The organism is Pantoea sp. 1.19 (assembly GCF_001922585.1).
GTDB lineage: Bacteria > Pseudomonadota > Gammaproteobacteria > Enterobacterales > Enterobacteriaceae > 1-19.
Map to the genome: position 1 here is coordinate 115,344 of NZ_MRBS01000002.1, position 56,445 is coordinate 171,788.

Annotated in this window: 56 protein-coding genes (2 of these 56 running past the window's edge); 25 read left to right on the plus strand and 31 right to left on the minus strand. The window is 60.3% G+C overall.

All coding sequences use genetic code 11. The features are described from left to right. Both clpA and clpS read right to left on the minus strand, forming a co-directional pair. Positions 1–1,997: the 5' portion of an ATP-dependent Clp protease ATP-binding subunit ClpA gene (gene clpA, locus BS626_RS04540; protein ID WP_075181209.1), read on the minus strand. 280 nt of this gene lie to the left of the window's left edge; the window shows 1,997 of its 2,277 coding nt (coding positions 1–1,997); its start codon is at positions 1,995–1,997; the stop codon falls past the left edge of the window. A 42-nt stretch (positions 1,998–2,039) separates the two neighbouring features. Then, complete coding sequence (gene clpS / locus BS626_RS04545; RefSeq protein ID WP_075181210.1) at positions 2,040–2,360, minus strand: ATP-dependent Clp protease adapter ClpS; 321 nt, start codon at positions 2,358–2,360, stop codon at positions 2,040–2,042. Between the two features lie 308 nt (positions 2,361–2,668). On the opposite strand from clpS, the gene cspD reads away from it, so the two are divergent. Further along, positions 2,669–2,893 (plus strand): cold shock-like protein CspD, encoded by a 225-nt coding sequence (gene cspD / locus BS626_RS04550; protein ID WP_075181211.1) that lies wholly within the window; start codon positions 2,669–2,671, stop codon positions 2,891–2,893. A gap of 135 nt (positions 2,894–3,028) precedes the next feature. Here cspD and BS626_RS04555 read toward each other — a convergent pair whose 3' ends face one another. After that, entirely contained in the window at positions 3,029–4,687 is a 1,659-nt protein-coding gene (locus BS626_RS04555; RefSeq protein WP_075181212.1) for an ATP-dependent endonuclease, read from the minus strand. A gap of 119 nt (positions 4,688–4,806) precedes the next feature. Here BS626_RS04555 and poxB point away from each other — a divergent pair, with 119 nt between their 5' ends. The 3 genes from poxB (at position 4,807) to ltaE (ending at position 8,527) form a co-directional block, all read left to right on the plus strand. Next, positions 4,807–6,528, plus strand: coding sequence for a ubiquinone-dependent pyruvate dehydrogenase (gene poxB / locus BS626_RS04560; RefSeq protein WP_075181213.1), 1,722 nt, complete (start codon positions 4,807–4,809; stop codon positions 6,526–6,528). Positions 6,529–6,601: 73 nt separating this feature from the next. Then, the gene (locus BS626_RS04565; protein WP_075181214.1) at positions 6,602–7,429 is read left to right on the plus strand and encodes an MBL fold metallo-hydrolase; all 828 of its coding nucleotides are present in this window, start codon (positions 6,602–6,604) and stop codon (positions 7,427–7,429) included. Between the two features lie 87 nt (positions 7,430–7,516). Beyond that, a complete protein-coding gene (ltaE, locus tag BS626_RS04570) occupies positions 7,517–8,527 on the plus strand; it encodes a low-specificity L-threonine aldolase (RefSeq protein WP_075181215.1) in 1,011 nt (336 codons plus the stop codon). A gap of 16 nt (positions 8,528–8,543) precedes the next feature. Here ltaE and BS626_RS04575 read toward each other — a convergent pair whose 3' ends face one another. Continuing rightward, positions 8,544–9,362, minus strand: coding sequence for an N-acetylmuramoyl-L-alanine amidase (locus BS626_RS04575; RefSeq protein WP_075181216.1), 819 nt, complete (start codon positions 9,360–9,362; stop codon positions 8,544–8,546). Then, positions 9,362–9,685: a heavy metal-binding domain-containing protein gene (locus tag BS626_RS04580; RefSeq protein WP_075181217.1), complete on the minus strand. Its 324-nt coding sequence runs from the start codon at positions 9,683–9,685 to the stop codon at positions 9,362–9,364. Before BS626_RS04580 ends, BS626_RS04575 begins: the two co-directional genes overlap by 1 nt. A 108-nt stretch (positions 9,686–9,793) precedes the next feature. Here BS626_RS04580 and BS626_RS04585 point away from each other — a divergent pair, with 108 nt between their 5' ends. The 6 genes from BS626_RS04585 (at position 9,794) to BS626_RS04610 (ending at position 14,267) form a co-directional block, all read left to right on the plus strand. Then, on the plus strand, positions 9,794–10,327 hold the full coding sequence (locus BS626_RS04585; RefSeq protein WP_075181218.1) for a lipoprotein: 534 nt from the start codon (positions 9,794–9,796) through the stop codon (positions 10,325–10,327). A 214-nt stretch (positions 10,328–10,541) separates the two neighbouring features. Next, the gene (gene artP / locus BS626_RS04590) at positions 10,542–11,270 is read left to right on the plus strand and encodes an arginine ABC transporter ATP-binding protein ArtP (RefSeq protein WP_075181219.1); all 729 of its coding nucleotides are present in this window, start codon (positions 10,542–10,544) and stop codon (positions 11,268–11,270) included. A gap of 17 nt (positions 11,271–11,287) precedes the next feature. Next, on the plus strand, positions 11,288–12,019 hold the full coding sequence (gene artJ, locus BS626_RS04595) for an arginine ABC transporter substrate-binding protein (RefSeq protein ID WP_075181220.1): 732 nt from the start codon (positions 11,288–11,290) through the stop codon (positions 12,017–12,019). Between the two features lie 6 nt (positions 12,020–12,025). After that, positions 12,026–12,742: an arginine ABC transporter permease ArtQ gene (artQ, locus tag BS626_RS04600; protein WP_075181221.1), complete on the plus strand. Its 717-nt coding sequence runs from the start codon at positions 12,026–12,028 to the stop codon at positions 12,740–12,742. Then, positions 12,742–13,410: an arginine ABC transporter permease ArtM gene (artM, locus tag BS626_RS04605; RefSeq protein WP_075181222.1), complete on the plus strand. Its 669-nt coding sequence runs from the start codon at positions 12,742–12,744 to the stop codon at positions 13,408–13,410. Before artQ ends, artM begins: the two co-directional genes overlap by 1 nt. Positions 13,411–13,535: 125 nt before the next feature. Further along, positions 13,536–14,267, plus strand: coding sequence for an arginine ABC transporter substrate-binding protein (locus BS626_RS04610; protein WP_075181223.1), 732 nt, complete (start codon positions 13,536–13,538; stop codon positions 14,265–14,267). Positions 14,268–14,280: 13 nt separating this feature from the next. Here the strand turns inward: BS626_RS04610 and rlmC are convergent, their stop codons facing one another. The 8 genes from rlmC to rimK form a co-directional block, all read right to left on the minus strand. After that, entirely contained in the window at positions 14,281–15,438 is a 1,158-nt protein-coding gene (gene rlmC / locus BS626_RS04615) for a 23S rRNA (uracil(747)-C(5))-methyltransferase RlmC (protein ID WP_075181224.1), read from the minus strand. Positions 15,439–15,490: 52 nt separating this feature from the next. After that, the gene (locus tag BS626_RS04620; RefSeq protein ID WP_075181225.1) at positions 15,491–15,973 is read right to left on the minus strand and encodes a YbjO family protein; all 483 of its coding nucleotides are present in this window, start codon (positions 15,971–15,973) and stop codon (positions 15,491–15,493) included. 92 nt (positions 15,974–16,065) lie between these two features. Further along, positions 16,066–16,911: a putrescine ABC transporter permease PotI gene (gene potI, locus BS626_RS04625; RefSeq protein ID WP_075181226.1), complete on the minus strand. Its 846-nt coding sequence runs from the start codon at positions 16,909–16,911 to the stop codon at positions 16,066–16,068. After that, a complete protein-coding gene (potH, locus tag BS626_RS04630; protein WP_075181227.1) occupies positions 16,908–17,864 on the minus strand; it encodes a putrescine ABC transporter permease PotH in 957 nt (318 codons plus the stop codon). The genes potI and potH overlap by 4 nt, the downstream gene beginning before the upstream one ends. 10 nt (positions 17,865–17,874) lie before the next feature. Next, complete coding sequence (gene potG, locus BS626_RS04635; protein WP_371328482.1) at positions 17,875–19,050, minus strand: putrescine ABC transporter ATP-binding subunit PotG; 1,176 nt, start codon at positions 19,048–19,050, stop codon at positions 17,875–17,877. Between the two features lie 88 nt (positions 19,051–19,138). Further along, positions 19,139–20,248 carry a spermidine/putrescine ABC transporter substrate-binding protein PotF gene (potF, locus tag BS626_RS04640; RefSeq protein ID WP_075181228.1) on the minus strand — a complete coding sequence of 370 codons (1,110 nt, stop codon included), beginning with the start codon at positions 20,246–20,248 and terminating at the stop codon, positions 19,139–19,141. A 359-nt stretch (positions 20,249–20,607) separates the two neighbouring features. After that, entirely contained in the window at positions 20,608–21,087 is a 480-nt protein-coding gene (locus tag BS626_RS04645) for a YbjN domain-containing protein (protein ID WP_075181229.1), read from the minus strand. Between the two features lie 82 nt (positions 21,088–21,169). Beyond that, positions 21,170–22,072, minus strand: a complete 903-nt coding sequence (gene rimK / locus BS626_RS04650) for a 30S ribosomal protein S6--L-glutamate ligase (protein ID WP_075181230.1) — start codon at positions 22,070–22,072, stop codon at positions 21,170–21,172. Between the two features lie 210 nt (positions 22,073–22,282). On the opposite strand from rimK, the gene BS626_RS04655 reads away from it, so the two are divergent. Continuing rightward, a complete protein-coding gene (locus BS626_RS04655; protein ID WP_075181231.1) occupies positions 22,283–22,549 on the plus strand; it encodes a GrxA family glutaredoxin in 267 nt (88 codons plus the stop codon). A gap of 34 nt (positions 22,550–22,583) precedes the next feature. Here the strand turns inward: BS626_RS04655 and ybjM are convergent, their stop codons facing one another. Together ybjM and BS626_RS18280 are read right to left on the minus strand one after the other, a co-directional pair. Beyond that, positions 22,584–22,967 (minus strand): inner membrane protein YbjM, encoded by a 384-nt coding sequence (ybjM, locus tag BS626_RS04660; RefSeq protein WP_075181232.1) that lies wholly within the window; start codon positions 22,965–22,967, stop codon positions 22,584–22,586. A 149-nt stretch (positions 22,968–23,116) separates the two neighbouring features. Then, the gene (locus BS626_RS18280) at positions 23,117–23,446 is read right to left on the minus strand and encodes a hypothetical protein (protein ID WP_139308765.1); all 330 of its coding nucleotides are present in this window, start codon (positions 23,444–23,446) and stop codon (positions 23,117–23,119) included. Between the two features lie 44 nt (positions 23,447–23,490). Between BS626_RS18280 and BS626_RS04665 the strand changes: the two genes are divergently transcribed. The 8 genes from BS626_RS04665 (at position 23,491) to sanA (ending at position 31,494) form a co-directional block, all read left to right on the plus strand. Beyond that, positions 23,491–24,264: a phosphatase PAP2 family protein gene (locus BS626_RS04665; protein ID WP_075181233.1), complete on the plus strand. Its 774-nt coding sequence runs from the start codon at positions 23,491–23,493 to the stop codon at positions 24,262–24,264. Continuing rightward, complete coding sequence (ybjG, locus tag BS626_RS04670) at positions 24,227–24,832, plus strand: undecaprenyl-diphosphate phosphatase (RefSeq protein WP_075181602.1); 606 nt, start codon at positions 24,227–24,229, stop codon at positions 24,830–24,832. Before BS626_RS04665 ends, ybjG begins: the two co-directional genes overlap by 38 nt. A 474-nt stretch (positions 24,833–25,306) precedes the next feature. Further along, on the plus strand, positions 25,307–26,596 hold the full coding sequence (locus BS626_RS04675) for an HAAAP family serine/threonine permease (protein WP_075181603.1): 1,290 nt from the start codon (positions 25,307–25,309) through the stop codon (positions 26,594–26,596). Between the two features lie 101 nt (positions 26,597–26,697). Then, the gene (locus tag BS626_RS04680; protein WP_075181234.1) at positions 26,698–27,084 is read left to right on the plus strand and encodes a CidA/LrgA family protein; all 387 of its coding nucleotides are present in this window, start codon (positions 26,698–26,700) and stop codon (positions 27,082–27,084) included. Further along, a complete protein-coding gene (locus BS626_RS04685) occupies positions 27,077–27,769 on the plus strand; it encodes a CidB/LrgB family autolysis modulator (RefSeq protein WP_075181235.1) in 693 nt (230 codons plus the stop codon). The genes BS626_RS04680 and BS626_RS04685 overlap by 8 nt, the downstream gene beginning before the upstream one ends. Positions 27,770–27,922: 153 nt before the next feature. Further along, the gene (gene cdd / locus BS626_RS04690; protein WP_075181236.1) at positions 27,923–28,855 is read left to right on the plus strand and encodes a cytidine deaminase; all 933 of its coding nucleotides are present in this window, start codon (positions 27,923–27,925) and stop codon (positions 28,853–28,855) included. Positions 28,856–28,934: 79 nt separating this feature from the next. Further along, positions 28,935–30,632 carry an NAD-dependent malic enzyme gene (locus tag BS626_RS04695; protein WP_075181237.1) on the plus strand — a complete coding sequence of 566 codons (1,698 nt, stop codon included), beginning with the start codon at positions 28,935–28,937 and terminating at the stop codon, positions 30,630–30,632. Between the two features lie 130 nt (positions 30,633–30,762). After that, the gene (gene sanA / locus BS626_RS04700) at positions 30,763–31,494 is read left to right on the plus strand and encodes an outer membrane permeability protein SanA (RefSeq protein WP_075181238.1); all 732 of its coding nucleotides are present in this window, start codon (positions 30,763–30,765) and stop codon (positions 31,492–31,494) included. 38 nt (positions 31,495–31,532) lie between these two features. Here sanA and BS626_RS04705 read toward each other — a convergent pair whose 3' ends face one another. After that, positions 31,533–32,753 (minus strand): MFS transporter, encoded by a 1,221-nt coding sequence (locus BS626_RS04705; protein ID WP_075181239.1) that lies wholly within the window; start codon positions 32,751–32,753, stop codon positions 31,533–31,535. 541 nt (positions 32,754–33,294) lie between these two features. Between BS626_RS04705 and BS626_RS04710 the strand changes: the two genes are divergently transcribed. Continuing rightward, on the plus strand, positions 33,295–34,224 hold the full coding sequence (locus BS626_RS04710; protein WP_075181240.1) for a LysR family transcriptional regulator: 930 nt from the start codon (positions 33,295–33,297) through the stop codon (positions 34,222–34,224). Positions 34,225–34,857: 633 nt separating this feature from the next. Here BS626_RS04710 and mglC read toward each other — a convergent pair. From mglC to folE, 6 genes are all read right to left on the minus strand, one after another. After that, positions 34,858–35,868: a galactose/methyl galactoside ABC transporter permease MglC gene (mglC, locus tag BS626_RS04720; protein ID WP_075181242.1), complete on the minus strand. Its 1,011-nt coding sequence runs from the start codon at positions 35,866–35,868 to the stop codon at positions 34,858–34,860. 19 nt (positions 35,869–35,887) lie between these two features. Beyond that, positions 35,888–37,408 carry a galactose/methyl galactoside ABC transporter ATP-binding protein MglA gene (gene mglA / locus BS626_RS04725; RefSeq protein ID WP_075181243.1) on the minus strand — a complete coding sequence of 507 codons (1,521 nt, stop codon included), beginning with the start codon at positions 37,406–37,408 and terminating at the stop codon, positions 35,888–35,890. Between the two features lie 88 nt (positions 37,409–37,496). Further along, a complete protein-coding gene (mglB, locus tag BS626_RS04730) occupies positions 37,497–38,492 on the minus strand; it encodes a galactose/glucose ABC transporter substrate-binding protein MglB (protein ID WP_075181244.1) in 996 nt (331 codons plus the stop codon). A gap of 296 nt (positions 38,493–38,788) precedes the next feature. Then, positions 38,789–39,829 (minus strand): HTH-type transcriptional regulator GalS, encoded by a 1,041-nt coding sequence (gene galS / locus BS626_RS04735; RefSeq protein ID WP_075181245.1) that lies wholly within the window; start codon positions 39,827–39,829, stop codon positions 38,789–38,791. Positions 39,830–39,969: 140 nt separating this feature from the next. Further along, complete coding sequence (gene yeiB, locus BS626_RS04740) at positions 39,970–41,109, minus strand: DUF418 domain-containing protein YeiB (RefSeq protein WP_075181246.1); 1,140 nt, start codon at positions 41,107–41,109, stop codon at positions 39,970–39,972. Between the two features lie 45 nt (positions 41,110–41,154). Beyond that, positions 41,155–41,820 (minus strand): GTP cyclohydrolase I FolE, encoded by a 666-nt coding sequence (gene folE, locus BS626_RS04745; protein ID WP_075181247.1) that lies wholly within the window; start codon positions 41,818–41,820, stop codon positions 41,155–41,157. A gap of 223 nt (positions 41,821–42,043) precedes the next feature. On the opposite strand from folE, the gene BS626_RS04750 reads away from it, so the two are divergent. From BS626_RS04750 to fghA, 3 genes are read left to right on the plus strand one after another with little or no spacing between them, the layout of a single operon-like run. Beyond that, on the plus strand, positions 42,044–42,910 hold the full coding sequence (locus tag BS626_RS04750) for a LysR family transcriptional regulator (protein WP_075181248.1): 867 nt from the start codon (positions 42,044–42,046) through the stop codon (positions 42,908–42,910). A 50-nt stretch (positions 42,911–42,960) separates the two neighbouring features. Next, positions 42,961–44,103 carry an S-(hydroxymethyl)glutathione dehydrogenase/class III alcohol dehydrogenase gene (locus BS626_RS04755; RefSeq protein ID WP_075181249.1) on the plus strand — a complete coding sequence of 381 codons (1,143 nt, stop codon included), beginning with the start codon at positions 42,961–42,963 and terminating at the stop codon, positions 44,101–44,103. Beyond that, positions 44,100–44,939, plus strand: a complete 840-nt coding sequence (gene fghA / locus BS626_RS04760) for an S-formylglutathione hydrolase (protein WP_075181250.1) — start codon at positions 44,100–44,102, stop codon at positions 44,937–44,939. Before BS626_RS04755 ends, fghA begins: the two co-directional genes overlap by 4 nt. A gap of 39 nt (positions 44,940–44,978) precedes the next feature. On the opposite strand, the gene cirA is transcribed toward fghA, so the two are convergent. The 7 genes from cirA to BS626_RS04795 form a co-directional block, all read right to left on the minus strand. After that, positions 44,979–46,937, minus strand: coding sequence for a catecholate siderophore receptor CirA (cirA, locus tag BS626_RS04765; protein ID WP_075181251.1), 1,959 nt, complete (start codon positions 46,935–46,937; stop codon positions 44,979–44,981). Between the two features lie 193 nt (positions 46,938–47,130). Continuing rightward, positions 47,131–47,913 carry an ABC transporter ATP-binding protein gene (locus BS626_RS04770; protein ID WP_075181252.1) on the minus strand — a complete coding sequence of 261 codons (783 nt, stop codon included), beginning with the start codon at positions 47,911–47,913 and terminating at the stop codon, positions 47,131–47,133. Continuing rightward, on the minus strand, positions 47,913–48,992 hold the full coding sequence (locus BS626_RS04775; protein ID WP_075181253.1) for an iron ABC transporter permease: 1,080 nt from the start codon (positions 48,990–48,992) through the stop codon (positions 47,913–47,915). Before BS626_RS04775 ends, BS626_RS04770 begins: the two co-directional genes overlap by 1 nt. Continuing rightward, complete coding sequence (locus BS626_RS04780; RefSeq protein ID WP_075181254.1) at positions 48,989–50,137, minus strand: ABC transporter substrate-binding protein; 1,149 nt, start codon at positions 50,135–50,137, stop codon at positions 48,989–48,991. Before BS626_RS04780 ends, BS626_RS04775 begins: the two co-directional genes overlap by 4 nt. Before the next feature lie 163 nt (positions 50,138–50,300). Continuing rightward, entirely contained in the window at positions 50,301–51,767 is a 1,467-nt protein-coding gene (locus tag BS626_RS04785) for an amino acid permease (RefSeq protein ID WP_075181255.1), read from the minus strand. 116 nt (positions 51,768–51,883) lie between these two features. Continuing rightward, positions 51,884–52,753 carry a DNA-binding transcriptional regulator YeiE gene (gene yieE, locus BS626_RS04790; RefSeq protein ID WP_075181256.1) on the minus strand — a complete coding sequence of 290 codons (870 nt, stop codon included), beginning with the start codon at positions 52,751–52,753 and terminating at the stop codon, positions 51,884–51,886. An 18-nt stretch (positions 52,754–52,771) separates the two neighbouring features. Continuing rightward, entirely contained in the window at positions 52,772–53,128 is a 357-nt protein-coding gene (locus BS626_RS04795) for a YkvA family protein (protein WP_075181257.1), read from the minus strand. Positions 53,129–53,243: 115 nt separating this feature from the next. Between BS626_RS04795 and BS626_RS04800 the strand changes: the two genes are divergently transcribed. Then, on the plus strand, positions 53,244–54,302 hold the full coding sequence (locus BS626_RS04800) for a YeiH family putative sulfate export transporter (RefSeq protein ID WP_075181258.1): 1,059 nt from the start codon (positions 53,244–53,246) through the stop codon (positions 54,300–54,302). A 67-nt stretch (positions 54,303–54,369) separates the two neighbouring features. Beyond that, positions 54,370–55,215 carry a deoxyribonuclease IV gene (nfo, locus tag BS626_RS04805; RefSeq protein WP_075181259.1) on the plus strand — a complete coding sequence of 282 codons (846 nt, stop codon included), beginning with the start codon at positions 54,370–54,372 and terminating at the stop codon, positions 55,213–55,215. Between the two features lie 4 nt (positions 55,216–55,219). Here the strand turns inward: nfo and BS626_RS04810 are convergent, their stop codons facing one another. Together BS626_RS04810 and fruA are read right to left on the minus strand one after the other, a co-directional pair. Continuing rightward, positions 55,220–56,137 carry a DMT family transporter gene (locus BS626_RS04810; protein WP_075181260.1) on the minus strand — a complete coding sequence of 306 codons (918 nt, stop codon included), beginning with the start codon at positions 56,135–56,137 and terminating at the stop codon, positions 55,220–55,222. Positions 56,138–56,261: 124 nt separating this feature from the next. Next, on the minus strand, positions 56,262–56,445 hold the final stretch of the coding sequence (fruA, locus tag BS626_RS04815; RefSeq protein ID WP_075181261.1) for a PTS fructose transporter subunit IIBC. It continues 1,517 nt past the right edge of the window; 184 of the gene's 1,701 nt are visible here — the last part of the coding sequence; its start codon lies beyond the right edge, outside the window — the gene reads right to left on this strand; the stop codon is at positions 56,262–56,264.

Here is a 56,445-nt window from a genome sequence, read left to right on the forward strand (position 1 = left end):
ACTATAAACTTGTCGACCACCTGATGGATAACCTCCGCAGAGAGGTGCTTGAACCAAATGATATTGTCGAGACGGTTGCGGAACTCCGGCGTAAAGATTTTCTTGATCTCTTCCATCGCATCGGTGCTGTTATCCTGATGGATCAGGCCGATGGATTTGCGCTCGGTCTCCCGCACGCCGGCATTGGTGGTCATCACCACGACCACGTTGCGGAAATCGGCCTTGCGCCCGTTGTTATCGGTCAGCATGCCATTATCCATGACCTGCAGCAGCAGGTTAAACACGTCCGGATGCGCTTTCTCAATCTCATCGAGCAGCACCACCGCGTGCGGATGTTTGATCACCGCATCGGTCAGCAGTCCGCCCTGATCGAAGCCTACGTAGCCCGGAGGCGCACCGATCAGGCGACTGACGGTATGGCGCTCCATATACTCGGACATGTCAAAGCGCAGCAGCTCAATACCCAGCGCCTTCGCCAACTGTACCGTCACCTCCGTCTTACCGACCCCGGTCGGCCCGGCAAACAGGAAAGAGCCCACTGGCTTGCGCTCCTGCCCCAAACCGGCACGGCTCATCTTAATGGCTTCGGTCAGCGCCTCAATGGCGTTATCCTGACCGAACACCAGCATCTTCAGCCGATCATTGAGGGTTTTCAGCGTGTCGCGATCGCTGGAGGAGACGCTCTTCTCCGGAATGCGTGCGATGCGCGCCACGACCGACTCGATGTCGGCAACATTGACGGTTTTCTTCCGCTTGCTCACCGGCTGCAGGCGGGCGCGGGCACCCGCTTCATCAATGACGTCAATGGCCTTATCCGGCAAGTGACGATCGTTGATATATTTCACCGCCAGTTCCACCGCGGCACGCACCGCCTTCGCGGTATAGCGCACGTCGTGATGCGCCTCGTACTTCGGCTTCAGCCCGGTGAGGATCTGCACGGTTTCATCCACCGACGGCTCGGTGATATCGATTTTCTGGAAGCGACGCGCCAGCGCGCGATCCTTCTCAAAAATATTGCTGAACTCCTGATAAGTGGTGGAACCCATTACGCGGATTTTGCCACTGGAGAGCAGCGGCTTAATCAGGTTAGCCGCATCCACCTGACCACCGGAAGCCGCGCCGGCGCCAATAATGGTGTGGATCTCATCAATAAACAGAATACTGTTCTGATCCTGCTCCAGCTGTTTCAGCAGCGCCTTGAAGCGCTTTTCGAAATCGCCGCGGTATTTCGTCCCGGCCAGCAGCGAACCGATGTCCAGCGAGTACAGGGTGCACGCTTTCATCACATCCGGCACGTCGCCCTGCACAATGCGCCAGGCCAGCCCTTCAGCAATAGCGGTTTTACCCACTCCGGATTCGCCCACCAGCAGCGGGTTATTTTTACGGCGCCGGCACAGTACCTGGATGGCACGCTCCAGCTCCTTATCACGGCCAATCAGCGGATCGATACCGCCGACGCGGGCAAGCTGGTTTAAGTTGGTGGTGAAGTTTTCCATCCGGTCCTCCCCGCCTGCCTGCTCTTCATTGACGGGATTCTCGGCACCGGGTGCCTGAGCCTGTTCGTCTTTGCGCGTGCCGTGAGAGATAAAGTTCACCACGTCGAGGCGGCTCACTTCGTGTTTGCGCAGCAGATAAGCCGCCTGGGACTCCTGCTCGCTGAAGATAGCCACCAGCACGTTTGCGCCGGTGACCTCACTGCGACCGGAGGACTGCACGTGGAATACCGCGCGCTGCAGAACGCGCTGGAAGCTGAGCGTCGGCTGGGTGTCGCGCTCCTCCTCGCTGGCGGGCAGCACCGGTGTGGTTTGTTCGATGAAGGTTTCAAGTTCCTGACGCAGAGCAACAATGTCCACCGAACAGGCTTCCAGTGCCTCACGCGCCGCCGGGTTACTGAGCAGTGCCAGTAACAGATGCTCGACGGTCATAAACTCGTGTCGGTGCTCACGCGCTCTGGCGAAAGCCATATTTAAACTGAGTTCCAGTTCTTGATTGAGCATAGGCACCTCCCCCAATTATCGCCCAGAAGCCAGTGGCTTCGTTCAGGCTTTTTCCAGCGTGCACAGCAACGGATGCTGATGTTCTTTCGCATAGCGATTGACCATGGCCACCTTGGTTTCAGCCACTTCGGCGGTAAACACCCCGCAGATCGCTTTCCCCTGATAATGCACGGTCAGCATCAGTTGCGTTGCACGTTCAACATCATAAGAAAAGAACTTTTGCAGTACGTCAATCACAAATTCCATCGGCGTATAGTCATCGTTATTCAGGATGACTTTGTACATCGACGGCGGCTTCAGCTCTTCACGTACCTTTGCGTCCGCAAGCTGTTCAAAGTTAAGCCAGTCGTTGGTCTTTCCCATACAATCCTACAGTTTGTTACGCAGCGCACCCTTTCAGACTAGCACGTTGCTCAGTAAGTTAAACCCCGCCGGTGCGCGCCGCTGCAACGACGCCGCGGCGCCTCACGCGACCCTGGTCACAAAATTTGCAATAGCGTTATCTGCTTCAAATTTTACGGATTTTATCCTCGCGCGTGACCGGCGATGGCTTGACGACCCGGCCTCTTTTTCGACATTGTACAGACACAAGCTGGTTGCGTTGTAGACAGCTTACAGGCAGAGAGCCTGCTGCTCTCTTCACTGAATTGTCTTGCGAGGGTTCCAGAAACATGGAGACGGGTACTGTTAAATGGTTCAATAACGCCAAAGGCTTCGGCTTCATTTGCCCGGTCGGCGGCGGCGACGATATTTTCGCTCACTACTCGACCATTCAAATGGAGGGTTACCGTACCCTCAAAGCCGGGCAAAGCGTCCGGTTTGATGTCCATCAGGGGCCGAAAGGCAACCATGCCAGCCTGATAGTTCCGCTGGAAACGGCCACGGTCAACGCCTGAGACTCCCCATTTTGACCAACGCGGTCACAAAATGCCAGCTTCTGCGCTGGCATTTTTTCCTTTTCCCTCGCCGGAAAAGACCTTCACAGAAATGGGGGGCCCCGTGCGCATTTCAACCGCCAGGGCACAAAGGGTTCAGTCAGCTCGCCCGCGCGCCAGCCACAATACGCGGGTAAACAGAGTGCGCAGCAGCGGCGGAATCGACGCTACGCCGCGCTCGGCCGCGGCGCCCGCGACGGCAATCGCCAAATCCGGCTTGGTGCTGCGGTGAATCGCCTTGCTGATCACACGCCGGGCGTTCATCGGCACGCGGTCCGGTAGCTGGGCCAGCTGGTGAAACACGTGCTGAAAACCTTCCCGGTAAAGAAAGTGCTCCATGTCCGGCGCCGGCAGAATCGTCAAATGCTGGCGCTCGGCGTCTTCCGCGCGCTGCAGCAGGCTGCGCACAGTCGCGGCATACTTTTTCCCGGCCTCGTCGCCGTCGGTCAGCACGTGCCACTCGATCCCCATCCGCTGGGCAAACTTCAGCAGCGGCCGCAGACCGGACTGGGCAAACTCGATAACCTTAACCCCCTCGGCATCAAAATGATAACCGCACTGGCGGGCCAGCTGGTTCACCACCCACACCTCGGTTTCTCCCTCTACCAGCAGCCAGCAGCGTGCAAACAGCGCGCCTGGGCGGTTAACGCAGATATGAAACACGATGCGGCGCGCCTCTTCGCGGCTAATGCCCTCGGGGCCGAGACGCCAGGCGGCCACCCGCCCCGACTCGCGCACCAGCCGGCACACCTGTTCGATTGGCACCATCGATAGCAACTCGCTGGAGTTAGTGGTGGTGATTTTTTGCAGCGGCAGCAGAGCCAGCAGCCCCCAGGCTACCGCCAGCATAATCGGATGCAGCCGGGTCTCAGGGTCCTCAATCAGCAGCAGGGGGCGGGCGTGCGGGTGCAAACGATGACTACCACGCGCCCGCACCAGCAGCGCAAACATCCGCAGCACGATCAGCCGCCGGCTGCGGCTGTCGGCGCTGGCGATGGTCTGATTCAGGCTATCCAGATAGCGCCAGCCCTGGCGCGACTCGCGGTCGCGGCCGCGCGCCGACGGCTGGCTCTCCTGCGGCTGCTGCAGCGAAAAATAGTGTTCCAGCAGCTGTTGCATGGTCAGCAGCCCTTGGCGCAGCGCGCCGTCGGTGAGGTGCTGTGGCCGCGCCACCAGATCGCGGGTAAGCGCATCGATCTGCCGTGCCAGCGCATCGCTGTCGCGCCGCGCCGCCGGGGCCGACTCCTGCCGCCAGGGACGGTTAAACCGGGCGTCGCGCAGCCGCAATACCGGATGCAGTCGCACCAGCGTCGCCACCGCCTCGCCCACGTCCATATCGCTCAGCGGTTCGCCCCGCAGATCGATAAAGTGGTGCCGGGTCGTCACTTCCCCCTGCTCGTCCAGGTCGCCGCTGGCCTGATAGCGCAGGCGATACAGCCCTCTCCCCTCCCGATGCCAGCCGCTGCGCAGCGCGCGGTAGCGCGGCTGCTGGCGCTCATCGATGCTGCTCTCTTCGAAGGTAAACACCAGCTGCAGATGGCGCAGCCGGGTCGCCTGCTCGCCCGGCGTAAAATAGAAGTCATGCGGGCGAAACTGATAAGGCGCCGTATCCGGCGCCAACAACAGCGTCAGGGCATCCAACAGGCTGGATTTGCCCCAGGCATTCTCGCCGATTAACACGTTGTCATTTTCGAGCGGAAGCGACAGCCGGCTGAGGCCGCGAAAACCGGTGACCGCAAGATGGACCAGCCGCATAGTGAGGATTCCTTGACCTGGTTTCTTTTCAGCGTGGCTGCTCTGCCCCGGGTGGTCAAGGCAGCGTTAACCCTTTCGTCTATGCTTAATGCCATTCGCGCTAACAAAAAGGAGCAGTTATGAAACAGACCGTCGCAGCATTGCTGGCCAGTACGCTGGAGAGCGCCGGCGTTAAACGTATTTGGGGCGTCACCGGTGATTCACTCAACGGACTCAGCGACAGCCTGAACCGCATGGGCACAATCCAGTGGATGCCCACCCGTCATGAAGAGGTGGCGGCCTTTGCCGCCGGCGCCGAAGCGCACGTCACCGGCGAGCTGGCGGTCTGTGCCGGCTCCTGCGGACCGGGCAACCTGCATCTGATTAACGGTTTGTTTGACTGCCACCGTAACCACATGCCGGTGCTGGCTATCGCTGCGCATATCCCCTCCAGCGAGATTGGCACCGGCTATTTTCAGGAGACCCATCCGCAGGAGCTGTTTCGCGAGTGCAGCCATTACTGTGAGCTGGTTTCCAACGCTGAGCAGCTACCGCAGGTGCTGGGTATTGCGATGCGCAAGGCGATCCTGAATCGCGGCGTTTCGGTGGTGGTGCTGCCTGGCGATATCGCACTCCAGGCGGCGCCGGAGAGTGCCTCACCAGCCTGGTATCCGCCGCAGCGGCCGCACATGGTCCCGGAAGCCAGCGAAGTGCAAAAACTGGCCGCGGTGCTGAATGAGGCCAACAACATTACACTGCTGTGCGGCAGCGGCTGTGCCGGTGCACACGAAGAGCTGCTGGCGCTGGCGGAGGCGCTGAAATCGCCGATTGTCCACGCCCTGCGCGGCAAGGAGCACGTGGAGTGGGACAATCCCTATGACGTCGGCATGACCGGGCTTATCGGATTCTCCTCCGGCTATCACGCCATGATGAATGCGGACACCGTAGTGCTGCTGGGGACGCAGTTTCCTTACCGGGCGTTCTATCCGGAAAAAGCCCGCATCATCCAAATCGATATTAATCCCGCCAGCCTCGGTGCCCATAGCCACGTTGACATGGCGCTGCAGGGGGATATCAAAACCACCCTGCGCGCACTGCTGCCGCAGCTGTCCAGCAAAGCCGATCGCGGTTTCCTGGACAAGGCGCTGAAACATTACGCCGACGCCCGCCGTGAACTGGATGACCTGGCCACGGCGAATGACGAGCAGGCCATTCACCCGCAATACCTCGCGCAGCAGATCAGCGCACTGGCCAGTCCCGACGCCATCTTTACCTGCGACGTCGGCACGCCGACCGTTTGGGCGGCGCGCTATCTGCGGATGAATGGTCAGCGGCGGCTGCTTGGATCGTTCAGCCACGGCTCCATGGCCAACGCCATGCCGCAGGCCATCGGGGCCCAGGCGGCCGAACCGCAGCGCCAGGTGGTCGCGCTGTGCGGCGACGGTGGCTTTAGCATGCTGATGGGCGATCTGATTTCGCTCAAGCAGCTTAATCTGCCGGTAAAAATTGTGATTTTTAATAACAGCGTGCTGGGCTTTGTCGCCATGGAGATGAAGGCCGGTGGCTACCTCACCGACGGCACCGAACTGGACAATCCGGATTTTGCCGCCATTGCGGAAGCCTGTGGCATTAAAGGTATCCGGGTAGAAAAAGCTTCGGCGGTCAACGATGCTCTGACGCAGGCCTTCGCCCACGACGGGCCGGTGGTGATCGATGCCATTACCGCCACCGATGAACTGGCGATGCCGCCAACCATCAAAGCCGAGCAGGCAAAAGGCTTCAGCCTGTATATGCTACGGGCGATCATCAACGGGCGCGGCGACGAAGTGGTCGAGCTGGCAAAAACTAACTGGCTACGGTAACTTCACTGTTCAACAAGCGGGCGCGGCAGCGCCCGTTTTTTTGTCCATTTTTTCTCCACGTCGAGACCGCCGTATGACTGACGTACAGCGTTTTACCGTTGGGCAGTGTGAGGTGATTAAAATCCCAGAGATCGACGTTCCGTTTCCCGCGGCAACGCTCTGGCCACACTCTCCCCTGCCCGCCGACACGCCTGAACAGATTACGCTCTCGGTGCACAGCTGGGTGGTGCGCACGCCGCAGCACACCCTGGTAATCGATACCGCCAACGGTAATGGCCGCGAGCGCCCCCACGCGCCGATGTTTCACCAGCTAAACACCGACTGGCTCCGCCATCTGCAAGACGCCGGAGTCGATCCCCATCGCGTGGACTGGGTGCTGATGACCCATCTGCACGGTGATCATATCGGCTGGAATACCCATTGGGTCAACGGGCAGTGGCAGCCGCTGTTTCCGCGGGCGCGCTATGTCTGCCCGGAAAAAGGACTGGCGCGCTGGCAGCGCGATCCGACCCGCCAGGCCATGATGGCCGACAGCCTCACGCCGCTGATCGATGCCGGCCTGCTGGAAACAATGCATCCCGAGCAGCAGCCGGTATTTGCCGACCTGCTGCGGGTAGTGCCCACCCCGGGCCACACGCCAGATCACACCGCCATCATTCTGCACAGCGCAGGCGAGTATGCGCTGTTTACCGGCGATCTGATGCACAATGCGCTGCAGGTCAGCCAGCCCCAGCTGGCATCCTGCTTTTGCGAAGATGCGGAGCAGGCCGAAGCGCAGCGCCGTTGGGCGCTGAACTGGGCCGCCGATCATCAGGCCCTGTGGTGCAGCGCCCACTTCGCTGGCAGCTCGGCGGGTAGGGTTACCCGCGCAGGCGACGGTTTCACCTGGCAGTATTGCTGATGCCCGCCGGCCTGATCGCTACCGAAACGCAGTATTCACATCGGGCGCACGGCGCGGCGCTCGCGTTATTCTTACAGGAGTACGGACATGATTGATGTACGCAGTGATACCGTTACCCGCCCGTCGGCGGCGATGCTGGCAGCGATGATGGCGGCCGAAACCGGCGATGACGTCTACGGTGACGATCCGACCGTGAATGCGCTGGAGGCCGACGCCGCGCGGCTCAGCGGCAAAGCGGCGGCGCTTTTTTTACCGACCGGGACGCAGGCCAACCTGGTGGCGCTGCTGTGCCACTGCCAGCGCGGGGACGAATACATCGTGGGCCAGCTGGCGCATAACTATAAATATGAAGCGGGCGGCGCGGCGGTGCTTGGCAGTATCCAGCCGCAGCCGATCCTCGCCGCCGGCGACGGCACCCTGCCGCTAGACCAGGTGGCCGCGTTCATTAAACCCGATGATGCCCACTTCGCCCGCACCCGCTTGCTGAGTCTGGAAAACACCCACAACGGGAAAGTACTGCCGACGGCTTATCTGGTTGAAGCCTGGCACTTCACCCGCGAACGCGGGCTGGCGCTGCATATTGACGGGGCACGCATCTTCAATGCGGTGGTGGCGCAAAACACCTCGCTGGCGGCGCTGGCCCGCTACTGCGACAGCCTGACCATTTGCCTGTCAAAAGGGCTGGGCGCCCCGATCGGATCGCTGCTGTGCGGCAGTGCGCCAATGATTCAGCAGGCGCGGCGCTGGCGTAAAATGACCGGCGGCGGTATGCGCCAGGCGGGCATTTTAGCCGCGGCGGGACGCTATGCGCTGCAGCATCATGTGGCGCGTCTGGCTGACGATCACGCTAACGCCGCGTGGCTGGCCTCGGCGCTGCGGGAGATTGGCGTGGCGGTGCGTCGGCAGGACACCAACATGGTGTTTATTGCGGTGCCGGAGGAGCAGATTGCTCCGCTGGCGGCGTGGTTCGCCACGCGGGACATCCGCGTGTCGGTGGCGGCAATCACCCGACTGGTGACCCACCTCGACGTCAGTCGGCCCCAGCTGGAGCGGCTGGTCGCCGAGTGGGCGGCGTTTTTACGCACGCACCGCGCCTGAGTCCGCGCGCGGTTTTTCAGAGCGCGGCGCCGTACTGGGCCACCAGCGCCTCGGCGATAGCCAGCGTCTCAGCATCCGCCAGGCCGCGGGTGTCCGCCGGACGAAAGTGCATCTGGAACGCCGCAATCACCCGACGCTGCTGCTCTACCGTCATGTCCGGCGGCACCTCATAACCATAGCGCGCCAGCACCGCCAACAGCGCCGCGGGTTGGACCGGGGAGCGCGCCGGCCGATCGCCCAGCCGGGCGCGTACCTGCCCGGCATCCGGCCAGGCGCCCAGTCCTGCCCGGGCCAGCGCCACCCACGGAAACCGCGGACCGGGATCCTGTTTACGCTGCGGCGCAATATCGCTGTGACCGACGATATTTTCCGGGGGAATGCCATAGCGCTGCACAATATCCCGCAGAAGCGCCTGCAGCGCCGCTATCTGCTCGGGGGGAAACGCTGCCCAGCGCAGGCCGCTCAGCGTGCGGGTATACCCGGGATTAACCAGCTCAATGCCGATGGACGTATCGTTCAGGCGGCTGGCACCGCGCCAGAAGCTCGGCCCGGCGTGCCACGCCAGCTGCGCTTCCGGTACCAGCTGCACGATCGTCGGATTGCGCCAGGCAGGATGGGCGGGCAGCAGATAGTGAACGCTGACCTCGCTGCCGCGCAGGGTCGCCAGCGACGTGGGATAATCCTCTGCGGTGTAGTGAATGACGACCGCTTTGATTCGCGGCCGCGCACCCGGCGCCGGGTGGCGGCCATCGGCAACATAGCCGGGGCGCTGCTCCAGCCCCGGTGAACTGCAGCCGACCAGCAGCAGCGCCAGTAACCCAACCCACTGGCGCATCAGCGACTCAACTTCACCGCGGTGCCGCTGACGCTGACCATCAGCATGGTGCTGTCTTTCCCCACGGTTTCATAATCAATGTCGATGCCCACCACCGCATCGGCTCCGAGCGCCGCGGCCTGCGCCGTCAGCTCGGCGAACGCGACCTCGCGGGCGCGACGCAACTCTTTCTCGTAGGCACCGGATCGGCCACCGACAATGTCGCGGATACCGGCGAAAAAATCGCGAAAAATATTGGCGCCCAGAATCGCTTCACCGGTAACTACGCCGCAATATGCCGTAATGGTGTGGCCTTCCAGCGTCGGTGTCGTGGATAATTTCATGGCTGCTCCTGTTAATTGTTTCATTTAAGTCACGACTCGCTAAAGCACGCGGCTGTGCTTTACTTTATGCTAAAAATTGCTCATCCCCACAGTCATAAGGAAATAAAGATGAAATCACGTGCGCTTGCCGCTCTGCTCCCCCTCACGCTACTGCTGAGCGCCTGTACCACCGTGCAACCGGTTTATAAGGACAATGGACCGCGCATCGGCAGCTGTACCGAAGGCGGCCCGGATAGCGTCGCGCAGGCCTTTTATGATCTGCGCCTGCAGCAGCCGCAGACGGGCCTGCCGGACAGCGTCACGCTTGCCCGCTACCGCCCCTTGTTGAGCGATAAACTCTACACCCATTTGCAGAAAGCACGCAGCGAGCCGGGCACCGCCGCCGCGCTGGCGCAGCGCGATCTGTTTTCCAGCCAGCCGGCGCGCGGCGCCCGCGCCAGCGTGGCCGACGCCTCAACCATCCCCAATCGCGACGCGCGGAATATCCCACTGCGGGTCGATCTGAGCCGTGACAACGTGGTATGGCAGGACGAGGTGCTGATGATTCACGAGGGGAACTGCTGGGTTGTTGATGACATTCGCTATCTGAGCGATGGGCCGCAGACCCGGACCGGCACCCTGATTCAGACGCTGGAAAAATAATCATGGATGACGCGCGCCCGCACACGGATGCGCGTCATCTCGCAAAATTGGCAAAAAACCACCATAATCCCCCGCCAGCCCGCCTGTCGAACGCGATTTTGTGCTATCCTGGACGTTATCCTTTGCCCAATAATAAATTTTAACGCGTCGAGATTGCATAACTATTCTGTCGACGTTAAGATTCGCGGCATCAATTGCTATTCATTTTTTGCGCATGAGTATTCAACTTAACGGAATCAACTGCTTCTACGGCGCGCAGCAGGCGCTGTTCGATATCCAGCTGGCCTGCCCGCAGGGCGAAACGCTGGTGCTGCTTGGTCCAAGCGGTGCCGGTAAGAGCTCCCTGCTGCGCGTGTTGAACCTGCTGGAAATGCCGCGTTCCGGCACCCTGAGCATTGCCGGTAGCCAGTTTGACTTTAGCCGCCCGCCGGCCGAAGAGGCGATACGTGCCCTGCGCCAGAACGTCGGCATGGTTTTTCAACAATACAATCTGTGGCCGCACCTCAGCGTCCGGCAAAACCTGATCGAAGCGCCCTGTCGGGTGCTGGGCCTGAGCAAAGATCGGGCGCACGCCCGCGCCGATAAGCTGCTGGAACGGCTGCGGCTCACCCCGCACGCCGATCGCTATCCGCTGCACCTGTCGGGCGGTCAGCAGCAGCGCGTCGCCATTGCCCGCGCCCTGATGATGGAGCCACAGGTGCTGCTGTTTGATGAGCCTACCGCCGCGCTGGATCCGGAGATCACCGCGCAGATCGTCAGCATTATCCGCGAGCTGGCGCAGACCCAGATTACCCAGGTGATCGTCACCCACGAAGTGGAAGTGGCGCGCAAAACGGCCAGCCGGGTCGTGTACATGGAGAACGGGCAGATCATCGAACAGGGCGACGCCAGCCGCTTTACTCAGCCGCAAACCGACGCGTTTGCTCACTATCTCTCGCACTAACGCAGGACATAACTCAGATGAAAAAGATTGTACTTGCCGCACTGATAGCCGGTCTCAGCCTGAGCGCCAGCGCTGCCCAGACCCTTCGTTTTGCCACTGAGGCTTCCTATCCGCCGTTTGAGTTTGTCGATGCAAACAACCAGATCCAGGGATTTGATGTCGATCTGGCCAACGCGCTGTGTAAAGAGATGGATGCCACCTGCACCTTTACTAATCAGGCCTTTGACAGCCTGATTCCGAGCCTGAAGTTTCGCCGCTTTGACGCGGTGATGGCCGGGATGGACATCACTCCGGAGCGTGAAAAGCAGGTGCTGTTCACTCAGCCCTACTATGAAAACTCCGCGCTGTTCATTGCCCAGAAAGGCAACGTTGCCGACGTGGCCGCCCTACAGGGGAAGCGCGTGGGCGTCCAGAACGGTACCACCCATCAGAAATACCTCAGCGACAAACAGAGCGGGATCACCGTGGTGCCGTATGACAGCTACCAGAACGCCATTCTCGATCTGAAAAATGGCCGTATTGATGCGGTATTTGGCGACACGGCAGTGGTCAATGAGTGGCTGAAAAAGAACGCCAACCTGGCGGCCGTTGGCGATAAGGTGACGGATAAAGCCTATTTTGGTACCGGGCTGGGTATCGCCGTGCGCCAGGGCAACACCGATCTGCAGAGCCAGTTTAATGCCGCACTGGAGAAGGTGAAAGCAAACGGGACTTACAAAACCCTCTACGACAAATGGTTCCAGCAGTAAGCCTTCATGAATGAGTTGATATCGCTTGCCAGCGCCGCCGGGATGACCGTCGGCCTGGCCGTTTGTGCCCTGATCGCCGGCCTGGCGCTGGCGATGCTGTTTGCCGCCTGGGAATCGGCGCGGCTGCGCCCCGTGGCCTGGTGCGGCACCGCGCTGGTCACGCTGTTTCGCGGCCTGCCGGAAATTCTGGTGGTGCTGTTTGTTTACTTCGGCGCCTCGCAGCTGCTGCTCACGCTGGCCGATGGCGTTACCGTGAATCTCGGCATCACCCAGCTGCTGATTCAGCTGCCAATTGAGAACTTTGACGTTAGCCCGTTCTTGTGCGGGGTGATTGCGCTGGCGGTACTTTACGCCTCGTATGCCTCACAAACCCTGCGCGGCGCGCTGAAAGCCGTACCGACGGGGCAGTGGGAGTCGGGGCAGGCGCTGGGCATGAAAAAACGGGCAATCTTTCTGCGTCTGATTCTGCCACAGATGTGGCGACACGCCCTGCCCGGCCTGGGGAATCAGTGGCTGGTCCTGCTGAAAGATACCGCGCTGGTGTCGCTGATAAGCGTTAACGATCTGATGCTGCAAACGAAAAGCATTGCCACCCGCACCCAGGAACCTTTTACCTGGTACACGGTGGCGGCGGCGATTTATCTGCTGATTACGCTGCTGAGCCAGTACATCCTGAAACGCATCGATATGCGCGCCACGCGTTTTGAACGGAGCAATGGCTAATGCGCGATTACCTTGCTGACATTGCAAACGGGCTGCCGACCAGCCTGAGCCTGACCGGCTGCGCTCTGCTGCTGGCCCTGCTGCTGGCGCTGCTGTTTACCGCGCTGCTGACGCTCAGGGTGCCGGTACTTGCTCCGCTGGTACGCGGCTATATCACGCTGTTTACCGGCACGCCGCTGCTGGTGCAAATTTTCCTCATTTACTACGGTCCGGGGCAGTTTCCCGCGATCCAAACGCTGCCGTGGCTGTGGCATCTGCTCTCGCAGCCCTGGCTCTGCGCGCTGCTGGCGCTGTCGCTGAACAGTGCCGCCTACACCACGCTGCTGTTTCACGGCGCGGTGCGCGCCATTCCGGCCGGTCAGTGGCAATCCTGCGCGGCGCTGGGGATGAACCGGCGTCAGACGCTGCGCATCCTGCTGCCGTTTGCCTTTAAACGTGCCCTCTCCTCCTACTCCAATGAGGTGGTGCTGGTGTTTAAAAGCACCTCGCTGGCCTACACCATTACCCTGATGGAAGTCATGGGCTACAGCCAGCAGCTGTACGGACGCACCTATGACGTCACGGTATACGTGGCGGCGGGGATAATCTATCTCTGCGTCAACGCCGTTTTGACCCTGCTGATGCGCCTGATCGAACGTCGCGCGCTGGCCTTTGAACGCCGCCGCTAGCCTGCTCCCGGGCCGCATTTCGCGGCCCGCTTAAATAGACATTAATATTGCATAAAAATTCACTTAATGGCAGGATACGCCTCACCATCCGTCGCGGGTGGAATCCGTCAACAGGGAGCTTTCTTATGAAAAAAATCATCCTCGCCGGCCTGCTGGCCGCGGTTACCTTTAGCGGCGCCGCGGCCGATACCGTGCGTTTTGCCGCCTCCGCTACCTATCCTCCGTTTGAATCGCTGGACGGGAATAATCAGATCGTCGGCTTTGATATTGACCTGGCAAAAGCGCTGTGCGAGGAGATGCAGGTTCAGTGCACGTTCACCAATAACCCGTTTGACAGCCTGATCCCGGCACTGAAATTTCGCCGCTATGACGCGGTGATTTCCGGTATGGATATCACCCCGGCGCGCAGCAAGCAGGTGGCGTTCAGTCAGCCCTATTATGCCAATTCGGCGGTGGTTATCGCGCAAAAAGGCAAATTCACCCGCGTAGATCAGCTGAAGGGTAAGCGCATTGGGATGGAAAATGGCTCCACGCACCAGAAATATATGCAGGATAAGCATCCGGAAGTGACCACCGTGGCCTACGACAGCTATCAAAATGCGATTCTGGATCTGAAAAATAACCGCCTCGATGGCGTCTTCGGCGACACCGCCGCGGTTAATGAGTGGCTGAAAAGCCAGCCTGGCCTCGCGACGGTCGGCGAGCCCATCACCGATGCGCAGTACTTCGGCAGCGGACTGGGCATCGCGGTTCGTCCGGATAACACCGCGCTGCTGGAGAAGATCAATACGGCGCTGGCGACCCTGAAGGCCAACGGCACCTGGCAGGCCATTAACGATAAATGGTTCCCGCAGTAACGGGCAGCCGCGGTCAGGCGTCGACGGCCGGCGTGTCCTCCGCCGCCGCTTCCCGCACCAGCAGCACCAGTACTTCAGCGTGTGCGGTGTGGGGAAACATATCAAACAGCTGGATGCGCACAATACGATAGCCGGACAGCCGGGCGACATCCGCCGCCAGCGTCTGCGGGTTGCAGCTGGAGTAAAGCAGCCAGCGCGGCGCCATCTCGCTAAGAAAGTCACACAGCGCCTCGCCGATACCGCGACGGGGCGGATTGACCAGCACCAAATCCGGCACCCCGGCGGCGCCGGCGGCAAAGCGGGTCGAATCCAGTGCGGCAAAAGCGACGCTCTCCAGCCCCATCTGCTGCGCGGAGCGGGTCGCGCAGGCTATCGCGTCGGGGCTGATTTCAATCCCGGTCAGATGCATTTCCGGCGTGGCGCAGTGCAGGCCGAAACCGCCCACGCCACAAAACAGATCCCACATGTGCTGCACCGGCAGCGACGCTACCCACTCACGCGCCGTGGCATAGAGTTTGGCCGCCACCCCCGGATTAGTTTGAAAGAAACTTTTAGGCCGCAGCCACAGCGGCACATCGTTAAGCCGCACCGCTAGCGTCTGCTCCACGCTGAGAAAGATCTCCTCCTCCCCTTCAAGGATAGCCATCGGCACCGGCTGGATGTTCGCCGTGATCACCCGCAGCTGCGGCAGCTGCGCCTGCAGCCACGGCAGCGCCGCCCGGAGCGCGGAAAGCTTTGCGTGCGAACGCAGCACGAAGCGCAGCATCACTTCGCCGTCGCTATTCTCGGTCAGCAGCAGAAACTTCAGCTCGCCGCGTCGCCTGGCCACGTTGTAAGGCGTCAGGCCGGCGCGGGCAATAAACGGTTTGAGCGTCGCAAACAGCGGTTGAAACCCGGCCGGATAGAGCGGACAGTCGCACAAATCGATTGCGCTACCGTCACGCTGCAGAATGCCCAGCAGCGGCCGCTCCACGCTTCCGCTCACCACCATTTTGGCTTTATTACGGAATCCCTGCTCTGCGGAGGTCACCGCCGGGCGCCACGCCTCGACGCCCACCTGCGGCAGCAGCTGTTGCAGCCGGGCGGTTTTATTCGCGATTTGCTGCGGATAGGGATCGGGCAGCCACTGGCAGGAGCGGCAGCGGCCGGCGTCATAAAGCTCGCAATGCATGTTTGGCCTGTCTGTCTGAAAGTCGGAAACGCGGGCGGCGATTGTACACCAGTCAGCGGCCTGCCTGAAAAAATTGTCGGCTGCTGACGGGCAAAAATAGCAGCAGGATCACCAGAAAATCGGGAAGTTTGTGCAGACAGAGGGCGTGAATCACCGCCGCGGGCGTGTCGCCGCGCAGGCTAAAGATCTCCGGATAAATCCAACCCAGTGAGGCCAGCAGCAGATAGGTCACCACCAGCAGCTGGCTGATAACATAACCCCAGCGCCCGCGGTTATCACCGCGCATCAGCCGTATGGCGCAGCGTAGCTCAATAAAAAACAGCAGCTGGCTGGCAATAAAAATCAGCGTAGAGTCCCAGGCCTGAGCGCTGCGGTGGACAAAATCCGCGAGGCCGTCGTAGCCGAGATCGGCAGCCAGCATCAGTACGCTCAGGCAGCGAGTAACAATAATCGCCATGCCGGCGATGCGCACCGGTACGGGGACATCAGCGGCGGTCAGCCGCACGGGCGGGGATACTCTGAACAATTCGGACATGGGCCTCGATAACCGGTGGCAGACATCGGCCTGATTTCACTGAGTATAGAGGGTAATTCCCGACGCGCGCCATCCGCCGCGCGTCGGTTGTGTTATCCGCGTCGGGCGCGCTGAATATCGCGCAGCCGCTTCTTTTCCTCACTGGCCATCAGCCGCCAGGCAATCAAGCCAACCACGCCGATAATAAACAGGATCAGCGAGGCTAATGCATTGATCTCCGGATTAACTCCGCGGCGCACGGTAGCAAAAATTTGCATCGGCAGCGTGGTGGCGCCCGGCCCGGTGACAAAGCTGGCAATCACCAGATCGTCAAGGGACAGCGTAAACGCCAGTAGCCAGCCGGTAACCAGCGCCGGGGCAATCATCGGTACGGTGATCACAAAAAACACCTTCAGCGGCGTCGCGCCCAGATCCATGGCCGCCTCCTCAATGGAGCGATCCAGTTCGCGCAGGCGAGCATTAATCACCACCGCCACGTAGGCAGTACAAAACGTGACGTGCGCCAGCCAGATGGTCAACATGCCGCGTTCGGCCGGCCAGCCGATCGCGTGCGCCATGGAGACAAACAGCAGCAGCAGCGACAGGCCGGTTATCACGTCCGGCATCACCAGCGGTGCGGTGAGCATAAAAGCAAAACCGTTCTGGCCGCGAAAGTAGCCGAAGCGCACAATGATCACCGCCGCCAGCGTACCGAGCACCACCGCCATGCTGGCGCTGAGCGCGGCAACCGTCAGGCTGAGGGTGACTGCGCTGATCATCGCGCCGTCGGCAAACAGTACCCGATACCAGCGCAGAGAGACGCTTTCCCATACCGTTACCAGCGGTGAGCTGTTAAACGAGTAGACCACCAGCAGCAGCATTGGCGCATACAGGAAGGTAAAGCAGAGCGTCAGGATCACGATACGCCAGGGCGAACGGATCGCCGGGAGCTGACTCATGGCGTTCCCCCCATTTCTTTATTCTGATGCTTATGAAACCACATGATCGGCACAATCAGAATCAGCAAAATGATCACCGCCAGCGCAGACGCTACCGGCCAGTCGCGGTTATTGAAGAACTCTTGCCAGAGGATCCGGCCGATCATGATGCTGTCTGGCCCCCCCAGCAGCTCGGGGATCACGTACTCTCCCACCGCCGGAATAAACACCAGCATCGATCCGGCAATGATGCCGCCCCGGGTAAGCGGCACAATCACGCTGAAAAAGGTCTTCAGCGGACGGGCTCCGAGATCCAGTGACGCCTCCACCAGCGAGTAATCAATGCGCGTCAGCGCGGTGTAGATTGGCAGCACCATAAAGGGCAGATAGCAGTAAACGATGCCGATATACACCGCCCAGTTGGTGTAGAGGATCACCAGCGGATGGTCAATCACCCCGAGCCACAGCAAAAAGCGGTTGAGGATGCCGTTATTGTTCAGCAGCCCCATCCACGCATAGACGCGAATCAGAAACGAGGTCCATGAGGGCAAAATCACCAGCAACAGCAGTATATTACGTATCGAAGCCGGACTGTGCGCTACCGCCCACGCCAGCGGATAGCCGATAGCCAGGCAGATCAGCGTGGAAATCGCCGCCACCTTCAGCGACTGCATGTAGGCGTCAAAGTAGAGCGGATCGTCAGTGAGCTGGAAGTAGTTGCCGAGGTTCAGGACCAGGCTGAACTGATCGTCCGCCCAGCTCAGCAGATCGCTGTACGGTGGGATGGCCCGCGCGATCTCCGCGAAGCTGATTTTCAACACGATCAGGAACGGCAGCATAAACAGCAGCGTCAGCCACAGATAGGGCAGCGCAATCACCAGCTTGCGTCCGTGACGCATCTGAAAGCGGGTCAGCAGCCTTGTCAGGCGGCCGCGCGGTAGCGGCTCGCTGGCGCGTTCGGGTAAGATGGCCATGCTCTTCCTCTTAAACCGTCAGGACGACGCAGCTGTCTGCGTCCCAGCACAGGCGGACTTCATCGCCCCAGGTTGGGGCCCCTTTACGGTAGCGAAACGCGTTTTGCAGCTGCGCGCTGATCACCTGACCGCTTTTTAGCCGGACGTGATAGATGGACAGATCGCCAAGATAGGCGATGTGAACCACCTCGCCCACCGCAACGTTAAAGCCGTCGGCGGGCTCCGTCTCACAAAGCATCACTTTTTCCGGTCGCAGTGCCACTGCCACCGGAACGCCGTCCACCACCGAAGCATCGGAATCGACCTTCAGCGGATGCACCAGCCCCGGGCTGACAATCACCAGCCCATCCTCCTGACGCTCGCGCAGCAGCCCTTCGAACACGTTAACTGAGCCGATGAATTCGGCGCTGTAGCGGCTGGTCGGATGCTCATAAATCTCTTCCGGTTCGCCAATCTGCACGAACTTGCCGCGGTTCATGATGGCGATACGTCCGGCCATGGTCATCGCCTCCTCCTGGTCGTGGGTCACCATCACGCAGGTCGCACCAACGCGCTCGAGGATGTCTACCACTTCCAGCTGCATCCGGTCGCGCAGCTTCTTATCCAGCGCGCCCATCGGCTCATCCAGCAGCAGCAGTTTGGGCCGCTTGGCAAGGCTGCGCGCCAGCGCTACCCGCTGACGCTGCCCGCCGGACAGCTGGTGCGGCTTGCGTTTCGCAAACTCCTGCATATGTACCAGCGCCAGCATTTCGGCGACCCGACTGGCAATCTCCGCCTTCGGCATATTGTCCTGCTTCAGGCCGAAAGCGATGTTCTGCTCCACGCTCATGTGTGGAAACAGCGCATACGATTGAAACATCATATTGATCGGCCGCTGGTAGGGCGGGACGTGCGAGAGGTCCTGGCCGTCGAGCAGGATCTGCCCTGCCGTCGGCGCTTCAAAACCGGCCAGCATGCGCAGCAGCGTCGATTTGCCGCAGCCGGAGGCGCCGAGCAGGGCAAAAATTTCGCCTTTGTAGATGGTCAGGCTGACATCATCCACCGCGTGCTGGCCGTCAAAGGATTTGGTCAGGTTACGGATTTCCAGCAGCGGGGTCATCGCTTTAGCCGGTTTGTTCGGGGGACGGAAAGTGACGTCGCTCAAACTGATATTCTCCCACGCGCGGACGCCGCCAGGCGGGTCCATTCGCCTTACGGCGACAAAAAAAGACAACAACAGAGGCCAGACGTGAGCCTCTGTTGTGACGATCGGGTTAATGCTGACGCACCCGCGTTTATTTACCGCTTTTCACTTTCGTCCAGGCGCGCGTGCGCACGCGGTCCAGTTTAGGATCCTGTACTTTCAGCACGAACAGTTTGGCCAGCGCGTCCGGGCCCGGATAGATCCCCGGATTTTCGCGTACGTCCGGGTTAACGAACGGCAGTGAGGCTTTATTGCCGCTGGCGTAAAACACCGTATTGGAGATGTTCGCCATCACCTTCGGCTCCATCAGATAATTCAGGAACTGATAGGCTTCGTCGACGTTTTTCGCATCTTTGGGAATGGCCAGCATGTCAAAGAACGCCAGCGCCCCCTCTTTGGGAATGCTATAGGCAATATTGACGCCGTTCTTCGCCTCTGCCGCGCGTTTCTTCGCCTGCAGCACGTCACCGGCCCAGCCGATAGCAACGCAGGTGTTTCCGTTGGCCAGATCGTTGATGTACTGGGATGAGTGGAAATAGCGGATATTTGGCCGCAGCTTCAGCAGCAGATCGGTGGCGGCGCCGGAGTAATCTTTGGCATCGCTGCTGTTCGGATCTTTGCCAAGGTAGTTGAGCACGGTGGCGAAAATCTCTTCCGGTGCATCAAGGAAGGAGACGCCGCAGCTCTTCAGTTTTTCGAGATTTTCCGGCTTCAGTACCAGATCCCAGCTGTTCACCGGGGCATCTTTACCCAGCGCGGCCTTCACTTTTTCGACGTTATAGCCGATGCCGGTGGTCGCCCATAAATAGGGGATGGCGTATTTATTGTCCGGATCGTGCTGCGCGACTTTCTTCAGCAGTTCAGGATCCATGTTTTTGTAATTCGGCAGTTTGCTTTTATCCAGCGGCTGGAATACGCCAGACTGCAGCTGGCGGGCGAGAAAGCTGGAAGACGGCACCACCACATCGTAGCCGGTGCTGCCGGCCATCAGTTTGCCTTCCAGCACTTCATTAGAGTCAAACACGTCATACACCACGTTAACGCCGGTCTGTTTTTCAAACTCGGGTACCGTGTCTGGCGCAATGTAATCTGACCAGTTGTAAACATGCAGCGTTTTTTGCTCCGCCTGCGCGCCGGCAGACATTGTCATCAGTGCGCCCGCGACCACGGCCGACACCCATTTTTTACGTTGGCTGATCATTTTCCATCCTCCTGAGCAGGGGTCATGCAAAACGCCGTCTCACCGGTCGCCGGGGAGCGCAGCAAAAAGTAACGTCAGAGACACAATGAATGACTATTCACCCTTAAGGTTAATAGAAAAAAGCAATACCTGAGGGGGCATTGCGCGCCGCATTGTTCCCGGCAAGCATAACGGCAGCGGGGGCACAGGGCTAGTGCCCGGAGTAAAAAACGCCTTTTATCGAATTTTTATTCATGTTTCTTCTATGTGATATGCCAAATGCGACATAAATGGCGATGAATATCGCGGGGCGGGCGGCAAAACGCAGCATAAAAACCGGTGAGGCGGGAGCAAAAAAAATGCCGCTCAGGCGGCATGGTTTAGTGCAGACGGGACTGGCTAACGGTCACCGGCGGACGATCGTCCTCTTCACCGGGCATCAGCAGGTTATTGGCAAAGGCTTCCATCACAATCATGGAGATCTGATCTTCGCTCTGCTTCATAAAATGGGCGAACTGGCCGTAGGTCAGACCGGCGCTAACCGACAGTGACTGGCATACAATCAGTTTCGGCAAATTATCATCCTGAATATCGACAAAGGCTTTCACCGTCAGCGACCCGGCATTGATTTGCGACAAATCACCCACCAGGGGGATCAGCGCGGTCGGTTTCACCTCGGCCAGCGCGGAAAACAGTATGACGTCGTCAACCAGATCGATCTTAGCATCAAAAACGCCGTCAAAATTCTGCATATGCGGCAGATGAAGCGCCTGACAGGAGTCGCACTCGAACCAGGTGATGCTTTGCATATCCAGCCACCGACGTAAAACGTCGATATCCGGAACGATGAGTGAGTCCATTGTGCGCTACCTCTCAATAAATTGCGCTATAGCTTACGTAAAAAACGGCATAAAAACCACGACTCAGCGCGAAATAGCGCGATCAGCCCCCGCTATGAAGGCCCTCGCCAGGCTGAGCACGCGTCTCTACCCACGCCATCATCCGATCGGCAATATTCAAACCGGTGGTTTTCTCTATGCCTTCGAGTCCCGGCGATGCATTCACCTCCATGACCAACGGACCACGATTGGCGCGCAGGAGATCGACCCCGGCGACCTCCAGCCCGAGCGTCGCCACCGCCTTGACGGCCATTTCGCGCTCGCGCTCGCTGAGCGTCACCGCGCGAGCGCAGCCGCCGCGATGCAGATTAGCGCGAAAATCTCCGACTTTGGCCTGCCGCTCCATGGCCGCGACCACCCGATCGCCAATCACCAGACAGCGGATATCGCGCCCCTGCGCCTCCTGAATATACTCCTGCACCAGAATGTGAGCGTTGAGGCCGCAAAATGCATCAATCATGCTCCCGGCGGCCTGCCGCGTCTCCGCCAGCACCACGCCGATCCCCTGCGCCCCTTCCACCAGCTTGATCACCAGCGGCGGACCGCCCACCCGCTCAATCAGGTCATGCGTATCATTCGGAGAGTGGGCAAAACCGGTGATCGGCATATCAATCCCCTGGCGCGCCAGCAGCTGCAGCGCGTGCAGCTTATCGCGCGCGCGGGTGATAGCCACCGAGCTGTTTAGCGGATAGCTCCCGCGCAGCTCGAACTGCCGCAGTACTGCCGTGCCGTAAAAGGTGATGCCCTGACCAATACGCGGGATCACCGCGTCGTAGTGGTCCAGCCGCGCACCGCGATAGTGGATATCGGGCTGCGCCGGGAGCAGATTCATAGAGCAGGAGAGCGGATCAAGAATATCAACCCGATGGCCTCGCGCCGTGGCCGCTTCGCACAGGCGCCGGCAGGAGTAGAGCGTTCCATCGCGGGATAAAATCGCAAGCTTCACCAACACCTCCACGGCAGGTTGCGACGCGGTGTGACCCCGTCAGTTTGCCGCGATTGTGACACAGCCCAGCAGCGGCGACCATAGGGCAGAATCATTGCAGTAACAGGCAAATCCTTTTTTAAAACGTCACCGACCCGGGTATGATAGGCAGCACTTTATCCTGATATGTGACCCCGATCACATATCGTTACTCTCTCAGCAGGAGCGACTATGTTTACCGTCATTTTTGGCCGTCCCGGATGCCCTTACTGCGTACGGGCTAAAGAGCTGGCCGACAAGCTGACCCACGAGCGCGACGACTTCAACTATCGCTACGTCGATATTCACGCCGAAGGCATCACGAAAGCCGATCTGGAAAAAACCGTGGGCAAACCGGTGGAAACCGTTCCACAGATTTTTGTTGATGAACAGCACGTCGGTGGCTACACCGAATTCGCCGCCTGGGCGAAAGCCAACCTCGGTCTCTGGCAAAGCTGATACGGGTGCAGGGCGGGCAGCGCCCGCCCTGCACTCACCGCAGCTGACGCTGCCGGTGCAGCCACAGCAGTTCCCGCCACAGCATGGTGGTCAACGCCCCCATCACACACCAGAACATCGCGCTCGACAGCCACGCCATCTCTTGCCAGAACCCCTGAGCTGAAAAAAAGGGCATGTGGGTGATAGCCAGGCAGACCGGGGTCGCCAGCAGTGCACCCAGCAGCGCCAGCGTGAGCGGATTTTCACGGCTCATCAGCGCGGTCACCGCGCCAGGCAGGGCAAACAGTAGCAGTCCGAGGCGCATCACCGAATCCGGGTCAGTTTGCAGCGTCATAAATTGCCGAATCACGATAAACACCGCGGCATACACCAGCGTGCCAACCAGCAGCGCATTCCACGACACACCACGCAACAGCATCAGGCTTCTCCATCGCAAGAAATCAGAGGACGCGTTATCGCTCTCCTCCCTACAGCGGCGGCCGTGCCAGCCGTTGAGCAGACAGGCTGAGGACTTGCCGACCACGGCGAAGATAGTCCTTTTTTAGCGTTTATTCAAGCAGTTAGACGTTAATGAAACGTTAAAAACGGGCGAGAATGCTGCGGGCGTGAGGCGGGCATGACGGGGAAGAAAAAAATATAAAAAAAAATCGATGGCGGGCGAACTTTCACCGGGGAGCAGAGTCTGAATAAGTGCCACTGCTTTTCTTTGAAATCCCCAAATTGAGGAGCCCGCGAGTTCACCGTCAGGTGTAATAAGCGGGTTTTTTTATGCCTTGTGTCTGCTGCCCGGTGAAAGGTCGCATGCACTTTGACAAAAAAAACCGGCGCTGTCAGCCCCCCGACATCACTTTTTACACTCTTTTTACGCCTGTCCGCCGGGCTTAAGGTTTTATTCATTCTGCATCACCACACTGCTCGCAGGCCCCTTACGCGAGAACATCATGCTGCAGCTCCCTTTTCTAAACAAAGTCACAACGCTGTCTGCGAATCAGAATAAATCCATTTACGTGTATACGTCACGTTTCTATCTTAAGCACTATCTTTGGCTGACGCTGGCCGGCCTGCTGTTTTTCTGGTTGTCGCGTTACGACGGTTGGGACTGGGCAATCAGTCGCCACTTTTATGACCCCGCGCTGCGGCGCTTTCCATGGCAAAACAATCGCTGGCTTGACCTGATCAATCACCGGCTGTTAAAAGACGCGGTGCTGGTGTTTGGCGTCGCGCTGCTGGCGGCGGCCGCGTTCACCCGACGCTGGCAGTGGCTGCTGGTCGCACTGTTGATCGGTATCGGGCCGCTGGTAGTCGGGGTGCTGAAAGCCACCAGCGCCCACTCCTGTCCGTGGGATCTGCTGGCGTTTGGCGGTCGGGCGCGCGCCTGGCCTCTGCTGGGATCGCCGCCGGCTGACAGCGGGCCAGGGCACTGCTTTCCCGGTGGTCACGCCTCGAGCGGTTTTGGGCTAATGGCGCTGCGGTTTCTGTTTCCGCAGCCGCGGCGGCTGGGCGTGTTCCTGTGGGCCGCCGCCGTGCTGCTCGGGCTTATCATGGGCTGGGGTCAGGTCATGCGCGGTGCGCATTTTGTTTCCCACAACCTGTGGGCAGGTTGGTGGGTTTGGTTATCACAACTCAGTATTTACGCCGGGCTATCCCGGTGGATTGCAAGAAGGAGCACAACGCATGATGGAAGCCCTAAACCAGAAACTGTTCCTCTGGATTAATGCCACCCCTGACTCTCCCGGCTGGTTGATCGCACTGGCTACCTTTATTGCCCGCGATGCGATCGCCATTGTGCCAATGCTGATTGCCGCGCTCTGGCTATGGGGCACCCGCCATCGTCTCAACGCCCAGCGCGAGCTGGTATTAAAGACCGCCATCGCGCTGGTCTATGCACTGCTCATCTCCTGGTGTCTCGGTTCGCTCTTCCCGCATCCGCGCCCGTTTGTGGCCGGAATCGGCCATCAGTTCCTCAGCCACGCTCCTGATTACTCCTATCCCAGCGATCACGGCACGACCATGTTCACCGTCGCGCTCGCGTTCCTCTGCTGGCACCGTCTGTGGTCCGGACTCACCTTGCTGGCGGTGGCCATCGCTATTGCCTGGTCACGCATTTACCTCGGTGTCCACTGGCCGCTGGATATGCTCGGTGGCCTGCTGGTTGGCATGCTCGGCTGTTTGTTTGCGCAAGTCGTCTGGCTGTTTGGCGGCACGCGTCTGCTGCGCCTGATCTCGTCGTGCTACCGCACCCTGTTTTCTCTGCTGATTCGCAAGGGTTGGGTTAAGGAATAAGTCCACCGGCCGCGGAATGATGCACCGCGGCCGGCGAACACGCCCTGCCGCGCCCGTCCGCCGGACGGATTGCGCAACGCGCCGCTCCGGCACCACCTCTTGCCGCGCGTTTTTGCGCAATATAAAAATAATTTATTGATTTAAAAGAGACTATCCACCAAAGACGACTACCCGGCGGGCCGCCGACCGCCGCCGAGGTGCGTGGTATTGCAGCATAAAAACAGTATCGCGCGCTATTGGCTCAGCGGCAGTGGCTTCACTTATCCTGTCCGCCTGCGGCAGCATCGCTGACGACACTCTGGCGCGCATTTGTGATAGCGATCGCCATCCGTCACGCAGCGGGGCTTTATTCTCGCCAGTCAGCTGGTAAAGTGTGCGGCATTAAATTTTACACATGAATCTTGTGGCAGGATTATGAGCGAAGTTTTTGCCACTGCCCGCGATTTAGTTTGTTTTTTAACCGTCGGAGACACTATGGAATCCTCCCGTACCGCGGCGCTGGACCATGCGGTTCTGTCCGCTGACCGCGGCTGGCGCAAAAGCGACACCCTGTGGATGTTAGGCCTGTATGGCACAGCGATCGGCGCCGGAGTGCTTTTTCTGCCGATTAACGCCGGCATTGGGGGACTCATTCCCCTGCTGATTATGGCGGTGCTGGCGTTTCCCATGACCTACTATGCCCATCGCGGACTCTGTCGCTTTGTGTTATCCGGTAGTAAGCCGGGGGCAGACATCACCGAGGTGGTGGAAGAGCATTTTGGCGTCGGCGCCGGTAAGCTGATTACCCTGCTCTACTTCTTTGCCATCTACCCAATTCTGCTGGTCTACAGCGTGGCCATCACCAATACCGTCGACAGTTTTATTACGCATCAGCTGCACTGGCCATCGCCTCCGCGCGCCCTGCTGGCGCTGCTGCTGATCGGCGGACTGATGAGTATCGTGCGCTTTGGCGAAGCCATGATTGTCAAAACCATGAGCCTGCTGGTGTTCCCGTTTGTGGTGGTGCTGATGGCGCTGGCGCTGTTTTTAGTCCCTCACTGGAGCAGTGCCGTTTTTCAGCACCCGCTCACCCCTGCGGCCGACGGGCATGGCCTGCTAATAACCCTGTGGCTGGCGATCCCGGTCATGGTCTTCTCCTTTAACCACTCGCCAATCATCTCGGCTTTTGCGGTCGCGAAACGCGAAGAGTACGGTGAGCAGGCTGAGCGAAAATGCTCGCGGATCCTTGCCTTTAGCCACCTGATGATGGTGCTAACGGTGATGTTTTTTGTCTTCAGCTGCGTGCTAAGCCTGAGTCCGGCGGATCTCGCCGCCGCCAAGGCGCAGAATATTTCGATTCTGTCCTATCTGGCCAACCACTTCGCGACGCCGCTGCTGGCGTGGCTGGCACCGATCATCGCCATCGTGGCCATTACCAAGTCCTTCCTTGGTCACTACCTCGGCGCGCGCGAGGGCTTCAATGGCCTGGTTATCAAGTCGCTGCGCAGCCGGGGTAAAACCCTGCCGGCAGCGCGCTTAAACCGGCTGACCGCCCTGTTTATGCTGCTGAGCAGCTGGCTGGTGGCCACCCTTAACCCCAGTATTCTCGGCATGATTGAAACACTGGGTGGACCGGTGATTGCTATCCTGCTGTTTTTAATGCCGATGTATGCAATTCACAAGGTGCCGGCGATGCGCCGCTACCGCGGAGCGCTGAGCAATGCGTTTGTGACGGTCGCCGGCCTGATTGCCCTTTCCGGTATCCTGTTCAGCCTGCTGGGCTAACGCCGCGGCGCCGCGCAAGGACCGGGCGCCGACCTCATTTTTTGCGACATTACGCACAAATTGGCGTTATCATTCCCGCATCGACAATGCGGGAGTGAGTCATGATCCGTCTGTTAGACCTTCTCTGGCGCTATGGTCGCGCCTTTGGCCTGATTTGGGCCTGTCTGTTCGCCGGCAACACCGTCGCCGGCTGGTTGCCCATCACCCTGCCGGGCAGCATCCTGGGTATGCTACTGCTGTTTGCGCTCCTGTGTTTACAACTGGTGCCGGTGGCATGGGTACGCCCGGGCAGCCTGCTGTTTATCCGCTACATGGTGCTGCTCTTTGTGCCAATCAGCGTCGGCGTCATGGTCCATATGGATATGCTGATCGCCCAGTTTGGCCCGATTGTGGTCTCCTGCGTGGTTAGCACGCTGCTGGTGATGATTGTCACCGGCTTCAGTGCTGAATACCTGCGTAAACCCGGCAGCGGAGGCCAGGATGAGTGATATTTGGTGGTCGCTGCCCTTAACCCTTGGGGTCTTTTTTGCCGCCCGGGCACTGGCGCGGCGGCTGAATAATCCGCTGGTTAATCCGCTGCTGATGGCGATGGCGGTGATTATCCCGCTGCTGCTGTTGCTGAATCTGCCCTATGCCCGCTATTTTCAGGGCAGTAAAATCCTGAACGACTTGCTGCAGCCGGCGGTTGTTGCGCTGGCGCTGCCGCTGTATGAACAGCTGCATCAAATTCGCGCGCGCTGGAAAATGATCATCAGCGTCTGCACCATCGGCAGCCTGACCGCGATGGTCTCCGGTACGGCCATTGCGCTGTGGCTTGGCGCCACGCCGCAGATTGCTGCCACCCTGCTGCCCAAGTCGGTGACCACGCCCATCGCCATGGCGGTTGCCGGCAGCCTGAACGGCATTCCGGCGATCAGCGCCATTTGCGTCCTGTTGGCTGGCGTGCTGGGCGCGGTACTCGGTCATCTGCTGCTGCGGCTGTGCGGCATCCACAGCACTGCCGCGCGCGGGCTGGCGATGGGGAATGCCTCGCATGCGCTGGGCACCGCCCGCGCCGCCGAGATCAACTATGAGGAAGGGGCGTTCAGCTCGCTGGCCTTGGTTATCTGCGGCATCATTACCTCACTGCTGGCACCGTTTATATTTCCTTTGCTGCTGTGGTGGTGGGGATAAACTTGCGATATATCTCGCAATAATGATTCCAGTCTCACCAATTACATTTTTAATGTGATAAAAGTCTCATAGAGATTGCCCCGCGCCGTTGGGGCTCCCCTGGCCGCCGCGCGTCGGCTTTGCGCCCGTACCCTGGCTTACTGAGAGGCTGATATGCATTCACGTTACACCACCGCCCTGGCCACCCTTCCCGCCTCGCTACAGCAAGCGCTGTATCCCTGGCTCGACGATCCGGCTTTCGCCGGCCGGCTCAGCGCCGATGCGGTGGCCGCGATCACTCAGCAGAGTGGGCTGGATGAAGATGCGCTGGCGTTAGCACTCCTGCCGCTGGCGGCCGCCTGCGCACGCGCCTCAGTGTCGCATTTCAACGTCGGCGCCATCGCGCGCGGTGAGCGCGGGGACATTTACTTTGGCGCCAATATGGAGTTCGCCGGCAGCACCATGCAGCAGACGGTACACGCTGAGCAGAGCGCCATCTCGCACGCGTGGATGCAGGGTGAGACGCGACTGCGCGCCATCACCGTCAATTACACGCCCTGCGGCCACTGTCGTCAGTTTATGAACGAGCTCAACAGCGGTACCGCACTGATGATCCACCTGCCGGGGCGGCAGCCGGATACGCTGGCGGCCTACCTGCCGGCGGCCTTCGGCCCGCGCGATCTGGCTATCGATACCCTGCTGCTGGACCCGCAGGATCAGCAGTTCACCGCGCAGGGAGACGCGCTGACCCGGGCGGCCATTCAGGCCGCGAGCCTGAGTCATGCCCCTTATAGTGGTGCCCACAGCGGCGTGGCGCTGGAAAGCCAAAGCGGCCGCATTTACAGCGGCCGCTACGCCGAAAACGCCGCTTTTAATCCCTCTCTGCCGCCGCTGCAGGTTGCCCTGAACCTGCTGAATCTGGCCGGCGAGTCCTGCGATCAGATTCAGCGCGCGGTACTGGCCGAACGCGATGGCGCTGCGCTGCAGCAGCGCAGCGCCTGTCAGCAAACGCTCCGGGCGCTGGGGTGCGATAACCTGCAGCGGGTCACCCTGCCCGCCAGCGGCCACCAGGATCGCGACCAGGCGGCACGCGCTTTTGACTTTTGAAATTAACAAATGCTGTCACTCCGGGCGGTTTTCTCATAGGATCGGAAGCCCCCTGATAAAAATGAAGATGAGTCATTGCATGGAACTGGACTACGAAAGTAAGCGCCCCCTGTATATCCCCTACGCCGGCCCCATTTTGCTCGAATTCCCGCTGCTGAATAAAGGCAGCGCTTTCAGCCCGGAAGAGCGTAACGATTTTAATCTGCACGGACTGCTGCCGGAAACGGTCGAGACCATCGAAGAACAAGCCGAGCGCGCCTGGCGCCAGTTTGAAGATTTCAGCAACGACACGGATAAGCACATCTATCTGCGTAATATCCAGGACACCAACGAAACCCTGTTCTATCGCCTGCTGGATAACCACCTTGAGCAGATGATGCCGATCATCTATACCCCGACGGTGGGGGCGGCCTGTGAACACTTTTCTGAAATCTACCGCCGCGCGCGCGGCCTGTTTATCTCCTATCCGAACCGCGCACACATCGATGATATGCTGCAAAACGCCACGAAGCAGAACGTGAAGGTGATTGTGGTCACCGACGGCGAGCGCATCCTTGGTCTCGGTGACCAGGGCATCGGCGGCATGGGGATCCCGATTGGTAAACTGTCGCTGTACACCGCCTGCGGCGGTATCAGCCCGGCCTACACTCTGCCGGTGGTGCTCGACGTGGGCACCAACAATCAGCAGCGTCTGAACGATCCGCTGTACATGGGCTGGCGCCACCCGCGTATCACCGGCGAAGAGTACGACGCATTTGTTGACGAGTTTATCCAGGCGGTGAAGCGCCGTTGGCCCAACGTGCTGCTGCAATTTGAGGATTTCGCGCAGAAAAACGCCATGCCGCTGCTGGAGCGCTACCGCGAAGAAGTGTGCTGCTTTAACGACGACATTCAGGGTACCGCCGCCGTGACCTTGGGTACCCTGATTGCCGCCAGCCGCGCCGCCGGTAGCCAGCTGCGGGACCAAAAAGTGGTGTTCCTCGGCGCCGGATCGGCCGGCTGCGGTATCGCCGAGCAGATTATCGCCCAGATGAAATCGGAAGGACTGAGCGATGAAGAAGCCCGCGCGCGCGTCTATATGGTCGACCGCTTTGGTCTGCTGACCGACAAGCTGCCGAACCTGCTGAGCTTCCAGAATAAGCTGGTGCAAAAGAGCGAATCCCTGCAGGCGTGGGACGTGCAGAGCGACGGCCTGTCGCTGCTGGACGTGGTGCGCAACGCCCAGCCGGATATCCTGATTGGCGTGTCAGGCCAGCCGGGGCTCTTCACCGAAGCGATCATTCGCGAAATGCACAAGCACTGCGCTCGTCCGATCGTGATGCCGCTTTCCAACCCGACCTCGCGGGTTGAAGCCACGCCGCAGGACATCATCGCGTGGACCGACGGCGCGGCGCTGGTTGCCACCGGCAGCCCGTTCTCGCCGGTGCAGTGGAAAGGCGAGATCTACCCGATTGCGCAGTGTAACAACTCCTATATTTTCCCGGGTATCGGCCTGGGCGTTGTGGCGTCGCGCGCGACCCGCGTCACCGACGGTATGCTGATGGCCGCCAGCCGCGCGCTGGCCGACTGCTCTCCGCTGGTCAATGAGGGGCACGGCCCGGTGCTGCCGGAGATCAAAGATATTCAGGGGGTCTCCAAGCTGATCGCCATGGCCGTGGCAAAAATGGCCCAGCAGCAGGGCGCCGCCGTGGTCACCTCGGAAGACGTGCTGTCGCGCGCGATTGCCGACAACTTCTGGCTACCGCAGTACCGTACCTATCGCCGTACCTCCATCTGACCTATCGGCGCAGTCCGCTCTGCGCCAGGTGTGGAAAAAAAACGCAGGCAGCTTCGGCTGCCTTGCGTCCCTCTCCCCAGTGCAGTAGCCTTGAACCACCTACTATCCGTCCGGCTGAGTCTGCGATAACATGTTGAAGCGCCTGATTTATGGTGTGCTGTTCCTGATCCTGCTGGCGGGCGTCACGGCGCTGGGCCTTGACCGCTGGATGAGCTGGAAAACCGCCCCGTACATCTATGATGATCTCTCCTCCCTGCCGCATCGACAGGTCGGCGTAGTACTGGGCACCGCCAAGTATTATCGCAACGGTGAACTGAATCAGTATTACCTGTTCCGCATGCAGGGGGCGCTCAATGCCTACAATAGCGGTAAAGTTAACTATCTGCTGCTCAGCGGCGACAATGCCCAGCAAAGCTATAACGAACCCCGCACCATGCGCCGCGATCTGATCGCCGCCGGCGTGAATCCCGCCGATATCGTGCTGGACTTTGCCGGCTTTCGCACGCTGGATTCCATCGTTCGCACCCGCAAGGTGTTCGATACCAACGATTTTATTATTATTACTCAGCGCTTCCACTGCGAGCGCGCTCTGTTCATCGCCCAGCATATGGGAATCGAGGCGCAGTGCCTGGCGGTACCGACGCCGAAAAATATGCTGACGGTGCGGGTCCGGGAGTTTGCCGCCCGGCTCGGCGCCCTGGCGGACCTGTATATTATGAAGCGTGAACCGCGCTTCCTTGGCCCGCAGGTGCCAATTCCGGCGGTGCATCCGCTGCCCGACGATGCGCAGGGCTATCCGGCGGTGTCGCCGGAGCAGCTGCTGGAGATCCAGGAAAAATCCTCCGCGGCCCCGACTCGCTAAGCGCCGTCTCCCCGCGCGTCAGGCGCCTCGCCGGGCGATCAGTGAGCCGCACTGGCTTCGATTGCGGATGCCGGCACAGACGCGTTACGCGTTGGGATGATCGCCACCAGCAAGATCGACAAGGCCATCGCGCCTCCGGCAACCAGATAGAGCTGCGGGATGGAGCACGCGGAAACGATCCCGGCCCCCAGCGTCGCTCCCAGGCCGATGGCCGTATTAAACCAGGCCACGTATAGCGCCGAGGCGGGAAACGCATGATCGCCGGCCAGGCGCAGCACCCACGTCTGGAAGCCGACAAACACCCCGGACACCGCGCCGCCCCATATCAGCACCGCCGCAAAGACGACGCTGCCGGGCAGCGCTGCCCTGGCCCCGCCTACGCCCATCAGTACGGCCGCCATCAGCAGCACTGATGCAGTAACCGTGCTCTTCAGGTGGCGGTCAATAACCACGCCGGTCAGGATATTACCGACCAGGCCGGCGGCACCAAACACCAGCAGCGCCAGAGGAATCTCGCCGGGCGTCAGCGTATGCTGGGTATCTAGCCAGGGCTCAATAAAGGTGAAGGCGGCAAAGTGCGCAGTGACCGCCAGTAACGTCGCCGCAAAAATTTTCCACAGCGCGGAGGAAGCCAGTACGCGCCTTAGCGCCGCCGTCCCGATCGCGCTTTGGCTGGCAATCGGCGGAATGAGCGTGCTGATACCGATGAAAGCGACCCCGCTGAACAGGGTCATCAACCAGAATGCCTGTCTCCAGCCAAAGTGCAGACCGATATAATTTGACAGCGGCACGCCCACTACGCTGGCGGCCGACACGCCCCCGAACACCACCGAGGTGGCCACACCGATATATTTCGCCGGGACCAGCGCGACTGCCGTCGCCCCGACCATCGCCCAAAATGCACCATGCGCTAACGCCCCCAGTAAGCGCGCAACCAGCAGCACGCTGTAGGTATTAACCGAGGCCGCCAGCGCATTAGACGCCAGCAAAATCAGGGTTAAGGTGAGCAGCAGTCGCTTTTTCGCAACGTGCCCCAGCCAGACTGACGCGAGGAGCGCGCTGATCGCCCCCAGCCAGGCATAAAACGACACCGTCATGCCGATTGCGGCCCTGGAGACCTGCAGCCCCTCCGCAATCGGAGTCAGCAGCCCTACGGGAATCAGCTCTGTACTGACAATAGTGAAGGTCGACAGCGCCAGAATGAACAAGGCCAGCCATGATCTCAGCGTCATGCTCTGCGCAGGGGTGTCTGTGTGCATTGTGTTTTCCTTATTCTGCAGTGATTTTTTGTACCGGTAATGAGCCGCGGCGCGTGCAACAGCACGACAAGCTCCCCGTTGGGCACCGCGGCGCTCCTGAGCGGGGACTTACATGCGTCCGGGCGTGCTGTATGCCTCTGGACAAGGCCGGGGTTCACCCGACCGGCCTTACCGCAGGTGCCGCGAGGCGGGCTAAGCGCCCTTTCGCCGCGCACGATCGCTGTGGCATGACGCACGCGGTGCCTGGCACGCCGGGCGCGTTTCTCGACCCGGCGAGTAAAGCCTCCCGCAGCGGCCAGCCATGTCGGTAACGCACATTGGCAATCGCCCGCTGGCTCGCCCGGAACAGGTAAGTCAGGCGGACAGTGCCCGACGATCACGCGCCGGCAGGTGGCATACTGTAGCGTCTGTGACCGCTGGCGGAATTGTTATATTGGTAATACGCCTGGGGTATTACCCGCGGCAAGCCTGCAGCCCTTCCGCGTTTTTGTTCTGCGCGTATATCCGTTTATACTGTCGTTTTGACCCACGGGATCGATCCATGGCGACGGCAGAGACTCTGCTCAGTAATACTCTTCCCAGCGTGAGACAGCTGCAGTGCTTTCTGGCCGTGGCTCACGAGCTGAACTACCGCCGGGCCGCCGAACGACTCCGGATGACGCAGCCGCCGCTCACGCGGCAGATTCAGGCGCTGGAGGCGGCGCTGAATCAGGCGTTATTTATCCGGAATACGCATGGGGTCACCCTGACGCCTGCGGGGCGGACGCTGGTGGTCAGCGCCGGGCGCATCCTGCAGGAGCTGCACCAGCTGACTCTCACCGCCGCCCCGGCTTCGCCGCGGCTGCGCATCGGCCTGACCTGCACCGTTAATTTTGAGCATATCCCGCCCGTCCAGCAGCAGCTTCTGCGGCTGGAGGCGGAAGACCACGTAGAAACGCCCTATCTGACCTCTGCCCAGCTGCTGCAGTATCTGGCAAAAAATACGCTGGATCTGGCGCTTGTCGGCGAACACGGCGCCGGCTATGAAGATATCCTGCAGTACCGTTGGGTAGGCCGCGAACCGCTGCGGATAGCGATGCCGTCGGACCACCCCGCCAGCCTGCAGCAGCAGGTGGCACTGGAAGAGCTCTGCGATTTACCGCTCTTCTGGTTTGCCAGAAGCGCCAATCCGGTGTTTTATGACAAGTGTGAGCGCTATTTCGATCGGCTCGCGATACCGCTGAAGCGCGTTAAGGAGCCGGAAGACTCGCTGGTGATGCTCAGCCATATCGCCAAAGGCAGCGGATTCGCGCTGCTGCCGCAGTCAAAATGCACGTTTGCGCTGACAGGCTTATGCTATCGCGACCTGACGACGGAGGCGTCACAGCGACTGCATATTGACCTCTATGCGGCGATGCGTATCCACGACGCCCGGCAGGCGGTGTTGCACGCTCAAAGCGCCTTATGTACCACCTCCCTCTCTTCCGCCTGAGCCACCGGGCTTCCTCTTCCTCATGAGTGGGCCGTTCGCACAGCGGCGGCCGGATAGCCAAGCCGCCGGCCGATCGCGACAGGTTACCTGTACTTCGGGCCATCGCCCCTGTTCCGCTGTTCTGGCAATGCCTCCGCCGTGCTGAAGAAGGAGGCGTCATGCCCCTCGAAAGTGCTTGCCGCGTCGGAGGAACGGTACGATGGGTGCGGCGCCACGGGGCAGAGCGCATGTGATGACCAGACCGACGACGCGGCCGTGCGGCGGCAGTTGGATCCGCGTGTCGAACGGAAGATGACGTTTATGGATAGCGCCGGGCAGTCACGGCCGCCGACAGCGTGGGCAGCTGCTGGATCGCTTTCTCACGGGGCGCATCCCGGGCAGCCGCCAGCAGTTTACCGTCGCTGCACAAAAGGGCCGGCGGCGCGGGGATGACGCCGGCGCAGCAGGGTATCACCGCGCTGCACCAGCGGCTGACCATCCGGGGAGAACGCCGTGCGGGAGAAGACAACGCTGGCATGCCTGCCTGAGCGCGTCGGCGGCCTGAGGAACGGCGGCCTGCCGCCGAACGCAATTGATGATTGCGCCCGCTGCCCAGCGGGCACTACCGGAGAACGGCGGGGCTGACCGCGCGGCTTACTTCTTCCGCGCGTACTTCAGCGAGTCGAGGGCCACAGCAAAGATGATGATGCCGCCCTTGATGATGTACTGCCAGTAAGGATTCACGCCGATGTAAGTCAGGCCGTAGTTGATGACGGTAAAAATCAGCACCCCGGTGACTACCCCGGCGACGGTACCGACGCCGCCGGCGAAGGAGACCCCGCCGACCACGCACGCCGCAATCGCATCCAGCTCATACATAAAACCGAGGTTATTGGTGGCCGAGCCGATACGCCCGGCCTCCAGCATCCCGCCAAAGGCGTAGAACACGCCCGACAGCGCGTAGATCAGGATCAGGTTCAGCGGCACGTTCACACCGGACACTTTTGCCGCTTCCGGATTACCGCCGATGGCGAAAATGTTTTTACCGAACCGGGTTTTGTTCCACAAGATCCAGACGAAGATAATGGCAAACAGCGCATAGAAAGTGATGTAGGAGAGCTTAAAGTCGCCCAGGCGAATAAAGCCCTGGGCAAACGTCGAAAAGCTGGAGTCGAAGCCGGCGATGGGCGACGCCCCTACATAATCGTAATACAGCGAGTTTACCCCGTAGACGATGATCATCGTGCCGAGCGTGGTGATAAAAGGTGTGACGCGCAGGTAAGCGATGATCACACCGTTGATCAGGCCTATCAGCGCACCGATGCTGCAGACCACCAGAATCACCACCGGAATCGGCAGTGTATCCATCTCCGGGAACACTTTATTGGCATTCTCCATAGACTGCAGCAGCGTCGCCGCTACCACCGCCGCCAGCCCGACCTGACGGCCGGCCGACAGATCGGTTCCCTGGGTAACGATCAGCCCGGCCACCCCCAGCGCAATAATAATGCGCACCGAGGACTGAGTCAGAATGTTACTCAGGTTCATCAGGCTTAAGAAAGTGGGATCCTGGATAATAATGATCGCCAGCAACACCAGTAAAACAACGTATATCCCGCCCTCTTTCAACCAGGTGAGCGCATTTTTTTTGGTTACAGGATTCATGAAATCAGCCCTTACATGATCAAAGGTGCAGCGATGCTAAACGTAAAATCTCGTTTTGCGTCGTCGTTTTGGTGTCAACAATGCCCGCGACCTGGCCATTACTCATCACCAGAATACGGTCAGTAATCCCGAGCAGCTCTGGCATTTCCGAAGAGATAATAATGATGCCCTTCTCTTTTTTCGCCAGTTCAGCAATCAGCTGATATATTTCAAATTTTGCGCCAACGTCAATGCCGCGCGTCGGTTCATCCAGCATCAGAATTTCCGGCTGAGTCAATAGCCAGCGGCCAATAATCACTTTTTGCTGATTTCCCCCGGAGAGCGATCCAATCGACGTATGGTGGCCAGGCGTTTTCACCCGCATTGAATCGATCACCCACTGGGTATCGCTCTTCATCCGCCCATTATCCAGCAGGCCAATTTTATTTTTATACTGACGAATATTGGAGATGAGCGAGTTAAACCCGATATCCAGGTAGGCATAAATACCGGTGGAGCGACGCTCTTCCGTCACCAGCGCAAAACCGTGGTTAATGGCTTCATTGGCGCTGTGGTTATTGATTGCGCGACCGTGCAGCTTGATGGTGCCACCGGATTTTTCCCGGATACCAAACAGCGTCTCCACGATATCGGTACGCTTCGCGCCGACCAGTCCGGCAATGCCCAGGATTTCGCCTTTATGCAGATCAAAACTGACATCGCGGATCGATGGCTGGCGCAGCGAGGTCAGATGGCGCACCTCAAGAATCACTTCGCCCGGCACGTTATGCTTTTCCGGAAAACGCTGATTCAGCGAGCGGCCGACCATCATGGCGATGATTTTGTCCATGTCCAGTCCGTCCAGCGGCTGGGTGGCAATCCACTGGCCATCGCGCAGAATGGTAATTTCATCGCACAGCTGGAAAATTTCTTCCATTTTGTGCGAGATATAGACGATGCCGCAGCCGCGATCCTTCAGCTTGCGGATAATACTGAACAGGTGATTGACTTCTTTCTCGGTCAGCGACGAGGTTGGCTCGTCCATGATCACGATTTTTGCGTTATAAGAGAATGCCTTGGCAATCTCCACCATTTGCATTTGCGACACCGACAGGTCGATCACTTTATCGCGCGGATCGATATGAATATCCAGCTCGTCAAAAATGGCTTTCGTGTCGTCATACATTTTCCTTTGATCGACGAAAATACCTTTTTTCGGATAGCGCCCCAGCCACATGTTATCCATTACCGTGCGCTGCAAGACCAGGTTTAATTCCTGATGCACCATCGACACGCCGTTCTCCAGCGCCTCTTTGGAGCTTTTAAAGTCGATTTCCTCACCCTGGAACAGGATGCTCCCCGCGTCTTTTTTATATATGCCAAACAGGCATTTTAATAAGGTGGATTTGCCCGCGCCATTCTCCCCCATCAGCGCATGAACGGAGTGCGGGCGCACTTTTAAATTAACGTTATCCAGCGCTTTTACGCCGGGAAATGACTTACTGACGTTTGTCATTTCCAGCAGGTATTCGCGCGTGGCTGGTGCTGTATCGCTGCCCATAATTTACTGGCTCATGGTTATCACTGCAGGCGGCTAAAAAGGCGCGCAGGGCGCGCCCTGTTTACGCGGGGGCTACGGCCCCCGACGATCACTTCTGGAACTGCGCCAGGTTATCTTTGTCGACCGGCACGTAGGCGACGCGGACCACTTTACCGTCCAGCTTATAGTTCGTGCCTTCGGTTGCCGGCTTACCGGCCGCGAGATTTTTCGCCATCTCAAAGGTCGCTTTTGCCTGGTTTTCGGCATCGTTCAGCACGGTCCCGGCCATCGCGCCCGATTTCACCATCGCCAGCGCTTCCGGCAGGGCATCTACGCCAAATACCGGCACGCTGGCCTTGTTGTGCGCCTTCAGCGCTTCTACCGCGCCCATTGCCATGGCATCGTTGTTGGCAATCACCACTTCAATCTTGTTGCCGTTCGGACCGGAGAGCCATGCGTCCATTTTGTCTTTCGCCTGCGCGGTATCCCACATGGCGGTATCCATGTGCAGCTGCTGAGTTTTGATTCCATCCTGATTCAGGGTATCGATCACGTATTTGGTTCGCGCTTCCGCATCCGGGTGACCCGGCTCACCTTTCAACAGGACAAACTGAATCTGCCCGTCTTTGTTCAGATCCCAGCCGGCATTGGCTTTCCAGTGCTTCTCAATCAGCTTGCCCTGCTGCACGCCGGACTCTTTCGAGTCGGTGCCGACGTAATAAGCTTTGTCGTAGCTGTCCAGCACTTTCCCGGTCGGCTCTTTATTGAAGAACACCACCGGAATATCGTTGCTTTTCGCCTTATCGATCACCACGCCCGCGGCTGAGGGGTCAACCAGGTTTATCGCCAGCGCCTTCACGCCTTTGGCAATCAGCACATCGATTTGATCGTTCTGCGTGGACTGACTGTTTTGCGAATCGTTCATCAACAGCTGAATGTTATCGCTGGCCTTGGCTTCTTTCTCGATATCCTTACGCACCACAGACATAAAGTTATCGTCATATTTATAAATGGTCACACCAATCCGCGTATCAGCCGCGTGGGCCACGCCGCCGATCATCAGGCCAGCCATCAGTGCAGTCAGTGCAGAAACCTTCTTATTCATGGTATCTCCGGTATGAGCAGGGTAAACCGTGCGCCTGTTCCTGATGGAAAGGCGAGCTGTTATCGTCGGTAAGATGCAGAAAACCAGGCCACACGGGCCGACGTTGCCAATATTCACCGCCGTCCTTGTGCGATCACGCTTCCCAAAATTGAGGGTAATGTCCGCGAAACGGTGGCCAAATACGGTAAAAATCGGATTCAGCGCCATGTTACAAGCTGTTTCGCCGCTGCGGGACGTTGCCATGATAGTGAACGAACTGTTAATTAACTGTGAAATTACTCACAGATTGAAAACGGTTACACCGGTGAATCCCCTGAGTTAGTGACGGACGCCACACTTTGCCGTGCGGCCACCGAATGGCGGCGCACCAGCGTCGGCATAAAGCAGTGCACTGCGCTGTTGTCCAGCGCCCCGGCGGCGCCTTTCAGCGCCAGCTCGGTGGCAAGTTTAGCCATTGAAACAATGGGATAGCGTATGGTAGTTAACTGCGGATCGGTATAGCGGGAAATCGGAATATCGTCAAAGCCAATGACGGAAACCTGTAACGGCACCGCAATGCCGTTATCTTTGAGCGCCGTGAGCGCCCCGGCCGCCATGCTGTCGTTGTAGGCGAAGATGGCACTCAGCTGCTGATTGCGCCCCAGCAGATCCACCATCGCCGCTTCACCGCCCTGCAGATCCGGTTCGCCGCTGGCGCTCCAGCTCTCTGGCGGCACGCTGCCCTGCTCAGCCAGTGCCTGCAGCCAGCCCGCGCGCCGCTGGGCATCATCCTCAATCGGATGCGCCGAGCCGAGATAGCCAATGCGCTGATGACCGTGCTGCTGCAGCATCCGCGTGGCCATCAGTGCACCGCTGACGTTATCCAGACAGACGCAGCGGTGAGCATAACCGGGCAGCAGCCGGTTGATCAGCACCATGCCCGGCATCTGCTGCATAAAGGCGCTTAGCTCCTCATCTCCCAGCGCTTTGGCGTGCACAATCAGCGCGCTGCAGCGCTGGCGTATCAGAATCTCAATGGCGTGGCGCTCTTTGTCGGCCTGGTGGTAGCTGTTGTTGATCAGCACATGCTTTTGCAGCCGCTGGGCGACAATATCCACTGCTTTCACCAGCGCGCCAAAAAAGGGATCGGAGACATCCATCACCACCACGCCGAGCGTATCGGTAACCTGCGTCGCCAGGGCCTGCGCATTGGCATTCGGGCGGTAGCCTAACGACGATACCGCCTGCAGCACCACCTCCCGGGTTGCCAGCGTCACGGCACTGCTGTGGTTTAGAACGCGCGACACGGTGGCCACGGACACGCCGGCCAGTCGCGCCACGTCACGAATGGTAATCATAGGGGACCCCGGAAAGGACAGTTCGCTGCCATTTTCGCAGCGTGCCGGGCCGCGCAGCGTGAATCAGCTCACAGAGATGAAAACGGTTACATGTGCTTTATGCGTCTTTGTGAGCCAGGTCATTGTCTCCCCGAGCTCGCTCAGGCCGGCGGCGCGGTGCAGCGGCGGGTCAGCCAGCGCCAGAGAGCCTCCAGCGGGCCCTGCGACCAGATACGCAGCCACAGCGTCGAGAACAACAGGTTCACGCACCAGATCAGCGGCACCAGCAGCAGCAGCGCCAGGCGATCAAGGTGCATAAATAGCGCCCCGTGCCAAAACAGCGCGCTGCACAGCAGGGTCTGCAGCAGATAGTTACTGAGCGCCATCCGCCCCACCCGCGCCGTGGCCTGCATCAGCCAGCCGCGCGCGAGGTAAGCCCAGGCGGCGTGAATCAGCGCCACGTACCCCAGCGCCATTAGCGGCGCCCCGAGATCGCGCGGAATTTGCAGCCAGAATGGCGTCCACGGCCAGCGCCACTGTAACCCGACTTGCAGCAGCAGGCCCGGCAGCTGGATCAGCACACCGGCCAGCATTAGCCGCCAGGCGTGCCGACGGTAGGTGGCGGCCGGGCGCTGCCCGCGCAGCCAGCCGGACTGCCACAGCGCGGCGCCAATCAGCATCGCGCCGGCCAGCTGCCAGCCGTACTGGGCCAGCAGCGCCAGCAGGCTCGACTGCAGCAGATCGGCACGATTGCGCAGCGCTTCCAGCCCGCCGCTGAGCTTCCAGTAGGCTTCATATTCCAAATCCGCCGCTCCCGGCAGCCAGCTGGGTCCGGGTATGTCACCGGCCAGCAGGCCAAAGGGCACCAGCACCAGCGTCCCCACCAACCAGAGAAAAATGCCGCTGCTGAGCAGTCGTCCTTCTGCGCTGAGCGCCGCCATCAGCCGCCACAGCAGCAGCCCTACCAGCGCGTAGTCCAGCAGAATATCGCCATCCCAGAAGAACAGGCTGTGAATCAGCCCCAGCAGCGCCAGCCAGCCGAGACGCACCCGAATCCAGCGGCCACCACGCGGCAGCTGCAGCAGCAGGCCGACGCCGAACAGCATGGCAAACAGGAACAGAAATTTTACCTGAGCAAACAGATCCAGCAGTCCCCAGACGATGCCGTCGCGCAGGCCCGGCAATCCGCGCCAGGCGGGATTGAGATAGGCCGCCGCCGGCAGGCCAAAAGCACTGATGTTCATCAGCAGAATGCCCATGACCGCGAAGCCGCGGATCGCATCCAGTCGGGTATTGCGCATGGGAACTCCCGGCAGGCCGGCCGCCAGCGCTGGCGGCGGCGCGAATCAGGCGTGACGGACGGCGCGCAGAAACTCCTGCCGCGTATTCTGACTGGATTTAAACAGTCCACCCAGCGAGGTGGTGGTGGTTGCACTGGTTGCATCCTGCACGCCGCGTGCTTTGACGCAGTAGTGGACCGCATCAATCGATACTGCCACGTTATGGGTATCGAGCAGCGTCTGCAGCGCCACCAGCACCTGCTGCGTCAGTCGCTCCTGCACCTGCGGGCGCTGCGCAAAAAACTGCACGATGCGGTTGATTTTTGACAGGCCTATCACCTTGTCTTTCGGGATGTAAGCCACGGTGGCTTTTCCGTCAATGGTCACAAAGTGGTGTTCGCAGGTGCTGGTCAGGGTGATATCCCGCACCGTCACCATCTCATCCACCTTCATCTTGTTCTCAATCACGGTAATTTTGGGAAAATTTGCGTAATTCAGGCCGGAAAAAATTTCTTGCACGTACATTTTCGCGATACGGTTTGGCGTTTCGGCCAGGCTGTCGTCGCTCAAATCGAGGTTCAGCAGCTGCATGACCCCGGTCATGTGCGCGGCAATTTCCGCCTGACGCGCAGCATCATCCATTTCACGCGCGGGCGTCCGTAACGGGGTTTCCAGTCCGCGGGCCAACAGGGCCTCGTGAACAAGTGTGGCTTCCTGACTCAGCGTCGCCATGTCTATTCTCCGGCAGGTGAAAAAACCCGATCGCCAGTGACCGGGCAACTTAACTGGACGGTATTCTGAATGACTCTGCGCGATTACGCCAGTAAATCACCCCGTCCGTGCGGAAAAGTTGCCGGCCCCGCCCCGCGCCGGCCGATTGCTATCCGACATCTCCGCGGCTAAACTCACGTAAAGTGAATAACCTGCATAAAGTTACTGACGATTTGAGAACATTATGGATCTGACTCAACTGCGGATGTTTTGCGCGGTCGCCGAGAGCGGCTCACTGGCCCGCGCCGCGGCGCTGCTGCAGCGCGTCCCCTCAAATCTGACGACCCGCCTGCGCCAGCTGGAGCAGGAGCTGGGCTGCGCGCTGTTTATCCGTGAAAAGCAGCGCCTGCGCCTGTCGCCAATGGGGCACAACTTTCTCGGCTACGCGCAGCGGATCCTCGCCCTGTCGCAGGAGGCGCGACACATGGCGCAGAGCGGCGCGCCCGCAGGGCCGTTCCGGCTGGGCTGCATGGAAAGCACCGCCGCCAGCCGGCTACCGGCGCTGCTGTCTCGCTTTCATCAGCGCTACCCGCAGGTGGCGTTAACGCTGCATACCGCCACCTCCGGCGAGCTGCTGGCGCAGGTGCGTGAAGGCACTCTGGCCGCTGCGCTGGTCGAGGGTTCTCTGCAGGGCGACGATCTGCACGGCTGTGCGGTGTTCACCGAGCAGCTGGTGGCGATCTCCGCGCTGGGTCAGCCTCCGCTGCGTAGCGCGCGTGACGCCGCCGGCGTGACCCTCTATGCCCTGGGCCCCGGCTGCGCCTGCCGGCTGCGCGGCGAGCGCTGGTTTCGCGAAGCGCAGTGCCAGCCCGCCGCGATAGGCGAGGTAACTTCCTACGCCAGTCTGCTGGCCTGCGTCGCCTGCGGCGCCGGCATCGCCGTGCTGCCGCGCGCGGTGCTGGAGAGCATGGCCGGCGCCGATCGGGTGCAGATCCATCCCCTGCCTCCGGCGCTGCGCGACAGTGAGACTCTGCTGGTCTGGCGACGCGACGCTTTCACACCGAACGTGGCCGCGCTGAAGACCCTGATTATTGACCAGGTTGAATGCTAATCTGTGTGACGACTACGCTTATCCCATCCGCAAGTTAACTGGAGAGAAAAATGGAGATGATCAAAACCCGCGCGGCCGTGGCCTGGGCCGCCGGCGAGCCGCTAAAAATCGAAGAAGTGGATCTGATGCCGCCGCAGAAGGGCGAAGTCTTGGTGCGCATCGTGGCCACCGGCGTTTGCCATACCGACGCGTACACCCTGTCGGGTAAAGATCCGGAGGGCGTCTTTCCGGCGATTCTCGGCCATGAAGGCGGCGGCGTGGTGGAAGCGGTGGGCGAAGGCGTCACCAGCGTGGCGGTCGGCGATCACGTGATCCCGCTGTACACCCCGGAGTGTGGCAAATGTAAATTCTGTCTCTCCGGTAAAACTAACCTCTGCCAGGCGATCCGCGCCACTCAGGGCAAAGGACTGATGCCGGACGGCACTACCCGCTTCTTTAAAGACGGACAGCCGATTTTCCACTATATGGGCACGTCTACCTTTGCGGAATATACCGTGGTGCCGGAGATCTCGCTGGCCAAGATCAGTAAAGCGGCGCCGCTGGAAGAAGTGTGCCTGCTCGGCTGCGGGGTCACCACCGGCATGGGCGCAGTGATTAACACGGCGAAGGTCCAGCCGGGCGATACCGTCGCCATCTTTGGCCTTGGCGGTATTGGGCTGTCGGCCATCATCGGCGCCACCATGGCCAAAGCCGGACGCATCATCGCCATCGATATCAACACCAGCAAATTCGATCTGGCGAAGAAGCTCGGCGCCACCGATCTGATTAATCCGAAAGAGTATGACAAGCCGATTCAGGAGGTGATCGTCGAGATGACCGACGGCGGCGTCGACTTCTCCTTTGAGTGCATTGGTAACGTCAATGTGATGCGCTCCGCGCTGGAGTGCTGCCATAAAGGCTGGGGCGAATCCGTCATTATCGGCGTCGCCGGCGCGGGCGAAGAGATTGCCACCCGCCCGTTCCAGCTGGTCACCGGACGGGTCTGGCGCGGGTCGGCCTTTGGCGGCGTCAAAGGTCGCTCGCAGCTGCCGGGCATCGTGCAGGACTACCTCGATGGCAAGTTCCAGCTGAATGACTTCATTACCCACAATTTGCCGCTGGAGGCGATCAACGAAGCCTTTGAGCTGATGCACGAAGGCAAATCGATCCGTACCGTGGTGCACTTCGGTGAACAGGCACAGGAGCAGGCATGACGGCGGCCCCGGCATTACTGGAAGAGCACCGCCTGTTTGGCGGTTGGCAGCAGCGCTGGCGGCACCGTTCCGCCACGCTCGGCTGCGACATGACCTTCGGTATTTTTCTGCCCGCCCCCAAAACCACGCCGCCGCCGGTGGTATGGTTTCTCTCCGGGCTGACCTGTACCGATGAAAACGTCACCACCAAAGCGGGAGCACAGCGGATCGCGGCCGAACTGGGCGTGGTGCTGCTGATGCCGGACACCAGCCCGCGCGGCAGCGAGGTGCCGGATGATGAGGGATACGATCTCGGTCAGGGCGCCGGCTTTTACCTTAACGCCACCGAAGCGCCGTGGCAGCAGCACTTCCGCATGTACGATTATCTGGTGGATGAGCTGCCTCAGCTGGTTGCTGACAATTTTAACGTCAGCCAGCGACAGGCAATCATGGGACATTCGATGGGCGGGCACGGTGCGCTAATGCTGGCGCTGCGCAATCCGACGCGCTTTTGTTCAGCTTCGGCGTTCGCGCCGATCGTCAATCCGATGGAGGTGCCCTGGGGACAGAAAGCCTTCCGCGCCTATCTTGGCGAGGGGACCGACGCCTGGCAGCAGTATGACAGTTGCTGGCTGATGCGCCACGCACAGCAGGCGCCGCCGATGCTGATTGACCAGGGCGACAGCGATCAGTTTCTCGCCGATCAGCTGCAGCCGGAGCGGTTGGAGGCTATCGCCCGCGAGCAGCAGCGCGATCTGACCCTGCGCATCCAGCCGGGTTACGATCACAGCTACTTCTTTATCGCCTCGTTTATTGAAGACCATCTGCGCTTTCACGCCCGGCACCTGCAGGCGTAACCCGCTGGAGGCGGGCCGACCTCGTCGGCCCGCCCCGACTCAGAAGCGGTAATCCATGGCCAGGAAGTAGCGCCGTCCGTCTTCGGTATAGCTGTAAGTCTCACGGCTGAGGTCTTTATCCGTCAGGTTTAACACCCCGCCGCGCAGCGTTATGGCCTTGCTGGCCTGCCAACTGCCGCCCAGATTCCACAGGGTATAGCCGCCCGGCGTCGCGCCGTCGTTATTCAGCGTCCGCCGCTGACCGGCGTAGTTTGCCTGCAGGTACAGCGTCCAGTCGGTCGCCGGCGTCCAGTCCAGCGTGCTGTTCAGCGTGTGCAGCGGCAGTTCGCTCAGCGGTTTATTGCCGCCGTTACTGCGATCGCGCCCGTCGCTGTAGGTGTAATTCAGCGTCAGCTTCCACGCCGCGTCCAGCGGCACGGTCACCTCATTCTCCACGCCGCGGATCCGCGCTTTATTGACGTTATAGTAGCGGAAAATCGGGTTGCCGCTGCCGTCATAACCCACGAAGTTGGGGTACAACGCCGCCTGCTGACGATCGGCGGTGCGGTTGATGCCAATCATGTCGTCAATGTCATTCTGAAACAGCGTGACGCTGCCGCTGACGCCCGACAGCAGCCCCTCTTCACCGGCGTAATAGATCCCCAGCTCAACGCTTTCGCTGGTTTCCGGTTTCAGATCCGGACTGCCGACCACTTTACAGGCGCCGCGACAGGAGTTACTGCTCCATTCCGGGCTGAGCTGCAGCAGCGAGGGCGCCTTAAACGCGGTTGCCCAGCCGCCTTTAACCGTCCACGCGTCACTGGCGTTCCACACCAGATAGGCGCGCGGACTCCAGTGATCGCCGTAGGTTTGGTGATCGTCCATCCGCACCCCGCCGGTCAGCGCCAGCGACTCCAGCAGGCGCCACTCATCCTCAACAAACAGCGCATACTGGTGGCTGGACGTTTTACCGGTTTTTGCCAGGTTAACCGCATCGCTCAGGGCGTTATGTCGCCACTCGCCGCCAACGGTCAGCATCTGGTTGAGTGCGCCGATCGGCAGGGTAACTTTGCCGTCCACGCTGTTATTGCGCGCGGTGATCGACTGGGCATTGCGGTTATCAATTTTATCACCGTAAACACGCAGCTCACTCACCGCCAGGTCGCCGTGCGCGGTGTAGCCCAGCGCATAGTTGTGACGCTCAACGCGGTTTTTATCCAGCGAGTCCGAGTGGCGATCCTGACGATCAAAACCGTAGCCGGCGGTGATCTCCTCCCCCTCACGCGGCGTCAGGGTAAATTCCACGTTGCCATCACGGCGGGTATAGCCCTCAATGCGCGGCGATTCGCCGCTGCCGGTGGCCTGCTGCCCGTCTTTTCCGCGCTTGCCGAGGCTACCAAACAGCTTCACGCCCAGTCGATCAGCAATCAGCGGGCCGCTAATAAACGCGTTAGTGTTTCCGCTGTCGCCGCGATCGCGGTGCGCCTGAACGGTGGTGTCGGCGCTGAGGGTACCGTGCCACGCTTTTCCCACCTTGCGGGTGATGATATTCACTACGCCGCCCAGCGCATCGGATCCGTACAGTGAGGACATTGGCCCGCGGACCACTTCGATCCGCTCAATGGCGTCAGCCGGGATCCAGTTAAGATCAAAATCGTTGTGGCGGAATACCGCATTCTGCGAGCTAACCCGCTTACCGTCGATCAGGATCAGCGTATAGGCACTGCCCAGCCCGCGCAGGCTGATGCCCTTGCGGTTATCCCCTTCATTGGTCAGCTGCACGCCGGGTACGTCGCGCAGCACGTCTTTCAGGTTCTCCGCCGGTTTACGCTTTATCTCTTCGGCGGTAATCACGCTGATGGTGGCCGGGGCATCGCGTAAATTGATCTGGTTAGCGCTGGCGGTCACCACCAGGGTGTCATCTTCCGCGGCATCACGCTCGGCGGCGGCCAGCGCGGGGGACAGCAGACAGGCTGAAGCGCACAGCAGGCTGCGCAGCACGGGGTTATACTGAAACATCTTCTTCTCCATGAGGTCATAAGCCGCGCCTACCGGGGCGGACGTCACGCCGGGGTGAACGTCTGCCACAGTGCAACGATCGGCAAAAATAACGCGTATTGACTCACATGGCTTCCGGGAAAACCGCCCCGCCGCAGCGGCCGGGCGGAAAAGCAGGAGGCGATCTGGCGCCGCCCCTCTGCGAAAAACGATCTTAGCTGACCGCGTCGACCAGCCCGTCAATCAGCACCTGCGGGGTGCCCTGCGAGCAGTGTTCAATGCGCCCGCGCACACCGTATACCCGTGCGAGGCTGTCAGGGGTGATCACCTGCGACGGCGGACCATCGGCAATCAGCTTGCCCTGCTGGAGCATCAGCACGTGCTCACCGTGGCGCAGGGCAATGTTAATATCGTGGACCACCACCACGGTGACGATATTGCGGCGGCGGGTTTCCCGCGCCACCAAATCCATCACGTGGAACTGGTAATTTAAATCGAGCGCGCTCAGCGGCTCATCCAGCAGCAGCAGCGCCGGACGGCGAATCAGTGATTGCGCCAGGCCCACCAGCTGTTTTTGTCCGCCGGAGAGCTGATCGAGATAGCTCAGGGCCAGATGGGCGATGCCCAGCTGCTCCAGCAGTGCCATCACTTCCGCTTCGCTGCCCGCGTGGCTGCGCCCGCCTGCCGCGCGCTGGGCAACGATAATTGACTCCAGCACGTGCAGGTGTACGCCGGCCGGCAGGGTTTGCGGCAGATAGACCACTTGCTCCGCCCGGCGGCTGAACGGCTGCGCCATCAGCTCTTCGCCATTTAGCCACAGCTCGCCGCGGGCGCGGTTCAGGCCCGCCAGCGCGCGCAGCAGGGTAGATTTGCCGCAGCCGTTCGGCCCCAGCAGCACGGTAATTTTCCCACGCGGCAACGCCGGCACGTTAAGATCCGTAATCACCTGCCGCTTGGGGTAGCCGGCAGAGAAATGCGTAATATTCAGCCCCTGCATTACACATTCCCCTTATGGCGCAAGATAATCGTCAGGAAGAACGGAACGCCGACCAGCGAGGTGACGATGCCCACCGGAATAATGATTCCCGGGATCAGGTTTTTCGACGCCACCGATGCCAGAGACAGCACCAGCGCGCCGGTCAGGGCACTGGCAGGCAGGTAAAAGCGGTGATCTTCGCCAAAAATCAGCCGGGCAATGTGCGGCGCGACCAGACCAATAAAGCCAATCGGACCGACGAAGGCTACCGCCAGCGCCGACAGAATACTGATGCGCAGCAGCGTCGCGAGGCGCAAACGGCGAACGTCAATTCCGAAGCTGACCGCCCGGTCTTCGCCGAGGCGCAATGCGGTAAGCTTCCAGGCGCTGCGCAGGGAGAGCGGCAGCAGCAGTACCACCGCCAGCGTCAATACCCCCAGTTTTTCCCACGAGGCGCGCGCCAGGCTGCCCATCGTCCAGAACACCAGCCCCTGCAGGGTGTCCTCGCTGGCAATAAACTGCATCATCGACACCAGCGCGTTAAACGTGAACACCAGCGCGATGCCAAACAGCACCACACCGGAAGAGGCGACCCGCGTCCAGCGGGTGACCGCATCCAGCATCAGCGCGGCAAACAGCGCAAAGACAAAGGCGTTGATTGAGATAAACCACTGATCGGACACGCCGGGCACGCCAATGCCGAGGATGATCGCCAGCGCGGCGCCGAAGGCCGCCGCCGAGGAGACCCCCAGCGTAAAGGGGCTGGCCAGCGGGTTATTCAGAATGGTTTGCATTTCCGCGCCGGCAAGGCCCAGCGCCAGTCCGACCACCACCGCCATCAGGGCGTAAGGCAGGCGGATATCCCAGACGATCACCCGGGTGCCGGCATCCACCGTATCGGGGTGCAGCAGGGTATGTACCAGGGTTGACAGCGAGAGTCCCGACGGACCGAGGGTAAAGTCAATCACCAGCGAGGCGGCAATGGCCACCAGCAGCACCGCTATCCACAGCAGGCGCTGGCGCAGCAGCTGGCGATAATGGTCCATGGCACTGCCGCGCGAGGTGGCCGCACGCGGGAGGGCATCGGGGGTCAAACTCATAACGTTTCCTGCTTCGGTTGTGCGGCGGCGATCCACCAGGTCCCGGAGGGGGGGATGGCCAGAAATTCCCGGTACAGCCGGGCCTGGGTCTCATTGATGTCCAGATCGGCAAAGGCCTGCGGATGGAACCAGCGGGCAAAGGCCTGAATGGCGAGAATGTTATACGGCGAATTGTAAAAATTATGCCAGATTGCGTAACTGTTTCCGTCCCGCACCGCACGCAGCTCGCGAATGCCCGGGCGCGCCAGTACCGTGTCCAGGCTACGCTGGGCGTCGGCGGCATTGACCGCGGCGCCCAGCGCCACGCCCGGACCCGGCGCCTGCGGCGCCTTCGCCCCGCTGGCAATGTACACGTCCGGATCCATGCTCAGGACCTGCTCCAGATTCACCGTACCCAGCGGCCCCGGCAGCAAATCGCGCGCCAGATTACGGCCACCCGCCAGATCGATAAAGTCGCCCATGTTGCCCTTGCCGGCCGTGCCGCAGCACTCCGGCAGCGCGGCGGCGCGCAGTTCAATAAACACCGACGGCTTCTGCGCCGGGGTCAGGGTGCCGGTGTAATCGGTGATCCGCGCCAGGCTTTGCTGGTAGAAGCGCACGTACTTATCGGCTTCGGCTTCGCGCTGCAGTACTTTCCCCAACAGTCGCATGCTGGGCAGGGTATTTTTCAGCGGATTCGCGCGAAAATCGACGAACACCACCGGCACTCCGGCCCTCTCGAGCTGCTGAACCAGTTCGCTGTCTTTCCCCGGACCGTGGCCGCCGGACAGCCCGAAGATGGCGATATCCGGGCGCAGAGTCAGCACCTTTTCCGGACTGATGCTGTCGGCGGTGGTATTACCGATCAGCGGAATAGCATCAATGGCGGGGAACTTCGCCCGATAAGCGGCATAGGTTTGCGTATCCAGCCGGCGGAAATCCCCCTGCCAGCCAACAATGCGCGCCAGCGGCTGCTGGCCCTCCAGCAGAGCCACGGCATAGAACAGGCGGCCTTCCCCCAGCAGAATGCGCTGGACGTGTGACGGCACGGTTACCTCGCGTCCGGCAATATCGGTTACCGTGTCGCCCCGCGCGCTCTGCAGGGTGCAGAGCATCAGAAAAATGATGGAAAGACAGGCTTTTATGTTGAACGTAGTGATCTTCATCCCTGGACCCGGTCTCAGATAAAGCGGCGAAATTGCCCGGTCAACACCTTAATCTAAATGGGAATAGTTATCAATCATGTTTGCAATGATTTGTTACCGCTCGGCGAGCAACTGGCGAAAAAAAGGGCCGACGCAGGTCGGCCCGGAGGGATAGGATGGACTCTTAGTCGTTAAATACCGGAAAATCCATGTCGTCATAGCGGACAAACCGGGTACGCTGCGTCCATTTATAGCCCAGCCAGATGGCGAGGAACAACGGGATACCGATATAGGTGGCGGTCACGCCGTACCAGTCGATGCGGTCCTCCAGGAACGCCTGATAGTTTTGCCCAAGAGTAATGATCAGGCAGAGCACAAAGGCAAAGATGGGCCCCAGCGGGAAGAAGCCGGATTTATACGGCAGATCGGCAAGATCATTCCCCTGCTTGACATAGCCGCGACGGAAGCGGTAATGGCTAATGGCAATCCCCAGCCAGGCGATAAAGCCGGTCATGCCGGAAGTGTTCAGCAGCCAGAGATAGACGGTCTGGTTACCGAACATGGAGGTCAGAAAGCACAGCGCCGCCACCACGGTGGTGGCATACAGTGCATTACGCGGCACGCCGCCGGCGGAAAGCTTGGCAAAAATCCGCGGCGCTTTGCCCTCGTTTGCCAGCGTCCACAGCATGCGTGTGGAGGCGTACATACCGGAGTTACCGGCCGACAACACCGCCGTCAGGATGACCGCATTCATCACCGCCGCCGCCGACAGCAGACCGGCATGCTGGAACACCAGGGTAAACGGACTGACGCTGATGTCGGTGACATCATTACGCAGCAGGCTCGGATCGGTGTACGGAATGATCAGGCTGATAATCAGGATGGCAAAAATGTAGAACAGCAGGATCCGCCAGAACACCTGGCGCACCGCGCGCGGAATGTTCTTTGCCGGATCGGCAGACTCCCCGGCGGCGATACCGATAAGCTCGGTACCCTGAAAGGAGAAGCCGACAATCATTGCGACACCGATCATCGCCGAGAAACCACCGGCAAAGGGAGCATCGCCGATAGTCCAGTTATGCCAGCCGGCGTGCTCGCCACCGCGCAGGATACCCACAATCATCGCCACACCAACGGCTATAAACAGCACCACGGTGACCACCTTGATAAGCGAGAACCAGTATTCCGCCTCGCCAAAGCCTTTCACCGAAATGACGTTCAGCATAAACATCACGCCGAGAAACAGCGCACTCCAGATCCAGCCAGGGGTATCCGGGAACCAGTAGTTCATCACCAGCTGCGCTGCCACCAGGTCCACGGCGATGGTCACCGCCCAGTTGTACCAGTAGTTCCAGCCGAGCGCGAAGCCAAATCCGGGTTCGACATACTTCGCCCCGTAGGTGGAAAACGAGCCGGAAACCGGCATGAAGGCCGCCAGCTCGCCCAGGCTGGTCATCAGGAAGTAAACCATCAGACCAATCAGCGCATAGGAGAGCAGCGCGCCGCCCGGCCCCGCCTGAGAAATGGTCGCCCCGGAGGCGACAAACAGCCCGGTTCCGATCGATCCGCCAATGGCTATCATCGTCAGATGGCGAGCTTTTAGCGCGCGTCGTAACGCAGGCTGTTGTGTGGGGGTAGTGTCCTGAGCCATTGCTATCTACTGTCAGTGGAAAAAATGAGGCGCGATTGTAGCAAATCGCTCTGTCAGGTATAGCCAGAACGCGTGGTTATAAGTAAGCATTATAACTGCCGGCCAATTATTAGTGTTTACGCCTCGCGGCAGTAGTCGAGAAAGCGGGTTAGCGCGCCGGATAAGTGCTTTTGCCGGTGACGAATAAACCACAGCGTACGCACCAGCGGCGGCAGCGGATGCGCCACCTCTACCAGCGAGCCGTTCGCCAGCTGTTCGGCCACCACTCGCCGCGACAGACAGCTGATCCCCATACCGTGACGTACGGCGTGCTTGATGGCCTCGGAGTTGCCCAGCTCCATGGCCAGATCAAACTGCGGCAGGTGCGACAGCAGCAGGTAGTCGACGATCTCCCGCGTACCGGACCCCTGCTCACGGAGGATCCACGCCGCCGATGCCAGCGTCTGCAGCGTAACCGGCTGCCGCAGCAGCGGCGCGTCCGGCGCGGCAAACACGACCAGCTCATCCTGCAGCCAGGCCTCAGTCACCAGATCCGGACGGTGGCAAGGCCCTTCGATCAGCCCAATATCGGCGCGAAATTCCGCCACGGCGGCGATCACGTCCTGGCTGTTGCCTACGTTCAGTTCAACCGGCATCCGCGGGAAGTCGCGGCGGTAGCGGGCAATCATTCCCGGTAGCAAATAGTTGCCAATGGTGCTACTGGCAGCAATGCGCAGCGCACCGTTATCTTCCTGGAACAGCTGTTCTATCTCATGCGCCTGCTCCAGCAGCGCCAGCGCGCGCGGATAGAGCAGGCGTCCGTGCTCGTTGAGCACCAGACGTTTGCCGACCCGGTCAAACAGCTGCACCCCCAGCTGCCCCTCCAGATCGGCCAGCGCCGCGCTGACCGCCGATTGCGACAGCGCCAGCTGCTGCGCCGCCTGCGTAGTGGATCCGCCTTTGAAAACTTCGCTGAACACCGCCAGCTGACGCAGGGTAATGTGCATGACGTACCTCTTTTCCCGTTACGGCTGCCGCAGCGCCCAGGCTATCAGCAGCCCCCACACCAGCAGCAGCCCGAGCAGCAGCCACTTCAGCCCGCGCCCGGTCGGGTCGCCCGGGCGGGCACTGGCGGCGGTGGCCTCGCGGGTCACCTCCTCAGGGACAAATTTAAGTAAAAATCCGATACCAAAGGGGACGAGGAGCGCATCGTCCAGCCAGCCGGCCAGCGGGATCACGTCGGGAATCAAATCGACCGGACTCACGACGTACAGGGCTATCGCCAGCAGCGCTCCCTTGATCCAGCGCGGGGTACCCGGGTGGCGAACGGCAAACCAAATCGCCGCGAGATTGCGACGAAAGCGATGCAGGCGGATCAGCATACCGCGACTCCTTTAGTGGTTATTCCGGTTAATTATAAAGATATAATCAATTTCACTTTTAAACCAGCGCGACGGATGATGGTGTCCTACTCACATCACGTTAATGGAAGACCCGATGAACGCCCTGACGCTTCGCCTGCATGCTCACCCTGCCCTGCGGCTGATTCCCGGCCTGCTGCTGTCCGCGGCCCTTGCCGCCCTCGCCACCCGCCTGGGGGAACTCCCCGCCGCGGCCGGGCTGGGGCTCGGCGGCCTGACGCTGGCGATTGTTTTTGGCATGGTCGTGGGTAATACGCTCTACCCGCCGCTGGCGCCGGTTTGCCAGCCTGGCGTTGACCTTGCCAAACAGAAACTGCTGCGCCTCGGCATCATTCTGTATGGTTTTCGTCTGACCTTCCAGCAAATTGCCGATGTCGGCGTCGCCGGCGTAGTGATTGATGTACTGACGCTCAGCTCCACGTTTTTTGCCGCCTGCTGGCTGGGTAAGCACCTGTTTGGCCTCGATCGTCAGACCCGCTGGCTGATCGGTGCCGGCAGCAGCATCTGCGGCGCGGCGGCGGTGCTGGCGACCGAACCGGTGGTAAAAGCCGATGCGGCGAAAGTGGCCGTGGCGGTGGCCACCGTGGTCATTTTCGGTACCCTGGCCATCTTCCTTTACCCCCTGCTGTGGCCGCTGGCGCAACAGCTTTTTCCCGCGGTGACCCAGACCCAGTTTGGTGTCTATACCGGCTCAACCGTACACGAGGTCGCCCAGGTCGTGGCCGCCGGCCACGCGGTCGGCCCGGCGGCGGAAAATGCCGCGGTGATCGCCAAAATGCTGCGGGTGATGATGCTGGCACCGTTTCTGCTGTTTCTCGGCGCCCTGCTACGGCGACAGCCGCAGCAGGCCGGTTCGCCGGCGAGCAGCATAACCTTCCCGTGGTTTGCGCTGCTGTTTGTGCTCGTGGCGCTGTTTAACTCCCTGCACCTGCTGCCCGCCGCCTGGATTGCGCGGATCAACGCCCTGGATACGCTGCTGCTGGCCATGGCGATGGCGGCACTGGGGCTGACCACGCACGTCAGTGCGCTAAAGCGGGCCGGAACCCGGCCGCTGCTGCTGGCGCTGCTGCTGTTTATCTGGCTGATAATGGGCGGTGGTGCCATTAACCTGCTGGTTCACCATTTCCTCCCCTGAGGGCGGTCAGTTTCGGGTATGATGAGGATCCTGCGCTCTGCGAAAGCCCATCAACAGGAGAGAAATCATGAAGTATATCGGTGCCCACGTCAGCGCATCCGGCGGGGTCGATCAGGCGGTGATTCGCGCCCACGAGCTGGAGGCGACCGCCTTTGCGCTTTTTACCAAAAATCAGCGCCAGTGGCGGGCCGCGCCGCTGTCCGATGACACCATTCGCGCCTTCCGCAGCGCCTGCGAGCGCCTTGGCTATCAGCCGGGCCAGATTTTACCGCACGACAGCTATCTGATTAACCTTGGCCACCCGGTTAGCGAAGCGCTGGAAAAATCGCGCGACGCTTTTATAGATGAAATGCAGCGCTGCGAACAGCTGGGACTCACCCTGCTTAATTTTCACCCCGGCAGCCATCTGCAGCAAATCGATGAAGAGACCTGCCTGCAGCGCATCGCCGAATCAATCAATATTGCCCTGGACCGCACGGCGGGCGTTACCGCCGTGATTGAAAACACCGCCGGCCAGGGGAGCAACCTCGGTTTTCGCTTTGAACACCTGGCACGAATTATTGCAGGCGTTGAGGATAAATCCCGCGTTGGGGTCTGCATTGATACCTGCCACGCCTTTGCCGGCGGTTACGATCTGCGCACCGAAGCCGACTGCGTTCACACTTTCGCCGAGTTTGAGCGGGTGGTTGGTTTCCGCTTCCTGCGCGGGATGCACCTGAATGATGCGAAAAGTGCGTTTAACAGCCGCGTTGACCGCCACCACAGCCTCGGTGAGGGTAACATCGGTAAAACGGCATTCAGCTGGCTGATGAAAGATCCGCGTTTTGACGGTATCCCACTGATTCTGGAAACCGTCAATCCGGATATCTGGAAAGATGAGATTGCCTGGCTGAAGGCCGAGCAGACCGCCTGACGCCTCAGCGGCGGCGGCGCTGCGCCAGCCAGCCGTAGCCGCTAACGATAACAATCCCGGCCAGGATCAGCAGTGCTCCGCCGATAAAACCGGGCTGCAGCGGCTCGTGCAGCCACCACGCGCCCAGCATCACGCCAAATACCGGGGTCAGAAATGACAGCACGCCGAGCCGCGAGGCGAGGTAGCGCCGCAGCAGCGTAAACCAAATCAGGTAGCTGCCAAAAGTGACCACCAGCGACTGAAACGCCATGCTGAGCCAGCCGCTGGCCTGCGGTGCAAACTGGCGGTCGCCGGTCAGCCCGGCGACCAGCGTAAGCAGCACAAAGCCGCTGGCCAGCTGATAAAACAGCGTATGGCTGGCCGGCGCGGTGGCCAGCACGCTACAGCGCACCACCACGGTGGTGGCGCCCCAGACGAAGCCGGCAGCAAGACCGAGCGCATCGCCGATCAGCATCGCCCGCAGGTGAGCTTCCGCACTCCCCTCTTTAAGCAGGAACGCCACGGCCACCCCGCTAAACGTCAGCGCCACGCCGACCCACTGTAGCGCCGCCAGCCGCTCTTCCGGCAGCGCCAGCTGCAGACCCAGCGCGGCAAAAATCGGCGCGGTATAGAGGAACACCGCCATGTGCGACGCGCTGGTCAGCCGCAGCCCTTCCGCCAGCAGTAAAAACTCCAGGGCAAACATCACGCCAACCAGCAGACCGGCGCGCCAGATGCCGTCCGCCAGCCGCATTGGCTCACGCTGCCAGCGCATAAACAGCCAGACGCAAACGGCCGCCACCCCGGAGCGCATCGCCACCTGCCAGAGCGGTGAAACCTGATCGGCCACCCCTTTGATCGCCACCTGCTGCACGCCCCAAATCAGACACAGAGCGATCATGGTTCCCGTGGCGCGCGCATCCAACGGCTGTCGAACCTGCATAACACCATCCTGCCAGCACATCATAAAGGCGCGCAGTATGCCACTGGCTCCCCCGCATCTGCCACCCCGGCGGCAAAAAAAAACACCGCCGTGTCGGCGGTGTTTTGCTTGCGAACCTAAAGGGCTAGGCGGCGGCTTTTACCGCCTCCGTTTCCGGACGTTTCAGTACCGCATAGGCGAGACCCGCCACCAGCGTACCGGCGATAATCGCCAGCAGATAACCGAGCACCGGGGTGATCGCGCCCGGGATCAGCAGCACGAAGAGACCGCCGTGCGGCGCCATCAGCTTCGCCCCCACCAGCATCGAA

Bases quoted from the DNA above. Each gene is read 5' to 3' on its own strand.
- clpS (WP_075181210.1), bottom strand. From the start codon at position 2,360: ATGGGAAAGACCAACGACTGGCTTAACTTTGAACAGCTTGCGGACGCA.
- cspD (WP_075181211.1), top strand. From the start codon at position 2,669: ATGGAGACGGGTACTGTTAAATGGTTCAATAACGCCAAAGGCTTCGGC.
- BS626_RS04555 (WP_075181212.1), bottom strand. From the start codon at position 4,687: ATGCGGCTGGTCCATCTTGCGGTCACCGGTTTTCGCGGCCTCAGCCGG.
- poxB (WP_075181213.1), top strand. From the start codon at position 4,807: ATGAAACAGACCGTCGCAGCATTGCTGGCCAGTACGCTGGAGAGCGCC.
- BS626_RS04565 (WP_075181214.1), top strand. From the start codon at position 6,602: ATGACTGACGTACAGCGTTTTACCGTTGGGCAGTGTGAGGTGATTAAA.
- ltaE (WP_075181215.1), top strand. From the start codon at position 7,517: ATGATTGATGTACGCAGTGATACCGTTACCCGCCCGTCGGCGGCGATG.
- BS626_RS04575 (WP_075181216.1), bottom strand. From the start codon at position 9,362: ATGCGCCAGTGGGTTGGGTTACTGGCGCTGCTGCTGGTCGGCTGCAGT.
- BS626_RS04580 (WP_075181217.1), bottom strand. From the start codon at position 9,685: ATGAAATTATCCACGACACCGACGCTGGAAGGCCACACCATTACGGCA.
- BS626_RS04585 (WP_075181218.1), top strand. From the start codon at position 9,794: ATGAAATCACGTGCGCTTGCCGCTCTGCTCCCCCTCACGCTACTGCTG.
- artP (WP_075181219.1), top strand. From the start codon at position 10,542: ATGAGTATTCAACTTAACGGAATCAACTGCTTCTACGGCGCGCAGCAG.
- artJ (WP_075181220.1), top strand. From the start codon at position 11,288: ATGAAAAAGATTGTACTTGCCGCACTGATAGCCGGTCTCAGCCTGAGC.
- artQ (WP_075181221.1), top strand. From the start codon at position 12,026: ATGAATGAGTTGATATCGCTTGCCAGCGCCGCCGGGATGACCGTCGGC.
- artM (WP_075181222.1), top strand. From the start codon at position 12,742: ATGCGCGATTACCTTGCTGACATTGCAAACGGGCTGCCGACCAGCCTG.
- BS626_RS04610 (WP_075181223.1), top strand. From the start codon at position 13,536: ATGAAAAAAATCATCCTCGCCGGCCTGCTGGCCGCGGTTACCTTTAGC.
- rlmC (WP_075181224.1), bottom strand. From the start codon at position 15,438: ATGCATTGCGAGCTTTATGACGCCGGCCGCTGCCGCTCCTGCCAGTGG.
- BS626_RS04620 (WP_075181225.1), bottom strand. From the start codon at position 15,973: ATGTCCGAATTGTTCAGAGTATCCCCGCCCGTGCGGCTGACCGCCGCT.
- potI (WP_075181226.1), bottom strand. From the start codon at position 16,911: ATGAGTCAGCTCCCGGCGATCCGTTCGCCCTGGCGTATCGTGATCCTG.
- potH (WP_075181227.1), bottom strand. From the start codon at position 17,864: ATGGCCATCTTACCCGAACGCGCCAGCGAGCCGCTACCGCGCGGCCGC.
- potG (WP_371328482.1), bottom strand. From the start codon at position 19,050: ATGGACCCGCCTGGCGGCGTCCGCGCGTGGGAGAATATCAGTTTGAGC.
- potF (WP_075181228.1), bottom strand. From the start codon at position 20,248: ATGATCAGCCAACGTAAAAAATGGGTGTCGGCCGTGGTCGCGGGCGCA.
- BS626_RS04645 (WP_075181229.1), bottom strand. From the start codon at position 21,087: ATGGACTCACTCATCGTTCCGGATATCGACGTTTTACGTCGGTGGCTG.
- BS626_RS04655 (WP_075181231.1), top strand. From the start codon at position 22,283: ATGTTTACCGTCATTTTTGGCCGTCCCGGATGCCCTTACTGCGTACGG.
- ybjM (WP_075181232.1), bottom strand. From the start codon at position 22,967: ATGCTGTTGCGTGGTGTGTCGTGGAATGCGCTGCTGGTTGGCACGCTG.
- BS626_RS18280 (WP_139308765.1), bottom strand. From the start codon at position 23,446: ATGAATAAAACCTTAAGCCCGGCGGACAGGCGTAAAAAGAGTGTAAAA.
- BS626_RS04665 (WP_075181233.1), top strand. From the start codon at position 23,491: ATGCTGCAGCTCCCTTTTCTAAACAAAGTCACAACGCTGTCTGCGAAT.
- ybjG (WP_075181602.1), top strand. From the start codon at position 24,227: ATGGAAGCCCTAAACCAGAAACTGTTCCTCTGGATTAATGCCACCCCT.
- BS626_RS04675 (WP_075181603.1), top strand. From the start codon at position 25,307: ATGGAATCCTCCCGTACCGCGGCGCTGGACCATGCGGTTCTGTCCGCT.
- BS626_RS04680 (WP_075181234.1), top strand. From the start codon at position 26,698: ATGATCCGTCTGTTAGACCTTCTCTGGCGCTATGGTCGCGCCTTTGGC.
- BS626_RS04685 (WP_075181235.1), top strand. From the start codon at position 27,077: ATGAGTGATATTTGGTGGTCGCTGCCCTTAACCCTTGGGGTCTTTTTT.
- cdd (WP_075181236.1), top strand. From the start codon at position 27,923: ATGCATTCACGTTACACCACCGCCCTGGCCACCCTTCCCGCCTCGCTA.
- BS626_RS04695 (WP_075181237.1), top strand. From the start codon at position 28,935: ATGGAACTGGACTACGAAAGTAAGCGCCCCCTGTATATCCCCTACGCC.
- sanA (WP_075181238.1), top strand. From the start codon at position 30,763: ATGTTGAAGCGCCTGATTTATGGTGTGCTGTTCCTGATCCTGCTGGCG.
- BS626_RS04705 (WP_075181239.1), bottom strand. From the start codon at position 32,753: ATGCACACAGACACCCCTGCGCAGAGCATGACGCTGAGATCATGGCTG.
- BS626_RS04710 (WP_075181240.1), top strand. From the start codon at position 33,295: ATGGCGACGGCAGAGACTCTGCTCAGTAATACTCTTCCCAGCGTGAGA.
- mglC (WP_075181242.1), bottom strand. From the start codon at position 35,868: ATGAATCCTGTAACCAAAAAAAATGCGCTCACCTGGTTGAAAGAGGGC.
- mglA (WP_075181243.1), bottom strand. From the start codon at position 37,408: ATGGGCAGCGATACAGCACCAGCCACGCGCGAATACCTGCTGGAAATG.
- mglB (WP_075181244.1), bottom strand. From the start codon at position 38,492: ATGAATAAGAAGGTTTCTGCACTGACTGCACTGATGGCTGGCCTGATG.
- galS (WP_075181245.1), bottom strand. From the start codon at position 39,829: ATGATTACCATTCGTGACGTGGCGCGACTGGCCGGCGTGTCCGTGGCC.
- yeiB (WP_075181246.1), bottom strand. From the start codon at position 41,109: ATGCGCAATACCCGACTGGATGCGATCCGCGGCTTCGCGGTCATGGGC.
- folE (WP_075181247.1), bottom strand. From the start codon at position 41,820: ATGGCGACGCTGAGTCAGGAAGCCACACTTGTTCACGAGGCCCTGTTG.
- BS626_RS04750 (WP_075181248.1), top strand. From the start codon at position 42,044: ATGGATCTGACTCAACTGCGGATGTTTTGCGCGGTCGCCGAGAGCGGC.
- BS626_RS04755 (WP_075181249.1), top strand. From the start codon at position 42,961: ATGGAGATGATCAAAACCCGCGCGGCCGTGGCCTGGGCCGCCGGCGAG.
- fghA (WP_075181250.1), top strand. From the start codon at position 44,100: ATGACGGCGGCCCCGGCATTACTGGAAGAGCACCGCCTGTTTGGCGGT.
- cirA (WP_075181251.1), bottom strand. From the start codon at position 46,937: ATGTTTCAGTATAACCCCGTGCTGCGCAGCCTGCTGTGCGCTTCAGCC.
- BS626_RS04770 (WP_075181252.1), bottom strand. From the start codon at position 47,913: ATGCAGGGGCTGAATATTACGCATTTCTCTGCCGGCTACCCCAAGCGG.
- BS626_RS04775 (WP_075181253.1), bottom strand. From the start codon at position 48,992: ATGAGTTTGACCCCCGATGCCCTCCCGCGTGCGGCCACCTCGCGCGGC.
- BS626_RS04780 (WP_075181254.1), bottom strand. From the start codon at position 50,137: ATGAAGATCACTACGTTCAACATAAAAGCCTGTCTTTCCATCATTTTT.
- BS626_RS04785 (WP_075181255.1), bottom strand. From the start codon at position 51,767: ATGGCTCAGGACACTACCCCCACACAACAGCCTGCGTTACGACGCGCG.
- yieE (WP_075181256.1), bottom strand. From the start codon at position 52,753: ATGCACATTACCCTGCGTCAGCTGGCGGTGTTCAGCGAAGTTTTCAAA.
- BS626_RS04795 (WP_075181257.1), bottom strand. From the start codon at position 53,128: ATGCTGATCCGCCTGCATCGCTTTCGTCGCAATCTCGCGGCGATTTGG.
- BS626_RS04800 (WP_075181258.1), top strand. From the start codon at position 53,244: ATGAACGCCCTGACGCTTCGCCTGCATGCTCACCCTGCCCTGCGGCTG.
- nfo (WP_075181259.1), top strand. From the start codon at position 54,370: ATGAAGTATATCGGTGCCCACGTCAGCGCATCCGGCGGGGTCGATCAG.
- BS626_RS04810 (WP_075181260.1), bottom strand. From the start codon at position 56,137: ATGCAGGTTCGACAGCCGTTGGATGCGCGCGCCACGGGAACCATGATC.